Raw genomic sequence first — 57,671 nt, forward strand, 5'->3', positions numbered from 1 at the left:
TGGTTCTATAATTTTTAGGGTTGATGGAAATTTTCCACAACCCTATTTTAGTGTATACAAAAAGGCCAACATCCATTATATTAAAAGCGCCTAAACCTAATACAAAAGGATGATGACCATATGAACAATATACTAGAAGCTACGCTACAAATCAAAGATAAAAATATTATTTGGGATAATAAAGTTCAAGAGAAGATATTTAAAAAGAGAAAATCTTTATTTTATTCAGCTACATATACGCATAAACCAGAATTTTGTACCGTCTGTGGATGTGTTAGCCAAAATCATAATATTGTTAAAAATGGGACGAAAACTTCTCGTATCACTCTCTGTTCTGTTTCAGGCCTTCCGGCCTACTTAAATCTACGCAAGCAGAGATTTCTCTGTAGAGAATGCGGCTCTTCATTTACCGCAGACACTAGTCGAATTGTAGAAAAACACTGTCATATCTCGAAACGATTAAAAAACGAAATCAAATCAAAAATAAGTGAAACAGTATCTGAAACATATATCGCAAAAGAAACAAATGTTTCAGTTCATACTGTCAGACGTATCATAGATGATACAGCACGATTCTTAACGATTAAACCATTACATGATTTACCTGCGCATTTATGCTTTGATGAATTTAAATCCGTTAAATCTTCCGATAGTAATATGAGTTTCATTATTTGTGATAGCACTACACACAAGCTGGTCGATGTTGTACGAGATAGAAAATCTTACAATTTGAAAAGATATTTTCATCGTTTTGAGCCCAAGACTAGATTAATGGTAAAAACTATCTCAATCGACATGTACCTACCGTACATTCAATTAATAAAAGAAATGTTTCCTAACGCAAAAATTATCATTGATCCTTTTCATATCGTACAAGCCTTAAATAGAGAATTAAATCGTACTCGGGTACGTGTCATGAATAAGCATCGTTATAAAGACCCTAAATTATATCGAAAGTTAAAACACTATTGGAAGTTCATTTTAAAGAATCCTAACGAACTTCAGAACTATAAATATAATCGTTATAAGCTTTTTGAAAGTTTTATAACAAGTAAAGGAATCGTGGATTATATTTTGGAAAACAATCCATCTCTTAAAAATGATTATGAGGTTGTACATTCACTTCGTGAATGTATTCAAGCTAGAGATTATATAGAATTCAAGGAAATGATTGAAGCAGCTACACAATTAGACCTATCTTCTGGTTTAAAAAGAGTATTAAAAACTCTAATTACTTACCTGCCATATATTCAAAATACTTGTGAGCATCCAACTAGAACAAACGGACCTATTGAAGGAATAAACAATAAAATAAAAGTGCTCAAAAGAAATGCCTATGGCTTTAGAAACTATTATCACTTTAGGAACAGGATTATTTTAATAACAAAAATGTTTGGCCCAAAACAAAAAGGAATTAAGCAACAATTAGTTGCTTAATCCCTTCCTAATATTCTTCATCAACACTATTTGACAAAGAGCCGTTCTTTTTCTATTATTCAAATGTATCCTTAAATGCGTTCTTCATCTTGTCGAAGAAATTCTCCTCACCATTATGAAGTTGCGTTCCTTCCTCATTAGCAAATACTTGTAAAGCTTGTCTTTGCTTATCTGTCAGTTTCTTAGGAGTATCTACGATGACTTCAACATGTTGGTCACCGTTTCCTGTACCACGTAGTTTAGGAGCCCCTTTTCCACGTAGTCGTAAAATCGTTCCTGATTGTGTCCCAGCAGGAACTTTTAATTTCACTTTACCGTGAACAGTTGGTACGTCTACTTCATCTCCAAGAGCCGCTTGAGCAAAGTTTACATGAAGTTGATAATAAATATCCGCTCCTTGACGTTTGAATGTCTTACTTTGAGCAACTCGGAAGATGACATAAAGGTCACCATAAGGACCGCCATTGAAACCTACTTCCCCTTGTCCTTGAAGGCGCATTTGGTTTCCATCTTCAACACCTGCAGGGACTTTCACTTTGACTTTATGTGTTTCATCTACTTGACCATGGCCGTGACAGGTTGGACATTTTTCTTTGATTTCTTGTCCTGTACCATGACACACATCACAGGTTGTTTGACTCATCATACGACCGAATGGTGTATTTCTTTCAACATTAATCACACCTGAACCATGACATTTAGAACAAGTCGTTGGATGCGTTCCAGGTTTTGCACCAGTGCCATGACACGTTTGACATTCGTCACTACGGTGGTAATGAATCGTTTCTTCCTTACCAAAGATAGCTTCTTCAAATGTTAAATCCATGACATACTGAAGGTCAGCCCCTTGGCGTGGCATGTTCGCACGATCAGCACGACTGCCTCCACCGCCGAAGAAACTACTAAAGATATCTTCGAATCCGCCAGTAAAGTTTCCATTACCGCCAAATCCTCCGAACCCATCAAATCCACCACCGAATCCGCCACCACTAAATCCAGAGTTTGGATCGTAAGAAGCGTGTCCGTATTGATCATAAGCTGCACGTTTTTGTGCGTCACCTAAAATCTCGTAAGCTTCAGCGATTTCTTTGAATTTCTCATCCGCTCCAGGTTCTTTATTAATATCAGGATGGTATTTTTTAGATAATTTCCGATAAGCTTTCTTAATATCTGCTTCAGAGGCATCTTTGGATACGCCTAAAATTTCATATAAATCTCTTTTGGCCACTAATTGCCCCTCCTTTTCTTTCTTAGTTTACAAAGGATATGGGCGTAAGACCACTAAGTAGTCTTACACCCTATCATTTTAGCAAATATTAGTCTACTTCTTCGAAGTCAGCATCCACAACGCCATCGTTATTTGAAGATGATTGTTCAGTTGCTCCTTCTTGAGAAGCACCAGAAGCTTGTTGAGCTGCAGCTGCTTGTTCATAAAGTTTAACAGTTAAGTTTTGTACTACTTCATTTAAAGCATCACGTTTTACTTTCATAGCTTCTAAGTCGTTTGCTTCTACAGCTGCTTTTAATTCGTCACGAGCTGCTTCAGCTTTTTGAACGTCGCTAGCATCTACTTTACCTTCTAATTCTTTCAATGTTTTATCAACAGTGAAGATTAATTGGTCAACTTCGTTACGTAAGTCTACTTCTTCTTTACGTTTTTTATCTGCTTCAGCATTTGCTTCTGCATCTTTTACCATACGTTCGATTTCTTCATCTGATAAACCTGAAGAAGATTTAATTGTAATTGCTTGTTCTTTACCAGTACCTAAATCTTTCGCACGTACATTTACAATACCGTTTTTATCGATATCGAATGTTACTTCGATTTGAGGCACACCACGAGGAGCAGCAGGAATATCTGTTAATTGGAAGCGGCCTAAAGTCTTGTTATCCGCTGCCATTGGACGTTCACCTTGTAATACGTGTACGTCTACTGCTGGTTGGTTATCCGCAGCTGTTGAGAATACTTGTGATTTGCTTGTTGGGATTGTAGTGTTACGATCGATTAATTTAGTGAACACGCCACCCATTGTTTCAATACCAAGTGATAAAGGTGTTACGTCTAATAATACGATGTCTTTCACATCACCAGAGATAACCCCACCTTGGATTGCAGCACCCATCGCTACTACTTCGTCTGGGTTTACTGATTTGTTAGGTTCTTTACCAGTTTCTTTACGTACTGCTTCAACAACTGCTGGAATACGAGTTGATCCACCAACTAATAATACTTGGTCGATATCTGAAGCTGATAAACCTGCGTCAGATAAAGCACGACGAACTGGTTCTTTTGTACGTTCTACTAAATCTTGAGTTAATTGATCAAATTTAGCACGAGTTAATGTTACTTCTAAGTGTAATGGGCCAGCTGCACCAGCAGAGATAAATGGTAAGCTGATTTGTGTTTGAGAGACACCTGATAAGTCTTTTTTAGCTTTTTCAGCAGCATCTTTCAAACGTTGCATTGCCATTTTATCGCTTGATAGATCAATACCGTTATCACGTTGGAATTCTTCCACTAAGAAATCAATGATTTTTTGGTCGAAGTCATCCCCACCTAGATGGTTGTCACCAGCTGTTGATAATACGTCGAATACGCCGTCCCCTAATTCAAGGATAGATACGTCAAATGTACCACCACCAAGGTCAAATACTAAGATTTTTTCTTCGTGGTCCACTTTATCAAGACCATATGCAAGAGCTGCTGCAGTTGGTTCATTAACGATACGTTCCACTTCTAAACCAGCGATACGACCTGCGTCTTTTGTTGCTTGACGTTGAGCGTCGTTGAAGTATGCAGGTACTGTAATAACCGCTTTTTCAACTTTTTCTCCAAGATATTCTTCAGCATATCCTTTTAAGTATTGTAGAATCATCGCTGAGATTTCTTGAGGCGTATAAGATTTACCTTCAATTTCTACTTTATAAGCAGCTTCACCCATGTGACGTTTAATTGATGAAATTGTATTTGGGTTTGTTACAGCTTGACGTTTTGCAACTTCACCTACTTGAATTTCTCCATTTTTGAACGCTACAACAGATGGTGTTGTACGGTTTCCTTCTGGGTTAGCAATAATTTTTGCTTCGTTACCTTCTAAAACAGCTACTGCTGAGTTTGTTGTTCCTAAGTCAATACCAATAATTTTACTCATATTTAATTCACTCCTATTAATGAAATTTATTATTTATTTTAAGATTCGTCTTCTTATTGTGAGACGATGACCATCGCTGGTCGTAATACTCGATCTTTTAATTTATAACCTTTTTGAAACACTTGCACTACTTTATCTGCTTCTTGACCATCTTCAACAGGAACAGTCTGAACAGCGTGATGCAATGTTGGATCAAAAGGTTGATCTAATGCATCAATTTCTTCAATACCTTCTTCTTTTAGTGCATAAAGAAAACTTTCATACACCATCTCAATTCCTTTTTTAAGGTTTTGAGCATCTTCTGATTCACTTTTAGAAGCAATGGCTCTCTCAAGATTATCAATCACATTTAATAAGTTTTGCGCTAGACTTTGGCTACGATATTTTGCAGCATCTTGTCTTTCTTTAGCATTTCTTTTTTGAATGTTTGAGATTTCAGCAGAAAGTCGATACACTTGATCGTTTAATCTTTCAACTTCTTGTTGTAATTTCTCTTCATTCGAAAGTTCTGTTGTGGTTTCTTCAGTAACTTCTTCTTGAGGAGTTTCATCTGTCACTACATTTTCTTTAATTAATTCTTCTTTAGTATTATGTTCATTTGTTTCCAAGATTTCATCTCCTTACTCTATAAGTTACGATAATAATCTTCTATCGTGGTTGCTAACTCTTCCCTGAGTCCTTTTACAATTGATAATACATTCGAATACGGCATATTCTTTGGTCCAAGAAGTGCAATCATTCCTGTATCTTGGTTTGGAGTTTCGTAACTAGCAGTTACCAAACTAAAGTCACCAAGTAACGGATGATCCATTTCTGAGCCGAGCCTAATTTGAATATCTTGATGATCATTGGTTACTAGTTGATGTAACTTAGACTGATCATCCATCAATTGATAAATTCCTTTGAGTTGATCCACATTAGCGTGATGATCAAAGTAATTTAACAAATATCTTCTTCCTGCAACATGCATTCTATCATTCTCGAAACGATTCATCATTTCTTGAATTACTTTGACGATTTGAATTTGTGAATTCATGTAGCGATTCATAAGAATTGGAAGATCCGTCTTTAATCGTTTAGCAACGATATCTAGCGGCACTCCAATTAATTCATCATTTATGATGCGAACCACTTTTTCTAAATCACTATCGTCAATAGCTCCCGGAATTGTATAGACTTTATTTTCTACTAAACCATTACTGATAACAACGATTGCCATCACTTGATTTGGGTTTAGGCGAACAAGTCTAAATCCCGATAACGTGGCAGTTCTCACTTCCGGTCCAAAAGAAATTGCGGTATAGTTCGTTAATGTTGCTAGTATGTCAGCAGATAAACGAAATACATCTTGAATCTCTAATGTTGACTGTTGGAAAACTTCACGAATTTGATTTCGAACGCTTAAAGAAACAGGTTGCTTTTGTCTAGGTAGAATATTGTCGATGTAGTAACGATATCCTTTATTAGAAGGAACTCGCCCAGAAGAAGTATGGTTCTTTTCAAGATATCCCAACTCTTCAAGCTTCATCATCTCGTTACGAATCGTCGCTGAACTAAATGGTAATTCTGCAACTTCCATCAACTTCTTCGACCCGACCGGCTCCAAAGTTTCCGTATATAATTGTATGATTAATTGTAAGATTAGCAATTGTCTATTGGTTAACATCATAGTCACCTCTCTTTAGCACTTGACTAAGACGAGTGCTAACCACATTTATAATTTAACACATTGGTCAAATTAAGTCAACATGAAAACACTAGGACTTTAGACTGATTTTCAGTTTATTATTTTCTAGTTCCGCAGATGTATAACGCTTATAACATCAACGATTCTAGCACCTTATGTGACTTGTAATTAAGATTCTTTCGAAAAAATTTTTGTCAATATGAACGTCAAACGTCAAACAAAAATATGACGTCATAATTTCCTTTGAAAGAAAAAACAATAATTTCATATTTCTTTGCAAATTTTCACCATTTCCATTATATTTTCATAAATAAAAGGAAAGGATTTATTATGAAATTATTCAAAAATTAGTAGCCCTAATTTCTTTAGCTTTTTTAACAGCAATTTTCGCTTCTAATTTTACTTCCGCATATGCAGATGGTACGACTCAAGTTAATATCACGAATATTAATGTTGATTCACTTTCTAATTCTGAAAAAGAATAAATTATTTCTGGGAATTTTTGGGAGATGTTAATTCTACTACTTCTGTAAAATTAATTTATAAAAAAGTAGGATGCTTTGTTAATAAACCTTCTCTTCCAAACACTAGGACATCAACAGGTTTAGTGACACTTGGTGCAGGAATCCTTGTGTTAGGCGCTGCCTATGCTTTATTAAAATCAAATAAAGGTAAAAAGTTAGTTACTATTTTATTTGTAATTGGAGCTGGTAGCATCCTTGTTGGATCTGTAGACGCTTCTCAAGTAATCTTAAACGGTGAAACTAAAGTAGTCTCTATTTCACAAGAGGAAACTACAGAAGAAACAACTACAGAGCAAACTGAATCTGAAGAAGAAGTAACGATAAAACCAGGAACTCCTGCTCCAGCTTAAAGAACTCTATAAATACAATAAGAGGTAGATTTTAAATCTACCTCTTTTAATTTACTTCATTCATATAAATGGTTTCATAAAACGGAATTAATTCCTTCAATGCGTCTGCAAGTTCTTCTTCAATTCCGTCTTTGTTCTTTTCAAGAAACACCGGTCTTCTTAAAATAACTTTACGGACCTCTCCTTCTTTAACAGCTCTTATTAATTCATCTCTATTAGATACGTTCCCTTCATAAGCTGTCGCATTCTTTTGAAAATCAGATGCTACGTATAAAATGTTACGATTAGGTTCACATTCCAACACTTTGTTTTGTAACATCAGAGAGCGTTCGTTCATTTTACGTTCAATAAAACTCAATTCTACATATACGCCCAATTTATCGTCATTATAAAACAACCGTAATGCAAAAGATGGATTTCCTTCATCTTGCCCCTCTTCGATAAAATATCTCCAAAAAGCAGGTCTTGCCACTTGGGCTTGATTCATCCATTGACTAACTCGGTCCATGCGAAATGACTTAAAGTTCTTCTGAAACGCTTCTGTTAACTTCGTGAATTCCTGTCTTGCATCTTGGCCAGCCTTCTTCAACAGTTCCATTTCTTCTGCAATTTCTGGAAATTTTACTGGATTTTTATATTTAACTTTGTCATACCGAAAGAAATAACTCATCTTTTCAATTGAAATCATGATTTTCCTCCTGAATATGGCTCTTCAAGCGGTCGATCATATAGACACCCACATCTATAATTGGAATATTCGAGAGCTGCTCTAATTCTGTCTTTACATATGGGAAATGCGTACATCCTAGTACGACAGCTTCAATCTCTGTACTTTCAAAATAGTGGAATAAACTTTGAAAATCGAATTGTTTAATAATCTCCTCTTCTGGTTTTCCTGTTTCAATCGCTTTAACCAGTTCTAGCATCGTCACACCAAACACCTTAAGATTAGGATTAGCAATATATAGATTGTTTTCTACTCCTGTTAATCCATGAGAATTCGCGGCCATTACTGCTAAATAATCATGTTCGACGCCTAGTGTGCGATACATTTGCATCGGAGTAATCATAGGAAGTCTATATTCTTCTTGCAATGAATCGAAATTCACAACTGAACTTAGTGAGTTACAGTATACAAAAACGGCGTCAATGTCGTTTTTCAGCCCGTTAATCACATTTCTAATATATTGTTCTCTTTCTTCGTCTTCTAACGCTTGAAAAGTCGTTTGTTCGACTGGATTTTTAGAAATCGGAACAGAAATCGTTTGAGTAAAGCCATTTTCCATCAATAAATCAACGCCTAACTTCGTGTCCATAGGTGTTCCTGCCATCACAGCAATCCGCATACACATTTCTCCTTTATAAAAAAACAAGGATGAACGCTAGGCTCATCCTTGTTTCAATAAATCATTATTTAGTTGCACGACGTACGTATGTACCTTCTGCAGTGTTAACTTCTAAGTATTCTCCTGCTTCAATGAAGTCTGGAACGTTAACTACTAAACCTGTTTCCATTGTTGCCGGTTTACCAGAACCTGTAACTGTAGCACCTTTAATTGATGGTTGAGTTTCAGTAACTTGCAGTACAACTGTTGATGGTAATGAAACCCCAATTACTTCTGAACCGTAGAATTGGATTTTAACTTCCATGTTTTCTAGGATGTATTTTAATTCTTGTTCGATTGTTTCTTCAGGAATTTCGTATTGTTCGTATGTTTCTAAGTCCATGAATACTCCAACGCCATCTTGGCTGTATAAGTATTGAACATCTTTTGTATCGATGTGTGCACGTTCTACTTTTTCATCAGGACGCATTGTTGTATCTACTGTTGAACCGTTACGAACGTCACGGATTTTCATACGCATTACAGTGTTCCCTTTACCTGGTTTGTGGTGGCTAATTTCCAACACTTTAATTAATTTTCCATCAAGAATGAATGTCATTCCAGCTTTTAAATCACTTACGTTAATCATTTTCTGACTCCTTTTGTTAAATTTTACTTTCTATTTATACCACATTTTCATTGAAAATGCACTATATTCAGTATAATTTGAATTTTATAAAATACCAACTCTTTTGAAAATTAAATCTACATTTTTAATATGGTAATGATAATCAAATGCATCATCGATCTCTTCTTTTGAAAGTGTCGACATAATTTCTGGTTGGTTTTCTAAAACAGAACGGAAAGCTAACTTTTCATCCCATGCTTTTGCCGTGCATGGCTGTACTAAATCATACGCTTTTTCACGGCTCATTCCTTTGTCGATAAGTTTCAATAACACCCGTTGACTGTAAATAAGTCCGAAAGTCGCATCCATATTGCGTAACATGTTTTCTGGGAACACCGTCAAGTTCTTAACGATATTACCGAAACGACGAAGCATATAATTGAGTAGAATTGTGCTATCTGGAATAATAATACGTTCAGCTGAAGAATGTGAAATATCACGTTCATGCCATAAGTTCACGTTCTCATAGGCTGTGACCATATGTCCTCTGATCACACGAGCAAGTCCCGCCATATTCTCAGATCCGATTGGATTGCGTTTATGTGGCATTGCTGAAGATCCTTTTTGCCCTTTTGCAAAGAACTCTTCTACTTCACGTGTTTCAGATTTTTGTAGTCCACGGATTTCTGTCGCAAATTTTTCGATACTTGTCGCAATTAATGCAATAGTAGAAATGTAATCCGCATGCAAGTCACGAGGTAAGATCTGTGTCGAGATTTCTTGAGGACGAATTCCAAGTTTTGCGCAAACATATGCTTCCACTTCTGGCGGAATATTCGCAAATGTCCCCACGGCGCCACTAATCTTACCCGCTTCAACCCCTTTTGCAGCACGTTCGAAACGTTCGATATTGCGTTTCATTTCTGAATACCATAAGGCTAGTTTCAAGCCGAAAGTTGTTGGTTCAGCGTGAACTCCATGCGTTCTTCCCATGCAAACTGTATCTTTATAAGTTAGTGCTTTTTCTTTAATGATGTCTAGGAAGTCCGCTAAGTCCTTTCGTAAAATATCGTTGGCTTGTTTTAATTGGTACCCATAAGCTGTATCGACTACGTCTGTACTGGTTAATCCATAGTGAACCCATTTCTTTTCTTCTCCAAGACTTTCAGAGACACATCTTGTAAAAGCAACGACATCATGTCTTGTCTCTTCTTCGATTTCTAAAATACGTTCAACTGTGAATTTCGCGTTTTTACGAATTTTTTCAACATCTTCTTTTGGAATTTCTCCAAGTTGTGCCCAGGCTTCAGCAGCTAAGATTTCAACTTCTAGCCAACAATTATAACGATTTTCATCAGACCAAATTTTTGCCATTTCTGGACGTGTATAACGTGTAATCATGATTTCCTCCTAATACAATTCCATAGTAACATGTTTGATTCCAACAATATCATACGGTTCTGAAACAACTTCAAACCCAAGTGATTCATATAGGTTTTGAAGGTGTGCTTGTGCATGAACTTCAATCACGGTATCTACAAACCATTCTTTACAAACTTCTTTAGCGCGCTCTAACAACGCACGACCTTTTCCTTGTCCTTGGTATCGATTGTCTATCAACACTCTACCAAGTCGCACCTTATCCTTTTCTGGAATAATTCTTAAATAGGAAATCACTTCTCTATCATCATTCATCTCAAATAGATGCCATGATTTTTTATCTGTATCGTCAATTTCTTGATAATTCAAATCTTGTCCGACAATAAAGGTTTCGATCCTTGCTTTGTAAATCGCAACAATCTCTTCCTTCGTTAGTTCATCATAGTTTTTTAAATACCACATCGAGAATCAACCTCTCTTTGTCTTGAAATAATTTCTTGTATCTTGTTCATCTTTCTTTAATTGAGCGATTAACGCATCGATTCCTTCAAATTTCAATTCTGGTCTTAAGTATTTTAACCATTTCACGCGAACTGGAAGGTGATAAATATCTTTATCAAAATCGAGCAAATTCACTTCAATCGTTACTTTATGAACATCATCAAAGGTTGGATTGATTCCGATAGACGCCATACCAGGAATCCACTTACCTTCCACAAACATTTCAACGACATATACCCCGTTTTTAAGGAGGAAAGTATCGTTAGAAACTTCGATATTGGCCGTTGGGAATCCCAGCATTTTACTACCACGGCCAAAGCCATGAACGACAACACCGTCCATAATGTAATCATAGCCTAATAGTTCATTTGCTTCTTCAATGTCGCCTTGTAGCAATAAGTCTCGTACAGCTGTAGAACTAATCTTTCCACTCGCATTTTTTTGCTCATCAATCGTGATAATCTCAAAGCGATTAGAAGCATACTTTGGTAACAATTCCATATTTGCAACATCTCGTTTACCATAAGTATAGTCAAATCCCGCAACAACAACTTTTGCTTTTAAACCGACAATATATTGATCTACAAATTCTTGTGGTGAAAGAGCTCCAAATTCCTTTGTAAAATCAACCAAATAGAAAATATCGACACCAAGTTCTTTTAATAGTTCTTTCTTGCGTTCTAAAGGAGATACATATTGAATGCTATCAGGATCTACATTTTGGAAAATAACAGATGGATGCTGATTAAAAGACATCACTGCTACTTTATAACCACGTTCCTCTGTGACTTTTTTTGCTGTTGTAATCACTTCTTTATGTCCTAGATGAATTCCATCAAAGAATCCTAAAGCGAGGACAATTGGTTCCTGAATAATACACTCTTTAGCATAAGGGTGTGATAACTCAATTGTTTGCATTCTTCTCTCCTTTCTAAAACATTTTTATTGGTTTTAATAAGCCTTTTTTGACTGGATGAGGACCATAAATTGCTATAAGTTGGTCTCCATAATAACAAGCAGTCGGTGAAACAATTTGTGGAAACTCATCTTGCGTTAAAAGGGCACCGTTTTTAAATCGAACGAATTCGTCCTTTGTTAAAATCATTCGAGGATATTCATCGAATACAATATCTACTGGCTTTAGTACTTCTTGAATTTTATCGTTTACTACAAGTTCATTTAGCTGCTCTAATGTAATGCAATCATCTGCATGGAAAGGTCCGCTTTTTACACGGGTTAATTGCGACATATGCGCCTCAACACCCAATGATTTTCCTAAATCAACAGAAAGTGTTCGAACGTAAGTCCCTTTACTACAGCTCACCTCAAACTTCCATGATTGTGTCTTCCTATCTTCATTATACACTGGATCTGAAATCCGTTTGAAGTCGTATAGTGTAGCTTTTCGAGAAGGTCGTTCCACTGCTTCTCCGGCTCTTGCGTATTCATACAGACGTTTCCCATTCACTTTAACTGCAGAATACATAGGAGGAATTTGAGTAATTTCTCCAATAAACTCCTGCATTTTTTCGTCAATCTCTTGAACTGAAAACGGCGTTTCGATAGGTGTTGTTGACACAACTTTTCCATGAGCATCCTCTGTTTCGGTAGAAAACCCTAATGTAATCTCACCTTGATAGACTTTGTTGGCTTCATGAAGGTTCTCCACAACTTTAGTCGCTTTACCGATACAAATTGGTAAGACGCCATCCACCTCAGGATCAAGAGTACCAGAATGACCAACTTTTTTCGTTTTCAATATTTTTCTAACTTTATAGACACAGTCAAACGACGTCATGCCTTTCTCTTTCCACAACGGAAGGATTCCGTCCATCCCACTCATCCTTTCACGCTTTACATTTGCTAACCTATTGTATCATAATTCGCTCTTTTCCACATAGATTATGAATATAGCTTTTTAGGCGAAAAATATGGTATTATAGATGGGTAAAATTATTTGATAGGAGTGACTTTAATGTCAAGAGTATATATTGTAACGGACTCAACAGCAGACTTAACTGAAGAAGAAGTTAAACAATTTGAAATCTCTATCGTTCCAATGAATATCTCAATCGATGACGAAAACTATATCGATGGTGTAACGATTACAAAAGATGAATTTAAACAAAAAATGATTGCAAGTAGCGAGCTTCCAAAAACAGCTCAACCATCTATCGGTCGTTTCGTAGAAGTATATGACGAACTTGGAAAAAATGGCGATACTGTTATTTCAATTCAAATGATGCGTTCAATTAGTGGTACTGTAGATGCCGCTCGCCAGGCAGCTGATATCACCGAAACGAATGTCACTGTAGTGGATTCAGACTTCACTTCCAGATCTATGGGGATGATTGTTAAAGAGGCCGCCAAAGCCGCTCAAGAAGGAAAATCAGTAGAAGAAATCCTTGAAATTATTGAAGATGCCAAGAAACGCACTACTCTTTATTTAACCGTAGTAAACTTAGACAACTTAATTAAAGGTGGCCGAATTAGCCAATTAATGGGGATGTTCTCAAATTTACTTAATATTAAATTATTCCTGCAGGTCATCCACGGAAAAATTGAGATTATTCAAAAAGGTCGAGGTTTAAAATCCCTTCAAAAAAAATACGAAGAAATCTTCGAAGAAATGAAGGCTGTACCAAGTGGTATTCAAGAAATCGGAATTATGCATGCTGGTTTAAGTGAATTTAACGAAGGAAATATCGCACGCATACGTGAACTATTCCCTGATGTGCCACTCACAATTGTAACAACTTCACCAATCATCATGAGCCACACAGGCGTTGATGCAATGGCGATTACTTACTTAGAAAATAAATAAAAAATAAAGCAACTAACTCTGGCTTTCAGAATTAGTTGCTTTTTTGTTAGTTCAATAATTGTCCGATAAAGATACCTACATAAGTACCGATGATGTAACCTAATGTTCCTACAAGCATTGTAGGGGCTACGAATCGATGCCATCCTTTAGAAATAGCCATCGCTGCAGCTGTTGTTGGTCCACCAATATTCGCGTTTGAAGCAAGAATCGCTTCTTCTACTGTGAAACCGAAGATTTTTGCACCAGCAAAAGTCACTGCCATGTTCACAAAAACCATGATTGCACAGAACACAAGTAATAATGGAGATTTTTCAATGATTGCTCCGATTGAAGCTGGAATTCCGATGACTACAAAGAATAAGTAAATCAAGAATGTTCCAATTTCGTTTGCCCCACTAATCTTCTTGAAGTATTTTGCAAAAATCGTTGAGCAAGCTACTGTTAATGTTGTTAGAATTAAATATTTATTCGAAACTAATTGAATAAGACTGTTATCACCTAGACCTGAAATAATTTCAGATAATGTAAAGCTAATGGTTACGATTATCACAGAAATTGCGAAAACAAATGCAACATCTTGAACCGTAATCACAGTATCTTTTCCATAAGCTTTTTCTTCTTCCTCTTTCACACCTTCAGTATACGCAAATTTGAAATGTTTCTTGAAGAATCCAATCGAAGGAATCATCAGTAAAATTAAGAAGTAGAATACCATTAACAAGTTATCCGCCACTGTTGCAGCTGAAATGAGTTCTTTTGGAATTTCAAAAGCGGATGAAACAGCTACAAAGTTAACTCCTCCACCAATATAACTTCCGACCATCATTCCAGCGATATGGTTTAGTACAGGGATAGCTTTAGACAAGGCTAAATAACCTAATACTGCCCCAAGTACAGTCCCAACAGAACTGATTAAGAAGATAGCTAATAATCTTCCGCTTTCTTTCCAAATCTGTTTTAAATCACATTGGAATAAAAGCATCGGAATTGCTAATGGAACAACGACTCCCCAAACTTGATCATATACAGGTGAATCTGTAGGAATAACGCCTAAATTACTTAATGTTGCTGCCATTAATAGACCGATAATCGCTCCGCTGATTTTTGCAGCCCATTTATATCGATTTTCTAAAAAGATACTAATAGTCGCAATCCCAACGATAATAGACCACAATACCCATGTATTATTTGCATCAATCATAAAACACCTCTTCTGGCTTTTTTAATACACACGAAAATTACCATATATGGTAATTTTTTACTAAAAAGGCAAAAGAGTTGTTTCTGTTTAATGTTCTTTTGCCTTCAAAAATATTATCTTTGTTCGTCTTGTTCTTGAATAGATTTTAAAAGCTCATCAATATGATTACCATAATCTACTGATTCATCGCGTTTAAAGATTAATTCTGGAGTTTTGTACAATGATAGACGTTTTCCTAATTCACGACGGATTAGGCCTTTTGATTTTTCTAAACCACGTTCAGTCGCTTGACGTTCACTAGCTAGTTTTTGAAGTGTTGTGTAGTAAATAGTAGCAATTTGAAGGTCACCAGTTACTTCAACTTCAGTAATTGTAATTTCTTGTACACGTGGATCACGAACCTTTTTAGATAAGATATCATTTACTTCTCGTAAAATTTCTTGTGACACACGTCCAACTCTAAAGTTTGCCATTTTGTCTCCTTTCCAACGAAAGAGGCACTGCAATCAGTCCCTCTTCGTTCTACTAAATCATAATAATTTATTAGTAATTGCGATCGATTCATAACGAATTTTCTCGCACTATTTTATAACGGCTTGACCTCCTAGCTTTGGCGTCCACTTCGTTAAGCTTCGTAAAATCTTCTCGATTTTCCTCTCCTTAACTCCAGTGTTCCAAAGCTGAGCAGTCGGTCTCGCACTATTTGGATAACGGCTTGAAAATTCTGAATCGACGTGCGTCTCCCGAAACATCCGCTCGACTATTCTAGTCGCTTACGGTGTTCCGGTCCAACGGTTCGATTCATAACGAATTTTCTCGCACTATTTTCTTTTAATCTCGACCATTTCGTACGCTTCAATGATATCATCTACCTTGATGTCGTTGTAGCCGTCAATCATGATACCGCACTCGAATCCAAGTTTAACTTCTTTAGCGTCATCTTTGAATCGTTTTAAGCTTGCTAATTCTCCTTCGTAAATAACAATGTTATCACGGATTAAACGAACTGAGCTTGAGCGTTTAACAACACCTTCTAATACATATGAACCAGCAATTGTTCCAAGTTTTGAAACAGTGTATGTTTCACGAACGATTGCTTGACCAGTAATTTTTTCTTCAAACTCTGGATCTAACATACCTTTCATCGCTGTTTCAATTTCATCTATTACATTATAAATGATGCGGTGTAAGCGAATATCTACTTGATCAGATTCCGCTTGTATTTTCGCTTGTGGCGTAGGTCTCACGTTAAATCCGATGATAATCGCGTTACTTGCTGTTGCAAGAGTAATATCGCTCTCGTTGATTGCCCCTACAGCTGTATGAATAATCTTCACGCGAACGCCTTCAACTTCAATCTTTTGTAAGCTTGATGCTAATGCTTCAACAGAACCTTGAACGTCAGCTTTGATAATCACGTTAACTTCTTTCAATTCTCCTTCTTTCAATGTAGAGAATAAGTTGTCTAATGTAATGCGGCTTGAAGCGTTACGTTGTTCGATTAACGCACGTTTTGCACGTTCTTCACCGGCAGCACGAGCAGTCTTTTCGTCTTCAAATACTACGAAGCGGTCCCCGGCTTGAGGTGAAGCGTTAAGACCTGTAATTTCAACTGGAGTCGCAGGTAAAGCAGTTTTCACACGGCGTCCTTGGTCATTCACCATTACACGAACACGACCAAATGTGTTACCCACAACGATTGGATCCCCAACTTTAAGAGTTCCTTCTTGAACCAATAATGTTGCGATAGGCCCTTTTGATTTGTCTAAACGTGCTTCAATTACAGTACCTAAAGCTAATCGGTTAGGATTTGCTTTCAATTCTTGAACTTCAGCTACTAATAGAATCATTTCTAGTAATTCTTCGATGTTTTGGTTGAATTTTGCTGAAATCTCAACGAAGATTGTGTCCCCACCCCATGCTTCAGGCACAAGTCCTAAATCTGAAAGTTCTTGCATCACACGTCCAGGGTTTGCTGCTGGTTTATCGATTTTGTTCACAGCAACAATAATTGGAACGTCTGCCGCTTTCGCATGGTTAATGGCTTCAATTGTTTGTGGCATTACACCGTCATCGGCTGCTACTACAATAACAGTGATATCAGTGATGTCTGCACCACGCGCACGCATTGTTGTGAAAGCCGCGTGACCTGGAGTATCTAAGAACGTAATCGGTTTTCCATCAATTTTGATTTGGTACGCACCAATATGTTGAGTAATTCCCCCTGCTTCTCCCGCTACAACTGAAGAGTTACGTAATTGGTCAAGCAATGTTGTTTTACCGTGGTCAACGTGTCCCATGATAGTTACAACTGGAGGACGTACAGTACTTTCAACGTTTTCAGAAGCTGCTTCTTCAAAATATACATCTAAATCAGAAATATCTTTTTCGATTTTTTCTTCAGCATCCATACCGTAGTCAGCCGCCAATAATTCAATAGCGTCTTTTGATAGACCTTGGTTTAATGTTGCCATTACGCCTAGTAAGAATAATTTTTTGATGATTTCTGCAGGTTCACGTTTGATTTTCTTCGCTAATTCAGCAACAGTCATACCATCTGTGTATACTAATACATCTGGTAATTCATGGAATTTACGTGCAGGAACAGCTGGTTTAGTTTTTTGTTCATCACGACGGTTTCCTTTTTTACCTTTTTGGTTGCGGTTTTTCTTGCTAAAGCCATCATTGTTAGAATCGCTATAACGTTGTTGATTTCTTCTGTCATTATTACGATTGTTTCTTGGTGATTCAAAACGATTGTTGTTATTGTTTTGTTTTTGGTTATTACGAGGACGTTCTGCTTGTCCTTGTTGGTTTGAATGAGCTTCAGTGCGTGCTGTTTCTTTCTTAAATGAAGGACGGTTTCCATTCGCATTTTGTTGTTTTTGATTTGGACGTTCTTGATTTCTCTTATCATTTTGGTCATGACGTCTTTGGTTGTGAGAATGGTTTCGTTCTTGATTTTGTTTTTGATGCCCTTGTTTTGGAGCGCGATCTTCTCTCTTCGTGAATTCTTGCTTAGGAGTTTCCTTTTTAGTTTCAGCTTTTTTCGCTTCTTGTTTTGGAGCAGGTTTTACTTCTTGCTTTGGCGCTTTTGCTGCTGGTTTATTAGCAGGTTTAGAATTCCAGGCTCCTTTAATTTTTGAGATTTCAGATTCTTCCATAGTAGACATATGGCTATTGTATGAAATACCTACTTCTTTTGCTTTTTCAATAATTTCTTTACTAGCCACATTCAATTCTTTCGCTAATTCGTATACGCGAGTTTTCGACATAGTCTCACCTTCCTATTCGTTCATATCGTTAAATCCCTTCATCTTCAGTAGACTCTTTGTAAACCCTCGATCATCAATTAAAACGATAGAACGTCTTTTGCCAATCGCTAAAGACAATTCATCTGTTTCAAATTGCTGAACAAAAGGAATTTCATAATATTCACATTTGTTTTTGATTTTTTTAACCGTGTTTGCACTACAATCTTTGGTACAAATCACTAAATTTCCTTTTTGTCTTTGAATACTTTGGATAACTTGCTCCTCGCCACTAATGAGCTTACGAGCAGCTGTTGCCATTCCAAGTAGATTCAAAGCTCTTTGTTTAACGAGCTCTTCCATCACTAAACAACTCTTTTCTTGCTTTTTGATGTTCTACATAAGCGAGAAGCTCTTCATAAAATGCATCTGGAATTTCAATTTCTAATTGTTTTTCAAACAGACGATTTTTCCAAGCTTTCTCAACTAAAGTAGGTTCAAGAGTAATATAAGCGCCACGGCCGTTTACTTTACCAGTTGGATCGATTTGCGCAACACCTTCAGCATTACGAACAATACGAACCAACTCTTTCTTCGGCATCATTTCACCAGAAGCGATACAACGGCGCATCGGAATCTTTTTCTTTTTCATCGTGCACCTCCTGTATTTTATTCTTCTTCAGAAGAAGCTTCTTCTGTTTCTTCAACGACTGGATTTGCTAAGTTTTCTAAATACTCTTCATAAGCAGTTTCAGATTTAATATCAATACGGTATCCTGTTAATTTTGCTGCTAGGCGTGCGTTTTGACCGCGTTTTCCGATTGCTAAAGAAAGTTGATGGTCAGGAACCACGACGATACAACCGTTATTATCCGAATTAAATTCAACTTTCAACACTTGAGCTGGATTTAAAGCATTTTTAATATAGATTGCTGGATCTTCATTCCATTCAACAATATCCATATTTTCACCATTTAATTCTTCAACAATGTTATGAACTCGTTGCCCACGTGGCCCTACACATGTACCGACTGGATCCAAGTTAGCATCGTTAGTACGAACTGCAACTTTAGCACGATCTCCCGCTTCACGTGCAATAGATACGATTTCTACTACACCATCATAAATTTCAGGAACTTCTTGCTCAAATAAACGTTTTAATAAATCTGGATGCGTACGACTCACAAAAATTTGAGGTCCTTTAGTAGTGTTATCTACTTTAGAAACTAAAACTTTGATTCGTTGATCTGGTAAGTACTCTTCTGTAGGAATTTGATCTTGTTTCGCCATTCCAGCCACAATACGTCCAAGATTCACATACACATAACGGAAATCTTGACGATCTACAACACCCGTCATGATTTCATTTTCGTATTGAATGAATTCATTGTAGATATTTGTACGTTCAGCATCACGAAGACGTTGCATAATTACTTGCTTCGCTGTTTGAGCAGCAATACGTCCGAAGTCTTTTGGAGTTACTTCAAAGCGAATTTTATCTCCAACTTCATAGGCTTTATGCTTTTCGTGTGCTTCTTCAAGACTGACTTCTAGCGTTGAATCGAATACATATTCAACTACTTCTTTTACAGCATATACGTGCATATTTCCTTTCTTTTGGTCAAACTCAACTTCTACATTTTGTGCTTGTCCATAGTTTTTCTTGTATGCAGATACTAATGCTGCTTCTAAAGCTGTAATCACAACATCTTTAGAAATTCCTTTTTCTTCTTCGAGGACTGTTAATGCTCTAAGCATTTCTTTACTCATTTGTTTACTCCTTTACTCCTTAAAATTTGATTGCAAGACGAGCTTTCGCAATGTTTTTTCGTTCAATGGTAAATTCTTTTGTTCTAGTTTTGATTTGTACGTTCAATGTAACGGTTTCTTCGTCGACGGAAAGAAGTGTTCCTTCAAGGAATTTCTCACCTTCAATATTTTGATAAAACGATAAATGTACGTATGAACCAATGGCTGCTTTTAATTCTTCCTCGTTTCTTAATGGGCGTTCTGCACCAGGTGAAGAAACTTCTAGGAAGTATGCTTGTGGAATTGGATCTGGATTTTGAGCGTCAAGAATCTCACTGAATTTTTCACTCATAAATGCACAATCGTCTAAATCGATTCCACCTGGTTTATCCAAGTAAAAACGTAGAAACCAATTTTTTCCTTCTTTAACAAATTCTAAGTCGAATAACTCAAAGCCTTCTTTTTGGATCACATCTCTAGTAAGCTCTGTTACCGTCTCAGTTACTTTACTCATAGCCTCAACCTCCTTATTAATCGAGTCCATGTCGATAAAAAGAGTGAGCGTTTCCGCTCACTCTCCTCTCAACTACTATTCTACTGTTTCAGTATATCATATTATTTGCGAATTTCGCAACTATTCTGATATTAGAACAAATCATCAAATAAGGATAATTGGTTTTCATCCGGCAGATGGTCTAAGACTTTATTTTCTGTCATATAATCAATTAAAGTCTTAGATACTTTCCCTCGTGTAGCCAAATCTTTCTTAGATAAGAAAGGTTGTTCTTGTCTAGCCTCAACGATTTTATTCGCAACGTTCAGTCCTAATCCTTGAATTGCTCTAAATGGAGCAATCAAAGAGTCGCCTTCTATCACAAAATTACTTGCCTCAGACTTATCAACATCCACCATCTTAAAGTGGAATCCACGTTCTACCATCTCGTTAGCAAGTTCAAGAACCGTTAACAAGTTTTGTTCCTTCGCACTAGCTTCCATTCCTTTTTCCCTAATTTCTTTAATTCGTTTCTTAATCATCTCTTTTCCTTGAGACATTGCAACGATATCAAAATCTTGTGCACGCACTGAGAAATAAGCGCAATAGTATAACAATGGTTTATGAACCTTAAACCAAGCTACACGTAATGCCATTAAAACGTAGGCAGCGGCATGGGCTTTCGGGAACATATACTTAATTTTTAAACAAGATTGAATATACCATTCAGGTACATTATTTTCTCTCATGATAGCCTGGAAGTCATCAGGAATCCCTTTTCCTTTACGAACACCTTCCATAATTTTGAATGCAATTCCTTCTTCAACGCCTTTATGGATTAAGTACACCATAATATCGTCACGACATCCAATAACTTCGGAAAGTGGAATATTATGAAGTCGAATTAATTCTTCCGCATTTCCAAGATACACATCCGTACCGTGGGATAGACCAGAGATTTGAAGTAGCTCCGTAAATGTGTTTGGTTTTGTCTGTTCAAGCATCCCTCGAACGAATTTTGTACCAAATTCTGGAATCCCAAGAGTTCCCGTATTCGAATCAATTTGTTCGGGTGTAACACCTAAAACTTCAGTACCACCAAAGATTTTCATAACTTCTGGATCATCAGGTGGAATCGATTTTGGATCCATTCCTGATAGGTCCTGTAACATACGAATCACGGTTGGATCATCGTGTCCTAGAATATCAAGTTTTAACACATTATCATGAATTGAGTGAAAATCAAAGTGAGTTGTTCTCCACTCTGCACTCAAATCATCAGCTGGATATTGAATTGGTGTAAAGTCGTACACATCCATGTAATCCGGAATAACAATAATCCCTCCAGGATGTTGGCCTGTACTTCTTTTTACGCCAGTACAACCATTAGCAAGTCTTTCAACTTCAGCTTGTCTGAATTCTAATCCTAAATCTCTTTCGTATCCTTTTACATACCCAAATGCGGTCTTATCAGCAACCGTACTAATAGTTCCTGCACGATATACGTAATCTTCCCCGAATAATACTTTTGTATAGTTATGGGCTTGTGGCTGATATTCCCCACTAAAGTTTAAATCAATATCGGGAACTTTATCTCCGTAGAATCCTAGGAAGGTTTCAAACGGAATGTCGTGTCCATCTTTCACCATCCTCGTATTACATCTTGGACAGTTTTTTTCAGGTAAGTCAAAACCTGAGCCGACTGATCCATCATCAAAGAATTCTGATAATTGGCACTGTGGACATCTATAGTGGGGTGCTAACGGATTCACTTCGGTAATTCCAGTTAAAGTAGCTACTAAGGATGAACCTACCGATCCACGTGAACCGACTAAATAACCGTCTTGATTACTCTTTAATACAAGTTTTTGAGCAATTAAATAAATTACCGAAAAACCATTTCCAATAATACTCTTTAGCTCTTTTTTAATACGATCATCCACAATTTTAGGAAGAGGGTTTCCATACCATTCATGGGCTTTATCATAACTTAGTTTAGTTATCTCATCCTCTGCTCCTTCAATTTTTGGAGTATATAAATCATCCTTTACAGGTGTAATTTCCTCTAATTGTTCGCTAACCCAATTAGAATTTGTAACGACCACCTCATAAGCTTTATCTTCTCCAAGAAATGCGAACTCTTTCAACATTTCATCTGTAGTTCTTAAATGAGCATCAGGATACTCTTGCGGAACTCCATTATTAACCGAAGTTAACAATATTTCTCTATAAATCTTATCTTCAGGATTTAAATAATGAACATTCCCAGTTGCCACAACTGGTTTTCCAAGTTCATCCCCTAATCTCACTAAGTTTTGGATAATTTCTTCTAAGTGATGTTCATTTCGAATTAATTCTTTTTTAATAAGAGGACGATAAATAGCTTTTGGCATAATCTCGATGTAATCATAAAACTTCGCTTTTTCTTTCGCTTCGTTATACCCTTTTTGCATCATCGCTTCAAAAACTTCACCTTCAGCACATCCCGAACCTAGTAAGAATGAATCTCTTCGACTAGAAAGCATGCTTCTTAAAATTCGAGGAACTCGGTAATAATACTGAATATTGGATTGAGAAACTACCTTGAATAATTCTTTTAATCCAGCTTGATCTTTTGCAAAAATCGTTGCATGGAAAGGACGGCCATTCTTAAATACTTCTTCAGGATGAATATTTGTATTTAATTCATCATGATATAAAAGTTGATGGTCGTTTGCTGCCTCTTTTAGGAAAATATGACATAAATAACCCGTTGTTTCAGAATCATATACGGCACGGTGGTGTTGTTCCAATGCAACATTATAGCGTTTTGCAAGTGTATTTAAACGGTGCGATTTCAATTGTGGATGAAGCATACGAGATAATTCTAAAGTATCGATAACTGGTTGTTCAGTTCGCTCAATTCCAACATTCTCATAGCCTGTATTTAAAAATCCCATATCAAAGCTAGCATTATGCGCAACTAAGATACAATCTTTAGAAAACTCATGAAATTCTTTTAACACTTGTTCAACAGATTTAGAACCTCTGACCATATCGTCAGTAATCCCCGTAAGTTGAATTGTCGTTGCAGATAATGGATGACCAGGATCAATAAATTCTTCGAACTTATCAATCACTACTCCATTCTTCATTTTGACGGCTGCTAATTCGATAATACTATCATAAATTGCAGAAAGTCCCGTTGTTTCAACGTCAAAGACTACATAAGTCGCATCTTCTAATAAAATATGCTGAGGATGATATGCTACATTCACATGGTCATCAACAATATTTCCTTCTAAACCATAAAGAATTTTAATTCCGTTCTTCTTTCCTGCACCATGAGCTTCAGGATAAGCTTGTAAATTCGCGTGATCCGTAATCGCAATCGCCTTATGCCCCCATTTAGCAGCTTGAGTTATTAAATCACTTGGAGAATTCGTTGCATCCATTACAGACATATTCGTATGCATATGCAATTCAACCCGTTTTTCTCCTTCAAAAGTATCCTTTCTTCCTTCGTGCTTAACTAAATTCATATCACGAATAATCATACCGAGTTCTTGAGAATATTTATTAACTTCTATACTACCAAATGCCTTTACCCAGGAACCTTTTTTTAATCCTTCTAATGCTGCTTCATCTTCAGGTGTCGAAGGGAATAAGGTTGCGCTGATTGATGAAGTATAATCTGTTAGTTTAATATTTCCGAAGAGCTTTCCTTTTGCTTTTCCTCTACGAAGTTCAATGTCAAAAATTTTACCTTCAATAACTACATTTCGTTCTTCTTCAAAAATATCAGCAATGGCCCTCGTTTCAGAATTAGATTTGATGATTTTTCCATAAATGACTCCCTCCTGCTTGGAGTTAGTAGGCATAGGTTTGTTCTTTTGAGTGGAACTTGCCATCATTTGAGCGTTCTTTTGAGCTTCATTAAAATCATCCTGTATTTGTTGTTCCTTTTGCTCAAAAAGCTCCGTCATTTTTTCATGCATTTCATCATCTAATTGGATGTGAATTCCTATTTTTGGGAACCCAACTTCTATATACGCTTGCTGAATCTTTGGAATACAGTTTTTGACTAAGTGAGTTTTCGTTAATTCATTCGGACAATGAATTTGAATTTGATTATTTACGAACTTAGGTGTTTGTCCTAACAATATTTGATGAGAAACGGATGATTCATCCTTTATAGTATCAAGTATATAAGCCCAGTAATCCTGAATTAAAGTTTCATTTACAATCACGTTTTCTTCAGTTGTTATGATTGTTTTTGCCCCACCAAAGCGCTCGTAATTTTTACTCAATAATTCAGTAAACAATTGAAATTTTTCAAAGAGAAAAATATTTGGATTGTGAATATGGAAAATCCAGTTTTGATTTGATTTTGAAATGTCAATTCGTAATAACTTAGCGTCATCAAAATCCGGTGAGAAAACATTAACATCAGCAATATCAAATTGTTCAATTACTTTTTTCATTAAATCTTTATGTGATTGACTCATTGTTTCCTCCTCTTTTATTACATAAGAAGAGTGTTCTACGGATGTAGAAACACTCTTAGGTTAATTAAATAATTTCATAATATCATTCCAAGTAACAAGAAGCATTAATGCAAAAAGAAAGATAGCTCCTGCAATCGTTAAATAGCCCTCTTTTTCAGGATCTAATGGTTTCTTTCTTATTCCTTCGATAAAGTTTAAAACAAGTTTTCCTCCATCTAAAGCAGGAATTGGTAAAAGATTCATTACTCCAAGATTAGCACTAATCATTCCCATAAATGAAAGTAAGTCTATTAAACCATTCTTAGCAACCTGTGAGGTCAAACTGTAAATAGCCACTGGTCCACCAAGTTGATTTAAATTAAAACCTTTAGTAAAAATTGATCCTAATGCAGACAATACCAACACAATTACACTGATTGTTTGCGTAAATCCATATCCAAGAATCGATAAAATACTATTATCTAAAGTTCTAGTTACACCTAGTTGGCCTATTTTACTTCCGTTCTGACCTTCAACTGATTTTGGAGTGATACTGACATTTTTTGTATCACCATTTCTTTGAATTGTCATCGAAAGAGTCTTATCCGCGCTTGAACGAACAATTGAAGTCATTTCATCCCATGAGTGAATATCTACTCCGTCAATCGAAATGATTTTATCCGATGTTTGAAGTCCCGCTTCATGAGCAGCTGATTGATCACTAACTTGGCCAATTACAGGATCATTAGAAGGTACTCCACCTTGCATAAAACCTACGATAATAAAAATGATGATGGATAAAATAAAATTATTCATTGGCCCTGCAGCATTCGTTTTAATTCGATTCCATAAACTGGCAGAGTTAAATTGACGTTCAATCGGTGCGACAACAACCTCCGTACCATCACTCTCAATGATTGTTGCTTGCTTAGAAACCGTTAAATTTACTTTTTCTTCTGAATTGACAAAGTAGCCACTTAAAGTCATTGAACGATGCAAATCAGCTTCTTCTATTTGGAAAGGGACTGAATTTTCAATGATTAAATGTTCATCAAAGTTTAGTTTTTGAACAATATTTTCTTTATCCAATTCAATAGTAATCATCATTCCAGGTTTAATTTCTTGTTCATCCTCATCATGACCTGCCATTCTAACATAACCACCAATTGGCAATAATCTTAATGTATAAACCGTTTCACCTTTACGAACCTGAAAAATTTTTGGCCCCATTCCGATTGCAAATTCTCTAACTAAAATTCCAGCTTTCTTAGCAAAATAATAGTGACCAAATTCGTGAATTATAACAATAACACTAAAAACAAACAAGAATGCAATAATTGCCTGCAACTCTTTCACCTCTCTTAATTATTTCCAAAGAATTTATAAATAATTTGGAACATAAACATTGCAAAAAATGTAGAATCAAATCGATCTAAGACTCCACCATGTCCAGGAAATAGTTTTCCCGAATCCTTGACATTAAACTGTCTCTTATATGCAGACTCTACTAAATCTCCCAACTGTCCAAAAACTGATAAGCTAACGATTAATAAAACAAACTCTAAAACGGAAAAATTAACTGGATTATAGAATGGTACAACTAGTAATCCTAATCCTAAAGAACCAATCACCCCTCCAATAGAACCCTCAATTGTTTTATTCGGACTGATATCAGGTGCTAATTTATGTTTTCCAAATTTTCGTCCAAAAATATAAGCAAAGGAGTCTGTCCCCCAAATGATTAAGAACACAAAAATTGCCATTCCGAAACTAATACTTCTTACAAATAAAATCCCTGAAAAACCTCCACCAACGTATAGAGAAATGAGGGAGCAAAAAGCAGCATCTTCAAATGAGAATCGATCACTTTTATATACTGTTAATGTCATTAATAGCATGACTATAAGGAAATAAATGAAGAAATAATCTATTCCTCTAGGTAATGCTACTAGCGGTCTTTGTGAAAATAAAAATGACAATGTTGCTAATAAAGTTAATACACCTTCTACAGAAAATATGTTCATTTTTTTCATTTGGAAAAATTCATAAATCCCAACAGTAGATAATAAAAGAAATAGTGTTCGAAGGCCTATTCCACCTTCATATAATAACGGAAGAAAGATTCCCAAAGCGATTAAAGCAGTAATAACTCTTTTCCCCATCTAAGCAAGTCCTCCATAACGTCGATGTCTACTCTGATATGTTTGAATAGCTTTATGCAAATCTTCTTCAGAGAAATCAGGCCAAAAAATATCCGTAAAATAATATTCACTATAAGCCAATTGCCATAGTAAAAAATTACTTAATCTAACTTCTCCACTCGTACGTATCATTAAGTCAGGATTTTGTAAGTCTCCTAAAAAATGAGTTTGTAAATGCGATTCAAAAACAGCCTCATCAATATTTTCGATTTCTAATTCACCTTGTTTTACAAGCGTAGATATTGCCTTAGTCGCCTCAATAATTTCAGCACGCGAACCATAATTCAAAGCGAATGTCAAAACCATTCCAGTATTATTTTTTGTATCTTCTACAGCCTTTAAAACAATGTTTTTTGTTGCTTCAGGTAATTCATCAATAAACCCAATTAATTGAATCTTCATATTTCTCTCTTGGAGTTCAGGCATGAATGTTCCAAAAAAATCTCCGGGCAATTTCATTAAAAAACTAACTTCTTCAGTTGGTCTTTTCCAATTTTCAGTACTAAAAGCATATAAAGTCATTGCTTTCACGCCCAAATCGTCAGCAGCAATAGCAATTCTTTTAACAGTGCTCATTCCCTCTTTATGTCCTGCAATTCTAGGAAGATTACGTTTTTTCGCCCAACGCCCATTTCCATCCATAATAACGGCAATGTGTTTTGGGATATTTTTTGAATCTAAAGAAATAATTTCCGTCACTTCTTCTTTCTTTGATTGTTTCTTCCAAAAAACCATGGCATCCATTCCTTTTCATGTATTTCCTTTCTATTGTAACAGATGTTGCAGTTCTTTTATAGTATTCTATTTTCAAGATTAAAAAAAAAATAACCTACTGAATACATTGGTTTATAAAGGGAAAAATGTTATACTTATAGACAGATTTATGAAACAGATAAAGGAGTCAACCCATGATTACTATGAAGGATATTGTGCTAGAGGGACATCCTGCTCTTAGAAAACGTGCAGAAAAAATTACTTTCCCTCTTTCACCAGAGCATCAAGAATTAGCTAAAGAGATGCTTGATTTTTTACATAACAGCCAAAACCCAGAAATTGCTGAAAAATACGCATTACGCGCAGGAGTTGGTTTAGCAGCTCCTCAACTCGGGAAAACCATTCAAATGATTGCCTTACTCGTTCCTGGTTTTGAGGAAGAAGAAGCGATTTTAGATGAAGTCTGGATTAATCCTCGAATAATGAGAGAATCCGTTAAAAAAGCTTGTTTAAAAGACGGAGAAGGATGCTTATCTGTTAATCGTGAAGTTCCAGGTATAGTACTTCGCCCAGAACGGATTACGGTTAAATATCAAGATATCAACGGTGATGAATTTGTTCGTACTTTAACTGATTATGAAGCCATCGTAGTTCAACATGAAATTGATCATTTAAATGGTGTTATGTTCTATGACCATATCAACCAATCACAGCCAATGTATATTCCTAAAGGAGCCGTTGTCATTGGAGAATAAGAAACCCATTTTGGTGTTTGATTTAGATGATACTTTATATTCTAAAAAGAAAGTTTTTTTGGATACCTTAAAAGAAATCTACCCTAACCATTCATTTGACGAAAGTTCATATAAAGTTTACCAAGAGAAAAGTGATGAAGCTTTTGAATTATTCTCAAAGGGAAAAATTTCATTAGAAGAAAACCATTTCTCACGTGTTCAAAATACGTTAACAGCTTTAGAATTGCCCTCTTCCTCACAAGAAACGATGACGTTTAAAAAAGAATACCAGTTTATGATGGATCATATCCAATTAGATAAAGAATGGGTTTCATTTTTTGATTACCTATCACCAAAAGCTAACTTAGTCCTTCTAACCAATGGACCAACAGACCACCAATTAAAGAAAATTCATTCACTAAACTTATATAAATGGTTTACTTCAAAAAATATTTTCATTTCTGAAGATACAGGGGTTAAAAAACCGGAACCTGAAGCTTTTATAAATGTTGAAAGATTATTTCCTAATAATTCTCCATCAAAATTTTGGATGATTGGCGATGATTTGAAAAACGATATTTTTGGTGCTAAACAAAGAAATTGGAATACGATTTATTTCAAGTATGAAGAAACCATACAGTCTCTAATGAGCTCTCCTCTTTCAACTCCCAATCAATTATTAGAAAAATTGCTATACGAATGTTCTTTCGACTTATAAAACTATGAAAATAGAAGCATTCTATGCTAAAATATGATAGAAACATTATGAAAAAAATTAAAGGAGTACATACATGATTTTTAAAATTACTTACCAACCAACAAAAACAGAGGCTCCACGTCGTGAGAACACAGAAGCTTTGTATATCGAAGCAAGTGACAAGGTAGAAGCCCGCCGCCTTGTTGATGAAAATACTGAATACAACGTAGAGTTCATCCAAGAGCTAGATGAGAAACACCTAGCTTACGAAAAACAAAACCCAGAATTTAAATTAACGGTGTTCAAATAAAATGAAACCAAATATTAAAAACAACGAAACGGGCGTATTTGCTTTTGGCGGTTTAGGCGAAATCGGTAAAAACACTTATGGCGTTCAATTCCAAGATGAACTTATCATTTTGGATGCCGGTATTAAATTCCCTGAAGATGATTTACTCGGAATCGACTACGTGATACCCGATTATAGTTATATCGTTCAAAATATTAATAAAGTAAAAGGGCTATTTATTTCACATGGACACGAAGACCATATTGGTGGGATTCCTTTCTTAATTAAGCAAGCGAACATCCCTATTTATGCGACGAAACTTGCGATGTCTTTAATTCGAAATAAATTAGAAGAACACGGACTTTTAAGAGATGCGATTCTTCACGAAATTGATGAAGACAGCGTGATTAAATTCCGTAAAACACAAGTGAGTTTCTATCGCACGACCCACTCTATTCCAGATGCATTTGGGATTGTGATTAAGACTCCTCCAGGAAATATCGTGTTTACAGGTGACTATAAGTTTGACTTCACTCCAGTTGGAGAACCAGCGAATCTTCACCGTATGGCACAAATTGGTTCAGAAGGTGTCCTTGTTCTCTTAGGAGACAGTACAAACTCTGAAGTTCCTGGATTTACTCAATCTGAACAAGTTGTTGGAAAATCAATTAAAGAAATTATCCAACGTGTGGATGGACGAATCATTTTTGCGACATTCGCTTCAAACGTTTCTCGTCTAAAACAAGTAACAGATGTTGCTGTTGCAACTGGACGTAAATTAGCTGTATTCGGACGTAGTATGGAAGCTAGTTTCCGAACTGCTAGAGAATTAGGCTATATTCAAGCGCCAGATGATACTTTTATTGATGGACGAGAAATCAATCAATACCCTTCTGAGAAAGTCATTATTTTATGTACAGGCTCTCAAGGGGAACCAATGGCGGCCCTTAGCCGTATCGCTAACGGGACTCACCGTCAAATCTCTATTCAACCTGGAGATACAGTCATCTTCTCTAGTTCACCAATCCCTGGAAACACTTCAAGCGTTAACCGCGTCATCAACCTTCTTTCAGAAGCTGGTGCTGAAGTCATCCACGGTAAAGTTAACAATATTCACACATCTGGTCACGGTTCTCAAGAAGAACAAAAATTAATGCTTCGCTTAATGAAGCCTAAATACTTCGTTCCAGTTCATGGTGAATATCGTATGCAGAAGATTCAAGCGAACCTTGCAACTCAAGTGGGAATTCCAAAAGAAAACTCATTTATCTTAAGCAATGGTGATGTTCTTGCAGTCACAGCTGACTCAGCGCGCCGAGCTGGTCACTTCTTTGCCGGAGATGTTTACGTTGATGGTAACGGAATTGGTGATATCGGAAACATTGTTTTACGAGATCGTAAGACACTTTCTCAAGACGGTTTAGTTATCTGTGTAGCTACTGTTGACTATGAAAACCGTGAACTAGTGGCTGGTCCAGATATGCTCTCTCGTGGATTTATCTACATGAAAGAGTCTGGTCAACTTCTAAATGAAGCACAAGCTATCCTTCGTGATGAAATTGAAGAATTGCTTTTGGACACTGAAGAAGTACTAAACGAACGTTCTCTCAGAAATAAAATCACAGACGTTTTAGGTCCTTTCTTATTTAAGAAAACGGAACGTCATCCAATGATTCTTCCAGTAATTCTAGGAGTTACTGAGGCAGATACTTTAGAATAAATAAATTAAGAGGTGTACCGCAATCGCGGTACACCTCTTTTCTATTGAACTTAAACTAGCTGTTATAGTTTACTTTCATTATTGGAGTACTTTTTGAACATCTTCAATCATTAATTTAGTAGATTGTAATCCACCACCGCTGAGATACCATAAGTCAGAAGTTAATTGGATGACACGGTTATTCTTTACAGCGTTTGTTTCTTTGAATAATGCATTATTTAGAACTGTGTCTGCATTTGAGTTATCTCCTCCAATTGCTAAAGTTCTGTTTAATAAAATAATAGTATCAGGATTGATTTCTTTAATCCCTTCAAAACTCATTTCTTGTCCATGACGACTATCTTCAATCTTAGCATCAGTTGCTTTGAATTTGAGTGATTGATAAAGGAATGCAAAACGTGAATCTGCGCTAAAAGCGGACATCTTCCCTTCGTTAAGCATTAAAGTCAATGTTTTATTGGTTGATTTCTCATTCACATCAGCCACTTTCTTAATCGAAGCTTCTAGTGATTTAATTTCTTCCTCTGCTTTTGTCTCAGCCTCTTTACCAAATAGTGATGCTACCAAGCGGATGTTTTTAGACACCGAATTCCAGTAGTCTTTTTGGTCCACTGAGATAATAACAGTTGGTGCGATTTCTTTTAATTGGTCTAAATATTTAATCGTACGACCTGAAGCGATGATTAAATCGGGTTCTAATGCAGCAATAGCCTCAATATCTGGTTCCACCATTGATCCTATTGGTTGGATACTTGATGGTAAATCTTTTAAGTACGCAGGCAAAGTTTTTAAAGGCATCCCTGCAATATTATGGACAAAACCAAGTTCGCGAATTGTATCGGCAACTCCTAAATCAAATACAACAATTTTCTTTGGTTTTGTTTTAACAGTTACGTCTTCTTTCCCGTTAGTAAGAGTCACTTCACTCTTTTCTTCTGCTGCAGCAGCTTGAGTTTGAGTCGTAGCTCCATCTGTTTTTGTTGTTTGTCCGCAAGCTGCAAGAATCAATACAGCTACTAAACTAATTAAAGCTAAAATTTTTTTCATTCTAATTCTCCATTCTTAATAATACATATTTTTTTGCCATTCATTTCAACCACTTCTAGTGGAATTTCATATAAAGCTGATAACACATCATCTTTCATCACTTTATCGACTGTATCATGGATGATACAGTTTCCATTTTTAAAACAACCAATATCATCTGAAAAATTACTTGCCATATTTAAATCATGCATCACAATCACAATCGATTTTTCTTTTTCGTCGACTAAGAATCGCAATAAATTCATTACTTCATACGCTTGTTTTAAATCGAGATGATTTAATGGTTCATCCAGTAAAATCCATTCTGTATCCTGAGCTAAAACCATCGCAATGAGCGCTCGTTGGTACTGCCCTCCAGATAAAGTTCCAATGTCCTGTGTTCTAAAAGAGGTAAGATTTGTATTCACTAGCGCCTCTTCTACAATACGCTCGTCCTCTTTGGTAATTTTTCCTTTCGTATAAGGGAAACGACCAAAACGAACAAATTCTTCTACTGTCATACTGACATGTACCTGCTGATTTTGTTTTAAAACGGCCAGTTCTTTTGCTAATTCTGTTGAATTCCACGCCTCAACTTCTTGTCCTTTAATATATATAAACCCTTCATCTTTCGGCAGAAGTCGACTCATCATCCCAAGAAGGGTTGATTTCCCGGCGCCGTTTGGTCCAATAAAAGAAGTCAGTCGATGTTTTGAGACTTCTAAATCTACATGGTCAACAACAGGATGACGATATTTTTTTGTAACACCTTTAAGCTGCACCAGGATTCTCTCCTTTCACTAATAAGACTAAATATAAAACTCCACCAATCCCTTCAATAAACACGCTAATCGGAATCGTAAGTTGGAATACGCGCTCAACAATTAATTGGGAAGCCATCACAATCGCAAGGCCTAAAATAGCTGAAAACAACCATAAAATGCCATGCTTATATTCTTTTGTTAACTGGTAGGTTAAGTTGGCAATCATAAAGCCTAAAAATTGAAGTGGCCCTACTAGAATCGTTGATAAACTTGTCATAATAATCACGATAACAATCACTATATTACTGAGTCGTTTTGTATCGATTCCTAACATCTTTGCACCATCAACACCTAAATGAAGAGCATCGAGTTGATGTCGTATTTTATAGAAAATGACCATTAAAAGGATGAATAATCCAATCGCTACACCAATCATCATTGGTTGTGCATTCATTTTTTGGAAAGATGGATAAAGCGAACTTTGTAATTTATCAAACTCGTTTGGATCCATTAATACTTGTAAGAACGTACTTGCATTTCGAAAAAGCATCGAAAACGCCATTGTTAGTAACAATAACACTTTGAAGTTCGATAGCATCATTCCTTTTGACGCATTCATTAAGAGCAGCAGTAAAATAATTTGAATTCCAATTGTAACGGCATAGATGATGACGGATTGTTCTACTTTTACTCCAAGTAAACTCTCAAAATAATAGAGACCGCTTTGAATAAAAACGAATAAACTTTCAATCCCTAAAACACCAGGTGTTAAGAAACGATTTTGAACAACCGTTTGAAAGCTAATCGTCGAAATCGGAATAGCGCAAGATACAATCACCATTACAAGTAGTTTCAATAAGCGACGTTGCATAATAAAGTTAGAAACATTTGTACTAATCTTCGTCGGAATTAGTAAATACGCCACAATTAATAAGACGATGATTACACAGAGGATTCCTAATAAGATTTGTGTTTTCTTTTTCATAGGTCTCCTCCCCTCTTTTCCAGGCGAATCACTTGGAAAATAAAGAGTGCAGCCCCAAAAATACTTAAGATGATACTTACGGAAATTTCGTAAGGCGCAATCACTATACGCGCGAGAATGTCACAACTCAATACAAGGCAAGCTCCGACCAACATTGTGAGTGGTACTAAATCCTTCATCTGAGATCCAAAACGCATGCGTACAATGTTTGGAACAATCACACCTATAAACGGTAAACTGCCCACTGTAATCATTGTTACGCTCGTTGTTAATGCGATTAATACTAATGTTAAGGACTCCATTTGTTTAACAGGAACCCCAAGATTTCGACTGATATCTTCCCCCATGCTGACCACTGTATAATAATGGGCAAATACAATACTAAGGACCAGAACAAATAAACATAAGTAAAGCCATTCATACTGATTTGTTTGAATCATCGAAAACGATCCTTGCATCCATGACGATAGACTTTGGTCTAATTGAAATTGATACGCAATAAACTGTGTACATGCTCCAATGACTCCGCCAAAGATTAGACCAATTAATGGAATCATCCATTTTTGTTTTATAGACAGATGATGCTGTAAGGCGACAAAAAGAGCCGAGAAGCCAATCGCAAACACAAAAGATGTTGCCATTTTTTCTAACAGACCAGGCGATGGGAATAATAATAAACTCATCATCAGTCCAAGTTTTGCGGCATCGACAGTCCCTATCGTACTTGGCGAAGCAAACTCATTTTGAGTAATCGTCTGCATCAATAAACCCGATACACTCATTGCAGAAGCTGACAATAAAATACTTAATAGTCTAGGAAATCTTGATTCCCAAAACAGTTGTGTTGCGCTCTCTGCTCCGTTAAAAAATTCCATCCAAGAGAAACTAGATGCTCCAACAGAGAGTGAGATAACGCTTAATATAAGTAATAATAAAATTAAATAACTAACTCTTTTCATGTTCTCTCTTTTCTAATTGATAATCATTCTCAATTACAACATTTGTTAGTTTAGCAAATAATTCACTAGATTTAAACCCTTTTTTGTGAAAAAAAGTAGTTTTCATAAAAATTGCAAAAAAAGAAGCAATCCCTAAGGACTGCTTCTTTTATCTATTTTTTAATCTAAGAAGTCTTTCAATTGTTTAGAACGACTTGGGTGGCGTAATTTACGTAATGCTTTCGCTTCAATTTGACGAATACGTTCACGAGTTACCCCAAACACTTGCCCTACTTGTTCTAATGTACGAATTTCACCGTTTTTATCAAGACCAAAACGTAGGCGAAGTACGTTTTCTTCACGGTCCGTTAATTGTTCAAGAACTTCATCGAGTTGCTCTTTCAACAATGCGTATGCTGTATGATCAGCTGGGCTTGTTGCGTTATCGTCTTCGATGAAATCCCCTAAATGTGAATCGTCCTCTTCCCCGATAGGCGTTTCAAGAGAGACTGGTTCTTGAGCAATTTTTAGAATTTCACGAACTTTTTCAGTTGGTAAATCCATTTCTGCACCGATTTCCTCCGGTGTAGGTTCGCGTCCTAAATCTTGTAATAGTTGTCTTTGAACACGTACTAATTTATTGATTGTTTCAACCATATGTACTGGAATACGAATTGTACGTGCTTGGTCTGCAATCGCACGTGTGATTGCTTGACGAATCCACCAAGTTGCGTAAGTTGAGAACTTGAATCCTTTCGTATGGTCGAATTTCTCAACAGCTTTCATTAAGCCCATATTTCCTTCTTGGATTAAATCCAAGAACTGCATTCCACGCCCTACATAACGTTTTGCAATGGATACTACTAAACGAAGGTTGGCTTCCGCTAGTTCTTGTTTAGCTTCTGTATCCCCTTCTTGAATTCGAAGAGCTAATGCAACCTCTTCGTCCGCACTAAGAAGTGGAACTCGTCCGATTTCTTTTAAATACATACGAACGGAGTCATTAATTTTTGTATTGGATGATAAAGCAGTATCATCTTCAACAGTTCCAACTTCAGCTTCACGTTGACTCTCAACGGACAACTGATGACTTGTTGGTTCACCATTTGCATCAACAACACTAACCCCTGCATCCTCAAATTTTTGAATTAACTTATCCATTCCTTCCGCATCCAATTCAAATGGGATTGCGATTTGTGCAGATAAATCATCGTATAAAATTTGACCGAATAATTTTCGTTCTGCAAGAAGCATTGAAGTTGCTTCATTCAGTGTTTGACCTTTTTCATTTTTTTGAACTGTCATTCACCATTCCTCCATTCATTCTATTTCTTAATTGTCGTTGAATCTCCATTATTTCACGCATCAATTTCTGACGTAAAATATCATCTTTCATAAGAGCAGCACGATTCAACTCTTCTTTTTTATTAGCAAGCTGCTCTTTTAGCGAATTTTTTTTCGATAAAACATAAACTAAATCTTGAATTTCTTGTTCTGTACATTCCGGTGGAAAGTTAGACAGTTCAATTTCTGAAACAAGATTTCGGTTCAAAACATCTTTATCATCTAAAAAGAGGAAAAATTGTTGAACATCAACTTCATTCTCTTCATTCTTAAAAGATTGTAACAATAAATATAACTGTTCATAATGCGAATCAGGAAAAACGAATTCAGAATCAATTCTATTTAGATAAGTCCATGCCTGTTCATTATGAAGCAATCGATACATCAAATGTTTTTGGATATGCTCATTCTTCGTTGCAGGTTTAATCTCAACCTGGCGATTATAAGAAACTGACTCAGCGTTAGACTGCCTTTTTTGTTTTCCTAAGCGTAACCGTAATTGTTTTACCTGGTTTAAAACGGTTGAGAAATCTAAATCGAATTCATCAGCGAGAGATTTCATCGCCAAGTTCAGCTCAACTTCATTACTAATTTTAGAAAGTACTACAATCATTTCTTCGATATACTGAATTTTTTGGCTTTCTATTTGTAAAGAATATTTTTTAGAAAGAAATCTCTTCTTAAATTGGTATACCGTCTCTTGAGAATATTCTACTAAATCTTTAAACGCTTGAGTCCCTCGTTCTTTTATGAATTCATCAGGATCCAAGCCGTTATCAAAAGGAATAATCCCTATTTTAAAAGCATTAGTGTCTTGAATCATTTCTATGGCACGATTCGTTGCTTCTAACCCCGCCTTATCTCCATCATAAGCAATCAGAATTGTATCTGTAACTTTCTGTATGCTTTGAATTTGTTCAGGAGTTAAAGAAGTCCCCATCGAAGCAACCCCAGTTTGAACACCTGCTTGCCAAGCAGAAATAACATCCATATACCCTTCAAACAAAATCACTTTATTCTGTTTTCGAATATTTTTCTTTGCCAAGTCGAAGTTGAAAAGAAAATTTCTTTTTGAAAAAAGGATTGTCTCTGGACTATTTAAATATTTTGCTTGAGATGCGAAATCATCAGAATAACCTGGTAAGACTCTTCCGGAAAAAGCAATAATTTGTCCATGTTCATTTCTAAGCGGAATCATTATTCGTTGATTAAAACGATCAAAGAAACCATTTTGTTTTTCAGAAAATAGACCTGAAGCTTCTTTTTCCTCATCCGTTAATTGTAATTCTTGAAGGACTAGTTCTAATTGTGTTCTGTCTTTTAAAGAAAAACCAAATCCGAATTCTTTTAAGGTTTCGACGGTATATCCACGATTTTCTAAATAATCAAGCGCTTCTTTCCCGCCTTTAGTGTTTAAAAGAACGTGAGAATAAAACTCAGCCGCTTTTTCATGAGCCTCATATAATTTCTTCTCTTTTCTCGGAATAATCATTTGCGTTGTTGGTAGCTCTACGTCTATATCGATGTTAGAGAGTTCAGCAACTCGAACCACGGATTCCGGAAAAGACAAGTTTTCAAGTTCTTGCATGAAATTAAAAACATTGCCACCTCTCCCGCAGCTAAAACAATGGAATAATTGTTTTTCTTCCGTCACAGTGAAAGATGGTGTCCTTTCATCGTGAAATGGACAGCGACCAAATAGACTTTTCCCTTGTTTTCGTAACTGTACAAACTGACCCACAATATCAAGAATATTCACTTGCGATTGTATGCTTTGAACCGTTTCTTTTGAAATTCTTTGACTCATAAAAAACACCCTCCATACAATACGCCTAATGATACAGCATATAATATAACATAATTCTAAAATGAATGCAATGTAATCAATTCTATTTTTCGCTCAAAACATTGTTATTATCATCTTTATAGTATATCCTTTTAACTTTCAATATACCTTATAAGTTATATTGATAAAAAGAAAAGAGCAAAGCTACTAAGCAATGCTCTCTTTTTTAATAAATTGTTCAATGAAATCCCAAGCTTTCTCTACTCCTTCTCCAGTTTCTGAAGAAAAAGTTAGGAATAAATCTTCTGGAGGTTTTCCAAATGCTTTACGGATTACACTTACATGTTTATTCCATTTTCCTCTAGGAATCTTATCACATTTTGTCATCACAATTCGATAAGGAATATTATAGTATTCAAGAAACTCTCTCATTTGAACATCTTCTTGACTCGGCTCATGTCTAAAGTCTACCAAAATAAGAACTAGTCTTAATGATTGACGAGTAGTAATATATTCCTCAATCATTTTTCCCCACTTTTCACGTTCTTTCTTTGAAACCTTTGCATAACCATATCCTGGTACATCCACAAAGTAAAACAGCTCATTGATATGATAAAAATTTAGTGTTTGCGTTTTACCAGGTTTACTAGAAGTTCTAGCAAGACTCTTTCTTTGAATCAACTTATTGATAAAGGATGATTTTCCAACATTCGAACGACCAGACAAAGCAATTTCAGGAAGGTCTCCTGCAGGATATTGTGCTGGAGAAACTGCGCTAATTGTAAATTCCGCTTTATTAACCTTCATTTTCTAACCCTTTCTTTTCTGGTATTTTAACAAAGAATAACAAAATTGAACCGATTAAGAACAAGATAACTAATGAGAATACTCCATCTAATGATTTTCCTGTCAATTGAGCAGTAATCCCTAACAATGTAGTCCCAAGAATAGATGAGAATTTTCCAAAAATGTTATAAAATCCGAAAAATTCATTTGACTGATTCGCTGGAATCAGTTGACCAAATAACGATCGACTTAAAGACTGTACCCCACCTTGAGCAGTACCAATTAAGATGGCAAGAAATAAGAAATCATTATACGTTTTAAGACCTAAAGCTAAAATACAAATAGCTACATATGTACCAATTCCAATGAATAAAGTCATTTTGTTGCCAATTTTTTTGGATAAAAATCCATAGAACAAACTAAACGGAAAGGCCACAATTTGAACGATTAACAGAATTACAATTAAACTATTCCCATCAAGTCCCATATCTGCACCAATTGCAGTAGCCATTTTAATAATTGTTCCTACTCCATCAATATAGAAGAAATAAGCTAATAAGAAAAGAAATACTTGTTTGTGTTCTCCAATATGTTTAATGGTCTTCCACAAACGGATAAAACTATCTTTTACAGGATTTTTTGGTTTCTCAATAAATGATTTTTGTTTTACATATCTCCAATAAGGGATTGTAAACACAAACCACCAAGCCGCTGTAATAAAGAACCCTACCATTACGACTGCAGTGGAATTTAATCCACTAAACTGCATGACCATCATAAATAAGATAAATGGAAAAACACTACCTATATATCCGTAGCCATAACCTGCAGCAGAAATACTGTCCATTCTATCATAGGAAGTTACATCCATGATAGAACTATCGTAGAAAATATTTGAAGCAGAGTATCCGATTGCAGACAATGTATATAGAACAAGTAAAATCATCCATTGATCACTTTCTACAAACATCATACCAACTACCGAAAATACTCCTATCAACGTACTCCACGTAAACATAGGATTTCTATATCCTTTATAATCAGCCAATGCACCTAATACGGGTGCCATAATAGAAACAATAAAAGTTGCAATCGAGTTTGCATACCCCAAATAAGCAGTAGAATCCGCTGCCGAAACACCGGCGTTAGAAGTTACCGTTTTGAAAAATAAAGGAAATATTGCTGTTGTAATCATTAATGAATAAACAGAATTAGCCCAGTCTTGCATAATCCAAGCAAATTCTTCTTTAGAATATCTTTTTTTAATAAAGGATTTTAACCCTCTCATATATCTCTCCCTCAATTCATATAGTCAATAATAAAATAGAATGAAATACCGCTTATAATACCGCATCTCATTCTATCCTACCATATATTTGTGAAATTCCCTAGGATATCAGGCGATTATCTTCATCGTACAAATCAGGTTGTCCTGTCCCTGTAACAATTGATTCAGTTACTACAACTTTAGTAATATCATTTCGACTTGGAATCTCGAACATTAAATCCATCATAACAGATTCGATAATACTTCTTAATCCACGAGCTCCAGTTCTTCTTTCAATTGCTTTTGAGGCAATAGCATCAAGTGCTTTGGGTTCAAATTCCAATTCAACATCATCCATTGCAAAGAGTTTTTGATACTGTTTCACCAAAGCATTTCTTGGTTTCGTTAAAATATTAACCAAATCCTCTTTAGATAATGGTTCTAATGCAGCAGTAATCGGAAGACGACCGATAAATTCAGGAATCAACCCAAATTTCTGTAGATCTTCTGGAATAATAAGTTGCATTAGACTTTCATGACTTGATAAATTTTTATTAGAAGATCCAAATCCAATAACTTTAGCACCTAATCGTTCTTTTACAATGGTTTCTATACCATCAAAAGCACCACCCACAATGAATAAAATATTAGATGTATCAATTTGAATCAACTCTTGATGAGGATGTTTTCTTCCTCCTTGAGGTGGGACTGAGGCAATAGTTCCTTCAAGAATTTTTAATAAAGCTTGTTGAACCCCTTCACCGCTGACATCACGAGTAATAGAAACATTCTCACTTTTTTTAGCAATTTTATCAATTTCGTCAATATAAATGATTCCTTTTTCAGCACGATCGATATCATAATCAGTCGCTTGCAATAATTTAAGAAGAATGTTCTCCACATCTTCCCCAACATAACCAGCTTCTGTTAACGTAGTTGCATCTGCAATGGCAAATGGTACATTTAGAATTCGAGCAAGAGACTGAGCTAAGTATGTTTTTCCAGACCCAGTTGGTCCAATTAAACAAATATTACTTTTTTGTAATTCTACTTCGTCCTCGTCTTCATTCAATAAATGATTAATCCGTTTATAGTGATTATACACTGCTACCGCTAATGATTTCTTTGCATGTTCTTGACCGACAACATATTCATCTAACACTTTTCGAATTTCTTGCGGTTTCAAGACATCAATCATTTCATCCATACTTATAGATGAAAATTCTTCATCAATGATTTCTTTACATAAATCAACACATTCATTACAAATAAATACATCAGGACCAGCGATAATTTTTTTTACTTGTTCTTGCGATTTTCCACAAAAAGAACATCTTACTTGTTTTGTTTCATCTTTATACAATCTGAAACCCCCATTCTATTTCCTGATTTCTTCTACTAAGAGTACCATAAGTCTTAATTTTCAACAAGAAAAGTTGTTTCAAAAAAAGCGCTGATTTCATATTGAAACCAGCGCGATAAACTTTCATCTATTAAGCTTCTTTCGCAGACTCTGTAATCACAGCTAATGCTTTTTTCATTGCGATATCGTTTTTCAACATATCTACTGAAACTGCTGCACGAACTGCATCTTCTTCCATATCATATTGAGCAGCTAATTCTTTTACTTCGTTAGCTACATCTTCATCAGTTGCTTCGATGCCTTCTTCTTTAACGATTTGTTCTAATACTAAATTAGTCTTAGTACGAACGTCTGCGTCTTTTTCCATCATTTTGTGTAAATCTGCTTCTGTTGTACCAGTGATTTGGTAGTACATTTCAGGAGAGATTCCGTTACGACGCATATCGTTTAAGTAATGCTCCATTTGACGGTGAACTTCGTCATGAACCATTTCATGTGGCAATTCAACGATTTCAGCATTTTCTACTGCTTTACGTAAAGCTTCATCAGCTACTGCCTCGTCAGCTGCTGCTGCTTTAGCTTCTTCTAATTCTTTGCGGAATTTTTCTTTTAATTCAGCTAATGTTTCAACTGAGTCATCCACATCTTTAGCGAATTCATCAGTTAATTCAGGTAATTCTTTAGTTTTTACTTCGTGAACTTTAACTTTGAAAACTGCATCTTGACCTTTTAAGTTTTCTGCATGGTATTCTTCAGGGAAAGTCACTTTTACTTCAACTTCATCGCCTTCTTTAGCGCCAACTAATTGGTCCTCAAAACCTGGGATGAATGAACCAGAACCTAATTCTAATGAGTGGTTTTCACCTTTTCCGCCTTCAAAAGCTTCTTCACCTAAGAAACCTTCGAAGTCGATAACTACTGTGTCACCTAATTCAGCCGCTTCTTCTTTAACAACTAATTCAGCTGCACGAGCTTGTTCTTGTAATAGGCGATCTTCAACATCTTGTTCAGATACTGTACGATCTTGTTTTTCAACAGTTAAGCCTTTGTATTCACCTAATTTAACTTCAGGTTTTACAATTACTTCTGCTTTAATTACCCATGGTTTACCTTTTTCGATAGATTCGATATCGATTTTTGGTTGAGTTACTGGGAAGATTCCAGTTTCTTCAACTGCGTTATCGTATGCATCTGGTAAAAGAATGTTTAACGCATCTTGGTATAATGCTTCTTCACCGTACATTTTTTCAAATACTTGACGGCTTACTTTACCTTTACGGAAACCAGGAACGTTCACGTTCTTTTTAACGCGGTTAAACGCTTGGTCCAAACCTTTTTTAATATCTTCTTGAGAGATTTCAAATGTTAAAACAACTTTATTAGTTTCAACTTTTTCGAATTTTGCTGTCATATTATTCCTCCATAAATTCATTATTCATCTAAAAAGACGAATGGATTTACATACTCATTTATTTTACAATACTCTTCATCTTTTGTAAAACATAATTGACCTGAATAGAATGTTTATTTTATAGGTATTTTTCTACAATGTTAAAAAAAGGTAACAAAAGTAATTGTTTTTTTCATTTTACAATTAAAATGTTATAATAGTCGCCAAAGGAGGGATAAAATGATTCAATATCCAAAAGGACAAAAACACCTAGTACAAACTACTAATAAAGCTGAAAAGCAGACTATATACAGTAGTCGTGGAATGGGTTTAGAAAATATATTGAATCAAACTAATGAACTCTATCGTATTCAAAAAAGAGCCGTCATTCATAAGAAACCTACTCCAGTTCAAGTCGTTAAAGTAGACTATCCTGTCAGAAGTGCTGCCAAAATAACTGAAGCATATTATCGTCATGCTTCTACTACTGACTATAACGGAGTTTATAAAGGAAGATATATCGATTTTGAAGCGAAAGAAACTAAAAATAAAACTTCATTTCCTTTAAAGAATATCCATGAGCATCAGTTAACACATATGAAAGAATGCACCGAGCAAGGTGGAATTTCCTTTGTAATTTTTTACTTTTCAACTTTAAAAAAATACTATTTGCTCGAATACCCAAAAATTGATGAGTATATAAAGGATGTTCATTCTAAAAGACAATCAATCCCTTTATCCTATATTCAAGAAAATGGATATCAAATTCAACTTTCACTACAAATGACTCTTAATTATTTGGATGTAGTGGATGATTTATTATAAGGAGGTCAATAAATGACTGAAAACAATACCGGCCAGTCGCGTTCATCGCAGCACCGCCGACCAAAAAAGAAAGCTTCATCTCCTTCTAATAAGAAAAAAATATTAAAAAAAGTTCTTATTGGTTTAGGAGCATTTATAGGAGTTGCACTGATAGCAATCATTGCAATTTTTGCATATTATGGTTCCACTGCTCCTGAAATTAAAGCAAGTGACCTTCAAGGGGCGACTGAAACAAAAATATATGATAAAGATGGCGAACTAATCTCTTCTCTGGGTGGAGAAAAAAGAGATGTCATTACTAGTGATCAAGTTCCTCAATTACTTAAAGATGCTGTAACTTCAATTGAAGATAAACGATTTTACTCTCATATGGGAATTGACCCCATTCGTATTCTAGGTTCCTTCTTTAGAAATGCCAAAGCTGGTCAAATAACTCAAGGTGGTAGTACGATTACTCAACAATTGATTAAGCTTTCTGTCTTTTCTACAAAGAAAGAAGATCAAACGTATCAACGTAAAATTCAAGAAGCGATTCTAGCACTTAAACTCGAACGTGAGTTTTCCAAAGAGCAAATCCTTACTTTCTATTTAAATAAAGTATATATGGCGAATAGTGTCTACGGATTTGGTACAGCTTCACACTATTATTTTAACAAAGAATTATCGGAGTTATCTCTTCCTCAAGTAGCTTTACTTGCCGGAATGCCTCAAGCACCTAATTCCTATGATCCATATGCTCATCCTGAAGAGGCAAAAGAACGCCGAGATACAGTTTTATATACAATGAAAACAAATGAAAAAATTACTAATGAGCAATACGAGCAAGCTTTAGCGACTCCAATTAATGATGGACTAATTGCTCATGACAATAATGTTGATAGTTCAGATAAAGCTTTAGTCTACGATTCTTTCGTAACGATGGTCTTAAAAGAAGTTCAAGATAAAACAGGTCTTGATCCTTACAATGACGGTCTAGTGATCGAAACCACCATTGATTCTAAAGCACAACAAAAACTGAATGATATTGTTAACACAAATGACTATATCAATTATGTTAACGATAAAATTCAAAGTGCTTCTGTAATGTTAGATTCTAAAACAGGTGCCGTTCGAGCTGTCAGCGGTGGTCGTAAACAAACAACTCTATTCGCTTACAACCGGGCAACTGATAATCAAAGAAGTACAGGATCTACTATCAAACCAATTATCGACTACGGCCCTGCTATTGAATATTTAAACTATTCAACTGGTCAAACGCTATTGGATCAAAAGACAACATATTCAAATGGTGTTGAACTAAATAACTGGGACTTTAGACATAATGGACCAATGACATTACGTAGAGCTCTTGTTTATTCAAGAAATACAACGGCATTAGAAGCGTTTAAGGCTGTTGGTGAAACCAATATTAAATCATTCCTGAATAATTTAGATATTCAAATTAAAAATGATGGACAAGACTATTTAGTAGAAAGTAACGCTATTGGTGCAGAAATTTCTCCAATTAAAATGGCTGCTGCTTACGCAACTTTCTCTAACGCCGGAACTTACTCAAAACCATATACGGTGACTAAAATCACTACTCGTGATGGTCAAGTTTATGAGTTTAAACCAGAACAAAAACAAGCAATGAAAGATTCTACTGCATACATGATTACGAATGTCTTAAAAGATTCGTTCACATATGGTTTTGCCACTGAAGTAGCAATTCCTGGACTTTCAACTGCTGCTAAAACCGGGTCATCAAACTACACTATTGAACAAAAACGTGCAATGGGAGCTTCTGATTATGAAGACATTATCCCAGATTCATGGTTTATCGGATATTCACCTGATTATACAATCTCAGTATGGACTGGTTATGATAATCCATACGAAAAAGGTGGTGGTGTAGATACCACTGAACAAGGATATGCTAAGCTAATTTATTATCACTTAATGAAATATATGGCTCAATACTCTAGTGGAGAAGATTGGGTTCAACCAGATAGTGTTGTTCAACAACAAATTGAAGTAGGATCAATCCCACTAAGTCTGCCTGGACCTAGAACACCAGCAAATATGATTGCTACAGAGCTATTTGTTAAAGGAAGTACTCCAACTCAACAATCTTCAAATTACGGTGTTACAATAGAAGGCCCAACAGGGTTAAAAGCAACATACAATAAGGAAAAGAAAGAGTTAACGGTGACATGGGATCGTTATAATAATACAGGACAAGGAACTCCACAATTCAAAGTGACTGCAAATGGTCAATCACAGACTGTAACTGGAAATTCCGTTAAATTCCAGAATATTACAGGACCAAGTGTTTCTGTCTCCATTGTAGTAACCGTAGGACGTAATAGTTCGGACCCTATTACTAACGAATTCCAAATCGAACAACCTACAACGACTCAAGAACAAACAACTCGTCAATCTGAAACCACGACAGAAAATAACCGTCGTAATGATTCAAATAATGAACAAACAACTCAAGAACGACGAAACAGTTAGAATTAAGACGTAAAAAATAAAGACGTTATCCATGAAATGGATAACGTCTTTATTTATAAAAAGCTCCCTATAAATAATCATAGGGAGCCTTCTTCTAATGTCCTTTTAAAATTAAAGTACACCAATTATTTAGCAAACTCAACTGCTCTTGTCTCACGAATAACTGTAACTTTAATATGTCCTGGATATTGGAGTTCTTCTTCAATTTGATTTTTGATGTCATGAGCTAAAATTATTGCCTTTTCATCACTAATTTTGTCTGGTTGTACCATTACACGTACTTCACGACCTGCTTGAATTGCAAAGCTTCTTTCTACACCTTCGTGTTCTGTTGCAATCGCCTCAAGTCTTTCTAGACGACGAATATAATTTTCAACTGATTCACGTCTTGCTCCTGGGCGAGCTGCTGATAAAGCATCGGCTGCTGCCACAAGAACGGCAATCGTTGAAGTCGCTTCAACATCTCCATGGTGTGAAGCAATGGCATTTACAACTACTTTGTTTTCTTTATATTTTTGAGCGATTTCAGCGCCAATCTCAACGTGCGAACCTTCAATTTCATGATCCAGTGCTTTTCCTAAATCATGAAGTAAACCTGCTCGTTTAGCAAGATTTACATCTTCCCCTAGTTCACCGGCCATCACACCAGCTAACTTAGCAACTTCGATACTATGGTTTAATACGTTTTGACCGTAACTAGCTCTAAAGTATAAACGACCTAAAATCTTAATCAAATCTGGATGTAATGAGTGAATTCCGACTTCAAATGTCGCTTGTTCACCAATCGAACGAATACGCTCATCCATCTCTTTACGAGATTTTTCTACCATTTCTTCAATACGAGCGGGATGAATTCGACCATCAGAAATTAATTTCTCTAAGGTCATCTTAGCGATTTCTCGACGAATTGGATCGAAACCACTTAAAACTACCGCTTCTGGTGTTTCATCAATAATAACATCAATCCCCGTTAATGATTCAAGAGTACGAATATTACGACCTTCTCGTCCAATAATTCGCCCTTTCATTTCATCACTTGGTAAAGTCATAACTGTTACTGTATTTTCTGAAACTAAATCTGCTGCAGATCTTTGAATCGCTTGAAGAATGATATTCTTAGCATTTTTATCTGCTTCATCTTTTGCAAGTTGCTCAGACTCTTTAATCATGATGGCACGTTCCTTACTTAACTGTTCGGTCATGTCTTTCATAATTATTTCTTGTGCTTCTTCTTTACTAATTGTAGAAATACGTTCCAATTCTTCTTGTTGTTTTGCAACTAGAGCTTCTGCTTCTTGCTCTTTTTCTGTCACTCTTTCAAGTTTCTCTTGGATTTTAGTTTCCTTTGATTCAATGGATTGTTCACGTTTCTCTAAAATTTCATCCTTACGATCCAAATTCTTTTCACGTTGAATCATTCTCTTTTCTTGAAGAAGTACTTCATTTCGTCTTTCTTTTAACTCATTTTCAACTTCAGCACGATACTTATGATTTTCCTCTTTTGCTTCTAAAAGAACTTCCTTCTTTAATCGATCCGCATCTTTTTCAGCATCTTTGATAATCATATCAGCCGATTCGCGAGCTGCTATTAACTTTTTCTCATAATTTGATTTGAAACCAACATATCCAGCAACAATTCCAATTATTAAAGCTAAGATCGCGAGGCCACCTATTACTACTGAGTCCATTGAGTCACCTCCGTCTCTATTTAATTTTAATCAAAATAAATTGCATTGATATAATTTATGGTTAAATGTGATTTAACACATAATATCATTGTATTCTTGAAATCGTTATAAGTCAATTCATTTAAGAAGAATTTTAAAACAAAAAAGTCTTTTAGTACTTAAAATACTAAAAGACTAAAGCAATTGCTATTTATTCAAAAATTCTTTTGCTGAATCATTCAGTTCAGAGACAATTTGTTGCACTTCATCTAATGTACTCACTACAGCTCCTGAAGCTAACGGGTGTCCACCGCCTCCATGATTTTGAGCAATTGTATTCACGATTGGACCTTTAGAACGAAGATTTACTCTATACGTTCCATCTGGTTGTTCCACAAAAAGACCCCAACAATGAATGCCCTCTACTGTACTTGGTAATGAGATTACTCCGTGTGTTTGGTCTTCTTCAATACCATAAGTTTTTAAATGTTCCTGAGTCAATACAGTTGCTGCAACTCCATTGTCAGAAATTTCCATATTTTGATAAATATATCCTGCTAAGCGACTAACTGAAACAGGATTTGTAATCATTTGGTACGCAATCCCTGAAATATCTACATCGAATTCTAATAATTTAGAAACCATTGAAAATGTAATGGTTGTCGTCGAAGGATACAAGAAACGTCCTGTATCACCAACAATACCAGCATAAAGTGCATTAGATGCTTCTTTTGACATTGTCCAAGTACTTTCAGCATCAAAAGCAAAACGACACAACATCTCACTTGTACTGCTTGAATCAGTATCAACAAATGAAATAGCTCCATACACATCTCTATCTGGATGGTGGTCAATTTTAATCACTTTCGATGGATCTACTTCAAATGGGCAATCAATACGCGGTGTATTCGCACAGTCCAATACAATAACAAGTGAAGCGTCAAATTGCTCTTGCGTGATCTCGTCCATTTCTCCAATATAATTTAATGAGCTAGGCATTTCACCAAGTAAATAGACTGTTTTCTCTGGATAAGTCGCGCGAATAATTTCTCTTAACCCTACTTGTGACCCAATTGCGTCTGGGTCTGGTGATTCATGACGTAAGATTACAATCGAATCCGCTTTTTTTATTTCTGCATCAATCTTTTTAAAAAACTCAGTATAATTCATTATTTTATAATTCCTTTCATCCAATCATAGGACTAATTTTATTGTAAATACAACACTTTATAATACTCTTATTTGAGTGTTATTTCAATTTTTCTTAAAGTTTCTTACTGCCTCTTTCAACTTAGCATCCACTTCTAAAATTTGGGCTTGCGTAACAGAAGGAATACCGCATGCAAGTGTATGACCTCCGCCGCCGAACTCTTGCGCAATGTGATTTACTATTGGTTCTTTTGAACGTAAATGAACTCTAAAGGTACCATCTTCTTGTTCCACATACAGACTCCAAGCCAAAATCCCTTCAACAGTACCAGGAACTGAAACTACAAGTGAGGCTAACTGGTCATTAGCTTTGAAACGACGAAGTACCTCTTTGGTTAAAATAACACTCGCCATCCCTTCAGGAGATACTTTTAAATGCTCGTAAATATACCCTGTCATTCGATTCACATTCAGCGGTTTCGTAATCATCCTATCGGCAATCCCAAACAAATCTACATCGTGTTGTATCAATTTTGATACAAGCGCAAAAGTTTTCGAAGTAGTCGACGGATATAAGAATCGTCCTGTATCTCCGATAATTCCAGCGTAAATAACATTAGCGGCTTCTCTGTTCATTTGAAATGGTGTCGTTGCATCAAAAGCAAATTCTGCCATGATTTCACTAGCACTTGCGGCAGTTGTATCCACATAACAAACCTTTCCGTAAGAAGTCACATTTGGATGGTGATCAATCTTAATCACCTCATCTACATTCACTTCAAACGGACAATTAATGAGTCGAGGTGTGGAACAGTCCACAACGATAACCAGCGAATTGTTGAATACCTTTTGAGTGATTTCATCCATATCACCGATATACTTCAAGTTTTCGGGCATATCTCCAATAACATAAACAGACTTTTCAGGATATGCCCCTTTTATCAGCTTACTAAGTCCTATTTGTGACCCTAAAGCATCTGGGTCTGGTTTTCTATGCCTTAAAATCACGATTGAATTGGCTTTTTCAATCTCCGTGATGATTTTTATTAATAATTCTTTGTAATTCATTCCTAGTTTCTTTCCATTAATTGATTTGACATAATCGCCTTCGCAACTACCGAGTTTTCAAGTAGCACAGAAATATCAATTTTAGATACTTTTCGTCCAATATCTAAAGTCTGAATTTGAATCGCAATTTTGCTTTCAATTGGAATCATCCTCAAATAATGCATTTCCAATTGTTCAATAACCGTATTGCGACGTTGGCTACGATGAATGAATTCTTTCGAAGCAACTGAAACCACTTCACAAAGAACTCCAAAAGATAACATCCCTAAATTATTGGTCATCTGAGGAGTAACCGTAAAACTAAATCTCGCATTTGTTGGGTTAATTTCTATTACTTCTAGATTTTCACTCACATCATCCTCAAAAGTATTCCCTACTTGAGGTTGTCTTTGTGTTAATTGCATAGCTTTCATAACGTCACGTCTTGAGATGATTCCAATCAGTTCCATATTATCTTGAACAACAGGTAGCATTTCTAAACCATTCCATATCATCGAATGCGCAACGCTTGCCACACTCGCATGTAACTTAGATACAGAAGGATTTTTAGTCATGATTCTTTCAATAATTAAACTATCAGATTTTCCTAATATATCTTTAGCTGAAACAACCCCTACTAAACGATTAGAGTGATTCACAACTGGAAAGCGCGAATTTCCTGTTTTCTCACTTAGCTGGCGATATTCTTTAACGGTTTGATCCATTCTCAAGTAATTCGTATTTTCGATATCGTTATAAATATCTGCAACAATCATGATTTTTTTCTTAATCAGTTGATCGGTCATTGCTCGGTTGATGAGACTAGCAACAGTAAATGTATCGTATGTTGTTCCCATCAATGGAATTTTAAGTTCATCCGCTTTTTGAATTAATTGAGGCGTTGCTTGGAATCCCCCAGTAATTAGAACAGCTGCTCCTTGATTCAAAGCGAGTAATTGTGCATCTTCACGGTTCCCGATAATCACAAGTGATTCTGGTTGAATATAACGTGTCATAGCGTCTAGTGTCATCGCACCTATAACGAAGCGGTTTAAGATTTTATCTAATCCTTCATGCCCACCGAATACTTCCCCTTCAATAATCTTAATAATTTCTCCAAAAGAAAGTTTTTCTAGATTATCCTTTGTTTTACGTTCAATACGAATCGTTCCAACTCGTTCAATGGTCGAAACAATCCCAATATTTTCAGCTTCCTTAATGGCACGATAAGCAGTGCCTTCGCTCATTTCCATATTTTTTGCAATCGAACGAACTGAGATTTTTTCTCCAACTGGAAGCGATTCAATATAACGAATGATTTGTTGATGCTTTGATGTCATAATATCCCCTCTGTATTAAAAAAATGAAACACCTAACTTAAACTGTACTATTATTGTACTAAATTTTTTTCTTTAATACTAGAGCCCAAACAAAAAAACTGGTCAAAACAGACCAGTTTTACAACTATTTTATTCTGAATATGGAGGTATTTCTTCTCCATGAGGACAATGCGTTGGATTCCCTAAGAACTCCGCTAATCGCTCTGTCATTTCAACACTTGAAGCATGTTCGAGAATTTCTGCTTGATCATGAACAGACTCTCCACTAAATCCAAGAGAATTAACAAGAAAGACTTCCCAGATTTTATGCGAACGAATCAAACGTTCTGCAACTTTAATCCCTTTTTGCGTTAATTTTGCACCTTTATAACGAATGTATTCGACCGTGCCATCATGTACTAGCTTGTTTAACATTTCTGTTGTGGAAGCTGCTGAAAGGTCCAACATTTGATTGATGGCTTTATTCGTTACAAATTCATCTTTACCACCTAATTTATAGATTGTTTTAATGTAATCTTCCTTATTTGGTGTCATAAGCCATCTCCTTTCATTTCCCTTTCAGTATAGCATAGTTTGCGATTGAAAAACAGAGCTAAGAAAGAGCCTTAGGAAACTCCTAAGACTCTTTAGATTTAAAAATCAATTATTTGATACGACCTGGACGTTCTTTGTATCCAAAATATGCATCCGCAAGAATTTCTTCCATATCAGCTACCATTGGTAAACGAGGGTTTGCAGGTGAGCATTGATCTTCATAAGCAAGCATTGCAATCTCATGGATTGTAGCTAACCATTCTTTGTGGTTAACACCTTGAGCTTTGAAGTTCATTTCGATACCTACAGCTTCCCCTAATTCGTATACAGCTTTAGCTAAAGCGTCAACTGCTTCTTCAGGTGTTGAAGATGGTAATCCTAACATACGAGCAATGTCTTGGAATTTTTCATCTGCACGGTAGTAGTTGTATTTTGGCCATGTAGCAGCTTTAGCAGGACGAGTACCATTGTAACGGATTACGTATGGTAATAGAATTGCATTTGTACGTCCGTGAACAGTGTGGAAGAATCCACCAATCTTATGCGCCATTGAGTGGCTCATACCTAAGAACGCATTGGCAAATGCCATACCAGCCATTGTAGAAGCGTTATGCATTTTTTCGCGTGATACGAAATCAGCATTTTTCACACTGCTTACTAAGTTTTCAAATACTAATTTAATTGCTTGCAATGCTAAACCATCTGTATAGTCATTTGCAAGTGTTGAAGTGTACGCTTCAATTGCGTGAGTTAATACGTCCATACCAGTATCAGCTGTTACAAAGTCTGGAACTGTCATCACTAATGCAGGATCAACAATCGCAATTGTTGGTGTTAGTGAGTAGTCAGCTAATGGATATTTACGGTTGTTTGCTTTATCTGAAATTACCGCGAATGGTGTTACTTCAGAACCTGTACCAGAAGTTGTTGGGATACCAACGTATTTAGCACGTTCCCCTAATTCTGGGAATTTGAATGCACGTTTACGGATATCCATGAATTTTTGTACTAAGTCACGGAAGTCCACTTGTGGTTGTTCGTAGAACATCCACATTACTTTCGCAGCATCCATTACAGAACCACCACCAAGAGCGATGATTGTATCTGGCTCGAAGCTCTTCATGATTTCAGCACCACGGTTTACTGTTGTGATGTCTGGATCTGGTTCTACGTCTGAGAATACTTCATAAATTACTTTGTTTGGACGTAATTCTAATTGTTCAATAACACGTTGTAAGAATCCTAATTTAACCATTGCTTGGTCAGTAACGATCATTACACGGCTTACATTTTTCATTTTTTGTAAGTATTGAATTGAATCGCGTTCGAAATAGATTTTTGATGGAACTTTAAACCATTGCATGTTATTTCTACGTCTCCCTACTTTTTTGATATTTAATAGATTTACAACACTTACGTTATCCCCAACTGAATTACGTCCATAAGAACCGCAACCAAGTGTTAATGATGGGATAAATGCGTTATAAACATCCCCGATACCACCAAAAGTAGAAGGAGCATTCCAAATGACACGAATTGCACGAACAACGCGTCCAAATTCTTTAGCTAATTCAGCATCTTCAGTATGAATTGCTGCTGAGTGTCCTAAACCATGGAATTCAACCATTTGACGAGCTTTTTCAACACCATCTTCACGTGATTCTGATTTAAGTACTGCAATGACAGGAGAAAGTTTTTCACGAGTTAAAGGTTCTTTTTCGCCAACTTCTTTACATTCTGCAGCAAGAATGTTTGTTCCTTCTGGAACTGAGAAACCTGCTTGTTCAGCAATCCATGCAGCTGGTTTACCAACGATGTTCGCATTTAGTTTAGCACCAGCACAGTTTTTGCTGTTTGCTTTTACGCCGAAGCAGAATTCTTCTAATAATGCTTTTTCTTTTTTGTTTACGAAGTAAGTGTGGTAGCTCTTTAATTCTTCAACAAAGTCATCGTAAATTTCTTTATCAATGATTGCTGCTTGTTCAGAAGCACAAACCATACCATTATCGAATGATTTACTCATTACGATATCGTGAGCCGCTTGACGAATGTTAGCAGATTTTTCAACATAAGCTGGAACGTTCCCTGCACCAACCCCAAGAGCTGGTTTTCCGCAAGAGTACGCAGCTTTAACCATTGCATTACCACCTGTTGCTAAGATTGTAGCAATACCATCGTGGTTCATTAAAGCGTTTGTTGCTTCAATTGATGGATGTTCGATCCATTGAACACAGTTTTCAGGAGCTCCTGCTGCAACTGCTGCATCGCGAACGATTTGAGCTGCATGTGCTGAACTTTGTTGAGCTGATGGATGGAATGCAAACACGATTGGGTTACGTGTTTTTAATGCGATTAACGCTTTGAAAATTGCAGTTGAAGTTGGGTTTGTTGTAGGTGTAATCCCACAAATAACCCCTACAGGTTCAGCGATTAAAGTTAATCCAGTTACGTCATCATCTGAAATAACGCCAACTGTTTTAGTATGACGCATGTTATGCACTACATGTTCACAGGCAAATAAGTTTTTCGTAGCTTTATCTTCGAAAACTCCACGCCCTGTTTCTTCGATTGCATGTTGTGCTAATACACCGTGTTGGTCTAACGCAGCTACTGATGCTTTGGCTACAATGTAGTCCACTTGTTCTTGATTTAACAAGCGAAATTCATCTAGAGCTTTTAATCCTTTCTCAACTAATAAGTTGATTTCTTGTTGTACTTGGTTGCTTTTTTCTTCACTCACTTGTGATTTCCCCCAGTGCTTGTTATTTTTATCACATTTATATCGTACACTATTTCACATTGTTTGTAAATAGTTTTCATAGAAAAATTTTTCTAATGAAAACATATTCATTTGTTTTCATCTCCCTTTCAATTTAAAGTCCTAACCTATACTTTTATTCTATCTATAATTCCGAAAATATCAATACTAATTCTAAATTTTTTTGCAAACCTTTACATTTAATTATAAAAGAAAGAAGCTGGCATTTTGCCAGCTTCTCTCTTTAAAACAATTCACTAAGATTGATATCTTCTAATGTTATTTCTTTGTTTGTCTGCGCCTCTAATGACTCAAAATCAAAATACTCATTAATACTTAGCTGATTGATTTGAAAAATTTGCTCATAAAGATTTTCAGGAATTTTTTTCTTCCATTTATAGTCCACAAAATAATGGGAAAGATCTTCCTTTGAAATGGTCTTATATCCAAGTTCATTAAATTCCATTACCTTATAATGGAACCATGTTTTATGTCTATCTTTTAAACTTTCCTTGTTCATAGACTACTCTTCTTCAGTTGCTACTTCTTCCGTACGAACTTCAAGATTTGTTGGAGCTGCAGTAGGGATGACATGATGAATAGCGCGTTTTTCGAATACTAAAATAACACCTTCACAGTTTAATTCAACTGTTTGATCTTCACTATTCACATTTTCAATGACACCATGTAAACCTCCGATGGTAACAACGCTATCGCCTGGTTTAATGGCATCCATTCTTTCCTGCATCTCTTTAACTCTTTGACGTTGTTTACGTCCAAAGAACCAGAACGCTCCACCCGCTACTACTACGTATAAAATTAATAATGTTGTTTGATCCATAATCTTTCCTCATTTCTTAAAATTTATAGTCTTACTTTAACAAAAATGACCGGATTTTTCTATAAGCATTAGAAATTTCTAGCATTTTCTTTATTGAATCCATACTCTTCAAAGAACGCTTCTCTAAACTCTAATAAGTTATCATCCATAATCGCTTGTCGAACTTGTTTCATTAAGTTTAATAAGAAGTACAAGTTATGATAACTGGTTAAGCGCAATCCGAATGTTTCATCTGTTTTAAATAAATGACGAATATAAGCACGTGTATAGTTACGGCATGTGTAACAATTACATTTCTCATCTAATGGACGGAAATCACGTTCATATTTCGCATTTTTGACTACTAGACGTCCGCTACTAGTCATACATGTACCGTTACGCGCAATACGTGTTGGTAATACGCAGTCGAACATATCTACTCCACGAATGACACCATCGATTAATGAGTCGGGTGAACCTACTCCCATTAAATAGCGAGGTTTATTAGAAGGAATCAGTGGGGTTAAGTAATCCAACACTTCATTCATCTCTTGCTTTGTTTCGCCAACAGATAATCCACCAATAGAATATCCTGGGAAATCAAGAGAAATCATATCTTTAGCATGAGCAATACGTAAATCTTTATAGCCTGCACCTTGTAAGATACCAAATAATGCTTGTGTGTCTGGTGACTTATGAGCCTTTAATCCACGCTCTGCCCAACGAGTTGTACGAGCAATCGAGTCTTTCACATAATCATGTGTATGATGAAAATCAGGACATTCGTCAAAACTCATAATAATATCCGCGCCTAATTTGTTTTGAACATCAATTGAAATTTCAGGCGATAAGAACAATTTAGATCCATTTAAATGATTTCTAAAATGAACCCCTTCTTCTTCAATACGACGCATATCACTTAACGAAAATACTTGGAAACCACCTGAATCGGTTAGAATTCCTTTCTTCCAATTCATGAAGTTATGGAGTTTACCAGCCTCATCTACAATATCCGCACCAGGACGTAACCATAAATGATAAGTGTTACTTAAAATGATATTAGCGCCCATTTCATCTAATTCCTCTGGAGACATTGATTTTACGGTAGCTAGGGTTCCGACCGGCATAAACATCGGTGTTGGAAAAGTACCATGAGGTGTAATGATTTCTCCAAGACGAGCGCCTGTATGTTTTTCTGTTTTAATCAATCTATATTTTACTGCAGGTTCTGTCATTGCATAAATCCTTTCTTCATTTCATAACTATCTAACTTTACTCTACATAGGCAAAAATGTCCAATAAAAACGGGAGTCACGCACTCAATGACTCCCTTATTTTTATCAACCTTAGTCGGCAATTTTTGTATAATTGTAGCTTGGCTCTTTCAACTTCTCATCAAAGCTTACTTCTAAATTATGTCCTCGGAAAAACCATTCATCTCCAGTTTCAACAAAGTAAGTAATACCATTTTCTTCAACGCTCACATATGGATTACTTGGAGCATCCACTTCAACAGCTAAAGAGAAGCCTTCATGAATCGGGCTGCATCCGTATACTTTACCCAGGAAACGAACACCACGTTCTTTAGATACACCCATTTCTTCTTCAAACCATGCTTGTGCTTTTTTATCAATTGTTAATTGCATTGTATCCACTCTTTCCTTTAGTTTACATTCTCATTCTAACATAAAACCATAAAAAGTTAGTAAAGTTTGCTCACTGATTACCTGTATACATGAAAGAAACACAGTTTAGTGATGTTAAACTTGTGAACCCATTAGATTCATAAAAAGAGATTGTCTTCATTGAATTATCAGTAGCTAATTGAATTTGATACACATTCTTGTACTTTTCTAGAGTCTGTTGTAACAATTTTGTTCCGATTCCCTGGTGTTGATACTCAGGAGTTACCAAAATATCTTGAATAAACAGAATAGACGCTCCATCTCCAACGGCGCGCAGTACACCAACGAGTATTCCTTTTTCATTAAAAGCCGCTAAAACATGAAGCGAATTTTTATAAGCAACTTCAAGCATTTCTGGATTTTGCGTGTAATTTGTCC

General features: G+C 35.9%; 52 protein-coding genes (1 of these 52 running past the window's edge). 9 read left to right on the forward strand and 43 right to left on the reverse strand.

What is annotated here, in order from left to right:
- Positions 1-120: 120 nt before the first annotated feature.
- Positions 121-1,437 carry an ISL3 family transposase gene (locus ADH99_RS00810; protein ID WP_049554475.1) on the forward strand — a complete coding sequence of 439 codons (1,317 nt, stop codon included), beginning with the start codon at positions 121-123 and terminating at the stop codon, positions 1,435-1,437.
- Positions 1,438-1,492: 55 nt separating this feature from the next.
- On the opposite strand, the gene dnaJ is transcribed toward ADH99_RS00810, so the two are convergent.
- The 4 genes from dnaJ to hrcA form a co-directional block, all read right to left on the reverse strand.
- The gene (dnaJ, locus tag ADH99_RS00815) at positions 1,493-2,665 is read right to left on the reverse strand and encodes a molecular chaperone DnaJ (protein ID WP_005605523.1); all 1,173 of its coding nucleotides are present in this window, start codon (positions 2,663-2,665) and stop codon (positions 1,493-1,495) included.
- Between the two features lie 88 nt (positions 2,666-2,753).
- Positions 2,754-4,589, reverse strand: a complete 1,836-nt coding sequence (gene dnaK, locus ADH99_RS00820) for a molecular chaperone DnaK (protein ID WP_049555502.1) — start codon at positions 4,587-4,589, stop codon at positions 2,754-2,756.
- A gap of 53 nt (positions 4,590-4,642) precedes the next feature.
- Positions 4,643-5,197, reverse strand: a complete 555-nt coding sequence (gene grpE, locus ADH99_RS00825; protein ID WP_053091360.1) for a nucleotide exchange factor GrpE — start codon at positions 5,195-5,197, stop codon at positions 4,643-4,645.
- A gap of 17 nt (positions 5,198-5,214) precedes the next feature.
- Positions 5,215-6,258: a heat-inducible transcriptional repressor HrcA gene (gene hrcA, locus ADH99_RS00830; protein ID WP_082160285.1), complete on the reverse strand. Its 1,044-nt coding sequence runs from the start codon at positions 6,256-6,258 to the stop codon at positions 5,215-5,217.
- A gap of 520 nt (positions 6,259-6,778) precedes the next feature.
- On the opposite strand from hrcA, the gene ADH99_RS00835 reads away from it, so the two are divergent.
- Positions 6,779-7,150 (forward strand): hypothetical protein, encoded by a 372-nt coding sequence (locus ADH99_RS00835; protein WP_049555501.1) that lies wholly within the window; start codon positions 6,779-6,781, stop codon positions 7,148-7,150.
- Between the two features lie 46 nt (positions 7,151-7,196).
- On the opposite strand, the gene ADH99_RS00840 is transcribed toward ADH99_RS00835, so the two are convergent.
- From ADH99_RS00840 to truB, 7 genes are all read right to left on the reverse strand, one after another.
- Positions 7,197-7,838 carry a hypothetical protein gene (locus ADH99_RS00840; RefSeq protein WP_049555500.1) on the reverse strand — a complete coding sequence of 214 codons (642 nt, stop codon included), beginning with the start codon at positions 7,836-7,838 and terminating at the stop codon, positions 7,197-7,199.
- Positions 7,825-8,496 carry a glutamate racemase gene (locus ADH99_RS00845; RefSeq protein ID WP_049555499.1) on the reverse strand — a complete coding sequence of 224 codons (672 nt, stop codon included), beginning with the start codon at positions 8,494-8,496 and terminating at the stop codon, positions 7,825-7,827. Before ADH99_RS00845 ends, ADH99_RS00840 begins: the two co-directional genes overlap by 14 nt.
- A 64-nt stretch (positions 8,497-8,560) precedes the next feature.
- Entirely contained in the window at positions 8,561-9,124 is a 564-nt protein-coding gene (gene efp, locus ADH99_RS00850; RefSeq protein ID WP_005605540.1) for an elongation factor P, read from the reverse strand.
- Between the two features lie 84 nt (positions 9,125-9,208).
- Positions 9,209-10,504 (reverse strand): adenylosuccinate lyase, encoded by a 1,296-nt coding sequence (gene purB / locus ADH99_RS00855; RefSeq protein ID WP_049555498.1) that lies wholly within the window; start codon positions 10,502-10,504, stop codon positions 9,209-9,211.
- Between the two features lie 9 nt (positions 10,505-10,513).
- Positions 10,514-10,945 (reverse strand): GNAT family N-acetyltransferase, encoded by a 432-nt coding sequence (locus tag ADH99_RS00860; RefSeq protein WP_049555497.1) that lies wholly within the window; start codon positions 10,943-10,945, stop codon positions 10,514-10,516.
- 6 nt (positions 10,946-10,951) lie between these two features.
- The gene (gene ribF / locus ADH99_RS00865; protein WP_049555496.1) at positions 10,952-11,902 is read right to left on the reverse strand and encodes a riboflavin biosynthesis protein RibF; all 951 of its coding nucleotides are present in this window, start codon (positions 11,900-11,902) and stop codon (positions 10,952-10,954) included.
- A 13-nt stretch (positions 11,903-11,915) separates the two neighbouring features.
- Positions 11,916-12,818, reverse strand: coding sequence for a tRNA pseudouridine(55) synthase TruB (gene truB / locus ADH99_RS00870; RefSeq protein WP_049555495.1), 903 nt, complete (start codon positions 12,816-12,818; stop codon positions 11,916-11,918).
- A gap of 141 nt (positions 12,819-12,959) precedes the next feature.
- Here truB and ADH99_RS00875 point away from each other — a divergent pair, with 141 nt between their 5' ends.
- Entirely contained in the window at positions 12,960-13,808 is an 849-nt protein-coding gene (locus ADH99_RS00875) for a DegV family protein (protein ID WP_049555494.1), read from the forward strand.
- Between the two features lie 46 nt (positions 13,809-13,854).
- Here ADH99_RS00875 and ADH99_RS00880 read toward each other — a convergent pair whose 3' ends face one another.
- The 11 genes from ADH99_RS00880 to ADH99_RS00930 form a co-directional block, all read right to left on the reverse strand.
- Positions 13,855-15,009, reverse strand: a complete 1,155-nt coding sequence (locus ADH99_RS00880; RefSeq protein WP_049555493.1) for a DUF819 domain-containing protein — start codon at positions 15,007-15,009, stop codon at positions 13,855-13,857.
- Positions 15,010-15,122: 113 nt separating this feature from the next.
- Positions 15,123-15,482, reverse strand: a complete 360-nt coding sequence (rbfA, locus tag ADH99_RS00885; RefSeq protein WP_048711299.1) for a 30S ribosome-binding factor RbfA — start codon at positions 15,480-15,482, stop codon at positions 15,123-15,125.
- Between the two features lie 348 nt (positions 15,483-15,830).
- Entirely contained in the window at positions 15,831-18,284 is a 2,454-nt protein-coding gene (gene infB, locus ADH99_RS00890) for a translation initiation factor IF-2 (protein WP_049555492.1), read from the reverse strand.
- A gap of 12 nt (positions 18,285-18,296) precedes the next feature.
- Positions 18,297-18,623 (reverse strand): L7Ae/L30e/S12e/Gadd45 family ribosomal protein, encoded by a 327-nt coding sequence (locus tag ADH99_RS00895; RefSeq protein WP_005605555.1) that lies wholly within the window; start codon positions 18,621-18,623, stop codon positions 18,297-18,299.
- Positions 18,607-18,912, reverse strand: coding sequence for an RNase P modulator RnpM (gene rnpM, locus ADH99_RS00900; protein WP_048712070.1), 306 nt, complete (start codon positions 18,910-18,912; stop codon positions 18,607-18,609). Before rnpM ends, ADH99_RS00895 begins: the two co-directional genes overlap by 17 nt.
- A 17-nt stretch (positions 18,913-18,929) precedes the next feature.
- Complete coding sequence (nusA, locus tag ADH99_RS00905) at positions 18,930-20,030, reverse strand: transcription termination factor NusA (protein WP_005605559.1); 1,101 nt, start codon at positions 20,028-20,030, stop codon at positions 18,930-18,932.
- Between the two features lie 19 nt (positions 20,031-20,049).
- Positions 20,050-20,523 (reverse strand): ribosome maturation factor RimP, encoded by a 474-nt coding sequence (rimP, locus tag ADH99_RS00910; protein ID WP_039848786.1) that lies wholly within the window; start codon positions 20,521-20,523, stop codon positions 20,050-20,052.
- Positions 20,524-20,654: 131 nt separating this feature from the next.
- On the reverse strand, positions 20,655-24,989 hold the full coding sequence (locus tag ADH99_RS00915) for a PolC-type DNA polymerase III (protein WP_049555491.1): 4,335 nt from the start codon (positions 24,987-24,989) through the stop codon (positions 20,655-20,657).
- Positions 24,990-25,049: 60 nt separating this feature from the next.
- Positions 25,050-26,315, reverse strand: a complete 1,266-nt coding sequence (rseP, locus tag ADH99_RS00920) for an RIP metalloprotease RseP (protein ID WP_049555490.1) — start codon at positions 26,313-26,315, stop codon at positions 25,050-25,052.
- A gap of 14 nt (positions 26,316-26,329) precedes the next feature.
- Complete coding sequence (locus ADH99_RS00925; RefSeq protein WP_049555489.1) at positions 26,330-27,130, reverse strand: phosphatidate cytidylyltransferase; 801 nt, start codon at positions 27,128-27,130, stop codon at positions 26,330-26,332.
- Complete coding sequence (locus tag ADH99_RS00930; protein WP_049555488.1) at positions 27,131-27,913, reverse strand: isoprenyl transferase; 783 nt, start codon at positions 27,911-27,913, stop codon at positions 27,131-27,133.
- Between the two features lie 164 nt (positions 27,914-28,077).
- Between ADH99_RS00930 and def the strand changes: the two genes are divergently transcribed.
- From def to rnjA, 4 genes are all read left to right on the forward strand, one after another.
- Positions 28,078-28,638, forward strand: coding sequence for a peptide deformylase (def, locus tag ADH99_RS00935; RefSeq protein WP_049555487.1), 561 nt, complete (start codon positions 28,078-28,080; stop codon positions 28,636-28,638).
- The gene (locus ADH99_RS00940) at positions 28,628-29,335 is read left to right on the forward strand and encodes an HAD family hydrolase (protein ID WP_049555486.1); all 708 of its coding nucleotides are present in this window, start codon (positions 28,628-28,630) and stop codon (positions 29,333-29,335) included. Before def ends, ADH99_RS00940 begins: the two co-directional genes overlap by 11 nt.
- Before the next feature lie 73 nt (positions 29,336-29,408).
- Positions 29,409-29,624, forward strand: coding sequence for a DNA-directed RNA polymerase subunit epsilon (locus ADH99_RS00945; protein WP_005605573.1), 216 nt, complete (start codon positions 29,409-29,411; stop codon positions 29,622-29,624).
- A gap of 1 nt (position 29,625) precedes the next feature.
- Positions 29,626-31,323, forward strand: coding sequence for a ribonuclease J1 (rnjA, locus tag ADH99_RS00950; protein WP_005605575.1), 1,698 nt, complete (start codon positions 29,626-29,628; stop codon positions 31,321-31,323).
- A 78-nt stretch (positions 31,324-31,401) separates the two neighbouring features.
- Here the strand turns inward: rnjA and ADH99_RS00955 are convergent, their stop codons facing one another.
- The 10 genes from ADH99_RS00955 to tig all read right to left on the reverse strand — a co-directional run bounded on the left by ADH99_RS00955 (position 31,402) and on the right by tig (position 42,993).
- Positions 31,402-32,370 (reverse strand): siderophore ABC transporter substrate-binding protein, encoded by a 969-nt coding sequence (locus ADH99_RS00955; RefSeq protein WP_049555485.1) that lies wholly within the window; start codon positions 32,368-32,370, stop codon positions 31,402-31,404.
- Complete coding sequence (locus ADH99_RS00960; RefSeq protein ID WP_414651665.1) at positions 32,367-33,134, reverse strand: ATP-binding cassette domain-containing protein; 768 nt, start codon at positions 33,132-33,134, stop codon at positions 32,367-32,369. The genes ADH99_RS00955 and ADH99_RS00960 overlap by 4 nt, the downstream gene beginning before the upstream one ends.
- Positions 33,121-34,098: an iron chelate uptake ABC transporter family permease subunit gene (locus ADH99_RS00965; RefSeq protein ID WP_049555483.1), complete on the reverse strand. Its 978-nt coding sequence runs from the start codon at positions 34,096-34,098 to the stop codon at positions 33,121-33,123. Before ADH99_RS00965 ends, ADH99_RS00960 begins: the two co-directional genes overlap by 14 nt.
- Positions 34,095-35,057: an ABC transporter permease gene (locus tag ADH99_RS00970; protein WP_049555482.1), complete on the reverse strand. Its 963-nt coding sequence runs from the start codon at positions 35,055-35,057 to the stop codon at positions 34,095-34,097. Before ADH99_RS00970 ends, ADH99_RS00965 begins: the two co-directional genes overlap by 4 nt.
- A 159-nt stretch (positions 35,058-35,216) precedes the next feature.
- Positions 35,217-36,290: an RNA polymerase sigma factor RpoD gene (rpoD, locus tag ADH99_RS00975; protein WP_049555508.1), complete on the reverse strand. Its 1,074-nt coding sequence runs from the start codon at positions 36,288-36,290 to the stop codon at positions 35,217-35,219.
- A 31-nt stretch (positions 36,291-36,321) separates the two neighbouring features.
- Complete coding sequence (dnaG, locus tag ADH99_RS00980; RefSeq protein ID WP_049555481.1) at positions 36,322-38,187, reverse strand: DNA primase; 1,866 nt, start codon at positions 38,185-38,187, stop codon at positions 36,322-36,324.
- Positions 38,188-38,373: 186 nt separating this feature from the next.
- The gene (yihA, locus tag ADH99_RS00985; RefSeq protein WP_049555480.1) at positions 38,374-38,973 is read right to left on the reverse strand and encodes a ribosome biogenesis GTP-binding protein YihA/YsxC; all 600 of its coding nucleotides are present in this window, start codon (positions 38,971-38,973) and stop codon (positions 38,374-38,376) included.
- The gene (locus ADH99_RS00990) at positions 38,963-40,240 is read right to left on the reverse strand and encodes an MFS transporter (RefSeq protein ID WP_049555479.1); all 1,278 of its coding nucleotides are present in this window, start codon (positions 40,238-40,240) and stop codon (positions 38,963-38,965) included. Before ADH99_RS00990 ends, yihA begins: the two co-directional genes overlap by 11 nt.
- Before the next feature lie 100 nt (positions 40,241-40,340).
- Positions 40,341-41,582, reverse strand: a complete 1,242-nt coding sequence (gene clpX, locus ADH99_RS00995) for an ATP-dependent Clp protease ATP-binding subunit ClpX (protein WP_005605591.1) — start codon at positions 41,580-41,582, stop codon at positions 40,341-40,343.
- Between the two features lie 130 nt (positions 41,583-41,712).
- A complete protein-coding gene (gene tig / locus ADH99_RS01000; RefSeq protein WP_049555478.1) occupies positions 41,713-42,993 on the reverse strand; it encodes a trigger factor in 1,281 nt (426 codons plus the stop codon).
- 219 nt (positions 42,994-43,212) lie between these two features.
- Here tig and recU point away from each other — a divergent pair, with 219 nt between their 5' ends.
- Together recU and ADH99_RS01010 are read left to right on the forward strand one after the other, a co-directional pair.
- Entirely contained in the window at positions 43,213-43,797 is a 585-nt protein-coding gene (gene recU, locus ADH99_RS01005) for a Holliday junction resolvase RecU (RefSeq protein ID WP_049555477.1), read from the forward strand.
- A gap of 12 nt (positions 43,798-43,809) precedes the next feature.
- A complete protein-coding gene (locus ADH99_RS01010) occupies positions 43,810-46,293 on the forward strand; it encodes a transglycosylase domain-containing protein (RefSeq protein WP_049555476.1) in 2,484 nt (827 codons plus the stop codon).
- Between the two features lie 125 nt (positions 46,294-46,418).
- On the opposite strand, the gene rny is transcribed toward ADH99_RS01010, so the two are convergent.
- The 11 genes from rny to ADH99_RS01065 all read right to left on the reverse strand — a co-directional run.
- The gene (gene rny, locus ADH99_RS01015; protein WP_005605598.1) at positions 46,419-47,981 is read right to left on the reverse strand and encodes a ribonuclease Y; all 1,563 of its coding nucleotides are present in this window, start codon (positions 47,979-47,981) and stop codon (positions 46,419-46,421) included.
- A 186-nt stretch (positions 47,982-48,167) separates the two neighbouring features.
- Complete coding sequence (locus ADH99_RS01020) at positions 48,168-49,130, reverse strand: DHH family phosphoesterase (RefSeq protein WP_049555475.1); 963 nt, start codon at positions 49,128-49,130, stop codon at positions 48,168-48,170.
- A gap of 84 nt (positions 49,131-49,214) precedes the next feature.
- Complete coding sequence (locus tag ADH99_RS01025; protein WP_049555474.1) at positions 49,215-50,177, reverse strand: DHH family phosphoesterase; 963 nt, start codon at positions 50,175-50,177, stop codon at positions 49,215-49,217.
- Positions 50,178-50,179: 2 nt separating this feature from the next.
- Positions 50,180-51,496, reverse strand: a complete 1,317-nt coding sequence (locus tag ADH99_RS01030; RefSeq protein ID WP_049555473.1) for a DRTGG domain-containing protein — start codon at positions 51,494-51,496, stop codon at positions 50,180-50,182.
- A 129-nt stretch (positions 51,497-51,625) separates the two neighbouring features.
- Positions 51,626-52,030, reverse strand: a complete 405-nt coding sequence (locus tag ADH99_RS01035) for a metal-dependent transcriptional regulator (protein ID WP_005605605.1) — start codon at positions 52,028-52,030, stop codon at positions 51,626-51,628.
- 109 nt (positions 52,031-52,139) lie between these two features.
- Positions 52,140-54,770, reverse strand: coding sequence for a bifunctional acetaldehyde-CoA/alcohol dehydrogenase (gene adhE, locus ADH99_RS01040; RefSeq protein WP_049555472.1), 2,631 nt, complete (start codon positions 54,768-54,770; stop codon positions 52,140-52,142).
- Between the two features lie 262 nt (positions 54,771-55,032).
- Complete coding sequence (locus ADH99_RS01045) at positions 55,033-55,308, reverse strand: post-transcriptional regulator (protein WP_049555471.1); 276 nt, start codon at positions 55,306-55,308, stop codon at positions 55,033-55,035.
- Between the two features lie 3 nt (positions 55,309-55,311).
- A complete protein-coding gene (gene yajC, locus ADH99_RS01050) occupies positions 55,312-55,629 on the reverse strand; it encodes a preprotein translocase subunit YajC (protein ID WP_049555470.1) in 318 nt (105 codons plus the stop codon).
- 68 nt (positions 55,630-55,697) lie between these two features.
- Entirely contained in the window at positions 55,698-56,843 is a 1,146-nt protein-coding gene (gene tgt, locus ADH99_RS01055; RefSeq protein ID WP_048710024.1) for a tRNA guanosine(34) transglycosylase Tgt, read from the reverse strand.
- Between the two features lie 111 nt (positions 56,844-56,954).
- On the reverse strand, positions 56,955-57,254 hold the full coding sequence (locus ADH99_RS01060) for a HesB/YadR/YfhF family protein (RefSeq protein ID WP_049555469.1): 300 nt from the start codon (positions 57,252-57,254) through the stop codon (positions 56,955-56,957).
- A gap of 70 nt (positions 57,255-57,324) precedes the next feature.
- Positions 57,325-57,671, reverse strand: partial view of a GNAT family N-acetyltransferase gene (locus ADH99_RS01065; RefSeq protein ID WP_049555468.1) — the 3' portion only. Its footprint extends 70 nt past the window's final position; 347 of the gene's 417 nt are visible here — the last part of the coding sequence; its start codon lies off the right edge, out of view — the gene reads right to left on this strand; the stop codon is at positions 57,325-57,327.

The sequence above is a fragment of the Granulicatella sp. 572.rep1_STHE genome (genome assembly GCF_001073445.1).
Lineage (GTDB): Bacteria > Bacillota > Bacilli > Lactobacillales > Aerococcaceae > Granulicatella > Granulicatella adiacens.

What these genes read in the sequence shown, in the direction of transcription:
- ADH99_RS00880 (WP_049555493.1), bottom strand. Translation starts at nt 15,009, where the DNA reads ATGATTGATGCAAATAATACATGGGTATTGTGGTCTATTATCGTTGGG.
- ADH99_RS01060 (WP_049555469.1), bottom strand. Translation starts at nt 57,254, where the DNA reads ATGCAATTAACAATTGATAAAAAAGCACAAGCATGGTTTGAAGAAGAA.
- hrcA (WP_082160285.1), bottom strand. Translation starts at nt 6,258, where the DNA reads ATGATGTTAACCAATAGACAATTGCTAATCTTACAATTAATCATACAA.
- rpoD (WP_049555508.1), bottom strand. Translation starts at nt 36,290, where the DNA reads ATGCTTCTTGCAGAACGAAAATTATTCGGTCAAATTTTATACGATGAT.
- tig (WP_049555478.1), bottom strand. Translation starts at nt 42,993, where the DNA reads ATGACAGCAAAATTCGAAAAAGTTGAAACTAATAAAGTTGTTTTAACA.
- ADH99_RS00895 (WP_005605555.1), bottom strand. Translation starts at nt 18,623, where the DNA reads ATGGAAGAGCTCGTTAAACAAAGAGCTTTGAATCTACTTGGAATGGCA.
- ADH99_RS00945 (WP_005605573.1), top strand. Translation starts at nt 29,409, where the DNA reads ATGATTTTTAAAATTACTTACCAACCAACAAAAACAGAGGCTCCACGT.
- rimP (WP_039848786.1), bottom strand. Translation starts at nt 20,523, where the DNA reads ATGAGTAAAGTAACTGAGACGGTAACAGAGCTTACTAGAGATGTGATC.
- ADH99_RS00840 (WP_049555500.1), bottom strand. Translation starts at nt 7,838, where the DNA reads ATGATTTCAATTGAAAAGATGAGTTATTTCTTTCGGTATGACAAAGTT.
- ADH99_RS00915 (WP_049555491.1), bottom strand. Translation starts at nt 24,989, where the DNA reads ATGAGTCAATCACATAAAGATTTAATGAAAAAAGTAATTGAACAATTT.
- ADH99_RS01025 (WP_049555474.1), bottom strand. Translation starts at nt 50,177, where the DNA reads ATGAATTACAAAGAATTATTAATAAAAATCATCACGGAGATTGAAAAA.
- recU (WP_049555477.1), top strand. Translation starts at nt 43,213, where the DNA reads ATGATTCAATATCCAAAAGGACAAAAACACCTAGTACAAACTACTAAT.
- purB (WP_049555498.1), bottom strand. Translation starts at nt 10,504, where the DNA reads ATGATTACACGTTATACACGTCCAGAAATGGCAAAAATTTGGTCTGAT.
- ADH99_RS00930 (WP_049555488.1), bottom strand. Translation starts at nt 27,913, where the DNA reads ATGGATGCCATGGTTTTTTGGAAGAAACAATCAAAGAAAGAAGAAGTG.
- ADH99_RS01045 (WP_049555471.1), bottom strand. Translation starts at nt 55,308, where the DNA reads ATGAACAAGGAAAGTTTAAAAGATAGACATAAAACATGGTTCCATTAT.
- rnpM (WP_048712070.1), bottom strand. Translation starts at nt 18,912, where the DNA reads ATGAAAAAGAAAAAGATTCCGATGCGCCGTTGTATCGCTTCTGGTGAA.
- ADH99_RS00970 (WP_049555482.1), bottom strand. Translation starts at nt 35,057, where the DNA reads ATGAAAAGAGTTAGTTATTTAATTTTATTATTACTTATATTAAGCGTT.
- efp (WP_005605540.1), bottom strand. Translation starts at nt 9,124, where the DNA reads ATGATTAACGTAAGTGATTTAAAAGCTGGAATGACATTCATTCTTGAT.
- ADH99_RS01030 (WP_049555473.1), bottom strand. Translation starts at nt 51,496, where the DNA reads ATGACATCAAAGCATCAACAAATCATTCGTTATATTGAATCGCTTCCA.
- nusA (WP_005605559.1), bottom strand. Translation starts at nt 20,030, where the DNA reads ATGAGTAAAGAAATGCTTAGAGCATTAACAGTCCTCGAAGAAGAAAAA.
- ribF (WP_049555496.1), bottom strand. Translation starts at nt 11,902, where the DNA reads ATGCAAACAATTGAGTTATCACACCCTTATGCTAAAGAGTGTATTATT.
- ADH99_RS00955 (WP_049555485.1), bottom strand. Translation starts at nt 32,370, where the DNA reads ATGAAAAAAATTTTAGCTTTAATTAGTTTAGTAGCTGTATTGATTCTT.
- ADH99_RS00860 (WP_049555497.1), bottom strand. Translation starts at nt 10,945, where the DNA reads ATGTGGTATTTAAAAAACTATGATGAACTAACGAAGGAAGAGATTGTT.
- ADH99_RS01010 (WP_049555476.1), top strand. Translation starts at nt 43,810, where the DNA reads ATGACTGAAAACAATACCGGCCAGTCGCGTTCATCGCAGCACCGCCGA.
- rnjA (WP_005605575.1), top strand. Translation starts at nt 29,626, where the DNA reads ATGAAACCAAATATTAAAAACAACGAAACGGGCGTATTTGCTTTTGGC.
- dnaK (WP_049555502.1), bottom strand. Translation starts at nt 4,589, where the DNA reads ATGAGTAAAATTATTGGTATTGACTTAGGAACAACAAACTCAGCAGTA.
- ADH99_RS00845 (WP_049555499.1), bottom strand. Translation starts at nt 8,496, where the DNA reads ATGCGGATTGCTGTGATGGCAGGAACACCTATGGACACGAAGTTAGGC.
- ADH99_RS01035 (WP_005605605.1), bottom strand. Translation starts at nt 52,030, where the DNA reads ATGACACCAAATAAGGAAGATTACATTAAAACAATCTATAAATTAGGT.
- def (WP_049555487.1), top strand. Translation starts at nt 28,078, where the DNA reads ATGATTACTATGAAGGATATTGTGCTAGAGGGACATCCTGCTCTTAGA.
- truB (WP_049555495.1), bottom strand. Translation starts at nt 12,818, where the DNA reads ATGGACGGAATCCTTCCGTTGTGGAAAGAGAAAGGCATGACGTCGTTT.
- ADH99_RS00875 (WP_049555494.1), top strand. Translation starts at nt 12,960, where the DNA reads ATGTCAAGAGTATATATTGTAACGGACTCAACAGCAGACTTAACTGAA.
- ADH99_RS00965 (WP_049555483.1), bottom strand. Translation starts at nt 34,098, where the DNA reads ATGAAAAAGAAAACACAAATCTTATTAGGAATCCTCTGTGTAATCATC.
- ADH99_RS01020 (WP_049555475.1), bottom strand. Translation starts at nt 49,130, where the DNA reads ATGAATTATACTGAGTTTTTTAAAAAGATTGATGCAGAAATAAAAAAA.
- ADH99_RS00990 (WP_049555479.1), bottom strand. Translation starts at nt 40,240, where the DNA reads ATGAGAGGGTTAAAATCCTTTATTAAAAAAAGATATTCTAAAGAAGAA.
- ADH99_RS00925 (WP_049555489.1), bottom strand. Translation starts at nt 27,130, where the DNA reads ATGGGGAAAAGAGTTATTACTGCTTTAATCGCTTTGGGAATCTTTCTT.
- rny (WP_005605598.1), bottom strand. Translation starts at nt 47,981, where the DNA reads ATGGACTCAGTAGTAATAGGTGGCCTCGCGATCTTAGCTTTAATAATT.
- ADH99_RS00810 (WP_049554475.1), top strand. Translation starts at nt 121, where the DNA reads ATGAACAATATACTAGAAGCTACGCTACAAATCAAAGATAAAAATATT.
- infB (WP_049555492.1), bottom strand. Translation starts at nt 18,284, where the DNA reads ATGTCGAAAACTCGCGTATACGAATTAGCGAAAGAATTGAATGTGGCT.
- dnaG (WP_049555481.1), bottom strand. Translation starts at nt 38,187, where the DNA reads ATGAGTCAAAGAATTTCAAAAGAAACGGTTCAAAGCATACAATCGCAA.
- yajC (WP_049555470.1), bottom strand. Translation starts at nt 55,629, where the DNA reads ATGGATCAAACAACATTATTAATTTTATACGTAGTAGTAGCGGGTGGA.
- yihA (WP_049555480.1), bottom strand. Translation starts at nt 38,973, where the DNA reads ATGAAGGTTAATAAAGCGGAATTTACAATTAGCGCAGTTTCTCCAGCA.
- tgt (WP_048710024.1), bottom strand. Translation starts at nt 56,843, where the DNA reads ATGACAGAACCTGCAGTAAAATATAGATTGATTAAAACAGAAAAACAT.
- rbfA (WP_048711299.1), bottom strand. Translation starts at nt 15,482, where the DNA reads ATGGCAAACTTTAGAGTTGGACGTGTGTCACAAGAAATTTTACGAGAA.